The 57,507-nt window shown below is 70.1% G+C and carries 55 protein-coding genes, 1 tRNA gene and 1 pseudogene (1 of these 57 only partly in view); 42 read left to right on the forward strand and 15 right to left on the reverse strand.

Going from position 1 to position 57,507, the window contains the following annotated elements:
- On the reverse strand, positions 1-698 hold a 698-nt coding region (locus AB0H62_RS32345), incomplete at its 3' end, for an MFS transporter (RefSeq protein WP_360590310.1).
- A 119-nt stretch (positions 699-817) separates the two neighbouring features.
- Between AB0H62_RS32345 and AB0H62_RS32350 the strand changes: the two genes are divergently transcribed.
- On the forward strand, positions 818-2,290 hold the full coding sequence (locus tag AB0H62_RS32350; protein WP_220243861.1) for a PLP-dependent aminotransferase family protein: 1,473 nt from the start codon (positions 818-820) through the stop codon (positions 2,288-2,290).
- On the opposite strand, the gene AB0H62_RS32355 is transcribed toward AB0H62_RS32350, so the two are convergent.
- The gene (locus AB0H62_RS32355; RefSeq protein WP_220243860.1) at positions 2,285-3,103 is read right to left on the reverse strand and encodes an HAD family hydrolase; all 819 of its coding nucleotides are present in this window, start codon (positions 3,101-3,103) and stop codon (positions 2,285-2,287) included. The genes AB0H62_RS32350 and AB0H62_RS32355 overlap by 6 nt on opposite strands.
- A 149-nt stretch (positions 3,104-3,252) precedes the next feature.
- Here AB0H62_RS32355 and AB0H62_RS32360 point away from each other — a divergent pair, with 149 nt between their 5' ends.
- Together AB0H62_RS32360 and AB0H62_RS32365 are read left to right on the forward strand one after the other, a co-directional pair.
- On the forward strand, positions 3,253-3,735 hold the full coding sequence (locus AB0H62_RS32360; RefSeq protein ID WP_360590313.1) for a carboxymuconolactone decarboxylase family protein: 483 nt from the start codon (positions 3,253-3,255) through the stop codon (positions 3,733-3,735).
- 79 nt (positions 3,736-3,814) lie between these two features.
- Complete coding sequence (locus tag AB0H62_RS32365) at positions 3,815-4,771, forward strand: SDR family NAD(P)-dependent oxidoreductase (protein ID WP_360590314.1); 957 nt, start codon at positions 3,815-3,817, stop codon at positions 4,769-4,771.
- Between the two features lie 4 nt (positions 4,772-4,775).
- Here AB0H62_RS32365 and AB0H62_RS32370 read toward each other — a convergent pair whose 3' ends face one another.
- The gene (locus tag AB0H62_RS32370; RefSeq protein WP_360590316.1) at positions 4,776-5,252 is read right to left on the reverse strand and encodes a DUF2000 domain-containing protein; all 477 of its coding nucleotides are present in this window, start codon (positions 5,250-5,252) and stop codon (positions 4,776-4,778) included.
- A 113-nt stretch (positions 5,253-5,365) separates the two neighbouring features.
- Between AB0H62_RS32370 and AB0H62_RS32375 the strand changes: the two genes are divergently transcribed.
- Positions 5,366-5,824, forward strand: a complete 459-nt coding sequence (locus AB0H62_RS32375) for an Lrp/AsnC family transcriptional regulator (RefSeq protein WP_255638415.1) — start codon at positions 5,366-5,368, stop codon at positions 5,822-5,824.
- Between the two features lie 28 nt (positions 5,825-5,852).
- Here AB0H62_RS32375 and AB0H62_RS32380 read toward each other — a convergent pair whose 3' ends face one another.
- Positions 5,853-6,461 carry an ABATE domain-containing protein gene (locus tag AB0H62_RS32380; protein ID WP_255638414.1) on the reverse strand — a complete coding sequence of 203 codons (609 nt, stop codon included), beginning with the start codon at positions 6,459-6,461 and terminating at the stop codon, positions 5,853-5,855.
- A gap of 134 nt (positions 6,462-6,595) precedes the next feature.
- Between AB0H62_RS32380 and AB0H62_RS32385 the strand changes: the two genes are divergently transcribed.
- Both AB0H62_RS32385 and AB0H62_RS32390 read left to right on the forward strand, forming a co-directional pair.
- Positions 6,596-7,222 carry an NAD(P)H-dependent oxidoreductase gene (locus tag AB0H62_RS32385; protein ID WP_360590319.1) on the forward strand — a complete coding sequence of 209 codons (627 nt, stop codon included), beginning with the start codon at positions 6,596-6,598 and terminating at the stop codon, positions 7,220-7,222.
- A gap of 179 nt (positions 7,223-7,401) precedes the next feature.
- Complete coding sequence (locus AB0H62_RS32390; protein WP_360590321.1) at positions 7,402-8,211, forward strand: polysaccharide lyase family 7 protein; 810 nt, start codon at positions 7,402-7,404, stop codon at positions 8,209-8,211.
- An 85-nt stretch (positions 8,212-8,296) separates the two neighbouring features.
- On the opposite strand, the gene AB0H62_RS32395 is transcribed toward AB0H62_RS32390, so the two are convergent.
- Both AB0H62_RS32395 and AB0H62_RS32400 read right to left on the reverse strand, forming a co-directional pair.
- Positions 8,297-8,986: a GntR family transcriptional regulator gene (locus AB0H62_RS32395; protein WP_220243854.1), complete on the reverse strand. Its 690-nt coding sequence runs from the start codon at positions 8,984-8,986 to the stop codon at positions 8,297-8,299.
- A gap of 347 nt (positions 8,987-9,333) precedes the next feature.
- Positions 9,334-9,483: a hypothetical protein gene (locus tag AB0H62_RS32400; protein WP_220243853.1), complete on the reverse strand. Its 150-nt coding sequence runs from the start codon at positions 9,481-9,483 to the stop codon at positions 9,334-9,336.
- Between the two features lie 196 nt (positions 9,484-9,679).
- Between AB0H62_RS32400 and AB0H62_RS32405 the strand changes: the two are divergent.
- From AB0H62_RS32405 to AB0H62_RS32450, 10 genes and pseudogenes are all read left to right on the forward strand, one after another.
- A pseudogene (locus AB0H62_RS32405) lies at positions 9,680-10,075 on the forward strand (NAD-dependent epimerase/dehydratase family protein); the annotation flags it as partial.
- A 94-nt stretch (positions 10,076-10,169) separates the two neighbouring features.
- Positions 10,170-10,481: a hypothetical protein gene (locus AB0H62_RS32410; protein ID WP_220243852.1), complete on the forward strand. Its 312-nt coding sequence runs from the start codon at positions 10,170-10,172 to the stop codon at positions 10,479-10,481.
- Positions 10,482-10,547: 66 nt separating this feature from the next.
- The gene (locus AB0H62_RS32415; protein ID WP_220243851.1) at positions 10,548-11,378 is read left to right on the forward strand and encodes a class II fructose-bisphosphate aldolase; all 831 of its coding nucleotides are present in this window, start codon (positions 10,548-10,550) and stop codon (positions 11,376-11,378) included.
- A 191-nt stretch (positions 11,379-11,569) separates the two neighbouring features.
- Complete coding sequence (locus AB0H62_RS32420; protein WP_360590324.1) at positions 11,570-12,724, forward strand: acyl-CoA dehydrogenase family protein; 1,155 nt, start codon at positions 11,570-11,572, stop codon at positions 12,722-12,724.
- A gap of 40 nt (positions 12,725-12,764) precedes the next feature.
- Entirely contained in the window at positions 12,765-14,366 is a 1,602-nt protein-coding gene (locus tag AB0H62_RS32425; RefSeq protein WP_360590326.1) for a carboxyl transferase domain-containing protein, read from the forward strand.
- Between the two features lie 8 nt (positions 14,367-14,374).
- Complete coding sequence (locus tag AB0H62_RS32430) at positions 14,375-16,396, forward strand: biotin carboxylase N-terminal domain-containing protein (RefSeq protein WP_360590328.1); 2,022 nt, start codon at positions 14,375-14,377, stop codon at positions 16,394-16,396.
- On the forward strand, positions 16,393-17,154 hold the full coding sequence (locus AB0H62_RS32435) for an enoyl-CoA hydratase-related protein (protein WP_220243848.1): 762 nt from the start codon (positions 16,393-16,395) through the stop codon (positions 17,152-17,154). The genes AB0H62_RS32430 and AB0H62_RS32435 overlap by 4 nt, the downstream gene beginning before the upstream one ends.
- Position 17,155: 1 nt before the next feature.
- Positions 17,156-17,962 carry a TIGR03084 family metal-binding protein gene (locus AB0H62_RS32440; RefSeq protein WP_360590330.1) on the forward strand — a complete coding sequence of 269 codons (807 nt, stop codon included), beginning with the start codon at positions 17,156-17,158 and terminating at the stop codon, positions 17,960-17,962.
- A complete protein-coding gene (locus AB0H62_RS32445) occupies positions 17,959-19,737 on the forward strand; it encodes an acyclic terpene utilization AtuA family protein (protein WP_360590332.1) in 1,779 nt (592 codons plus the stop codon). The genes AB0H62_RS32440 and AB0H62_RS32445 overlap by 4 nt, the downstream gene beginning before the upstream one ends.
- A gap of 16 nt (positions 19,738-19,753) precedes the next feature.
- Entirely contained in the window at positions 19,754-20,350 is a 597-nt protein-coding gene (locus AB0H62_RS32450) for a TetR/AcrR family transcriptional regulator (protein WP_360590334.1), read from the forward strand.
- Positions 20,351-20,376: 26 nt separating this feature from the next.
- Here the strand turns inward: AB0H62_RS32450 and AB0H62_RS32455 are convergent, their stop codons facing one another.
- Positions 20,377-21,432, reverse strand: a complete 1,056-nt coding sequence (locus AB0H62_RS32455; protein WP_360590337.1) for an LLM class F420-dependent oxidoreductase — start codon at positions 21,430-21,432, stop codon at positions 20,377-20,379.
- A gap of 147 nt (positions 21,433-21,579) precedes the next feature.
- On the opposite strand from AB0H62_RS32455, the gene AB0H62_RS32460 reads away from it, so the two are divergent.
- Positions 21,580-23,253 (forward strand): AMP-binding protein, encoded by a 1,674-nt coding sequence (locus AB0H62_RS32460; RefSeq protein ID WP_360590339.1) that lies wholly within the window; start codon positions 21,580-21,582, stop codon positions 23,251-23,253.
- 59 nt (positions 23,254-23,312) lie between these two features.
- Positions 23,313-24,083, forward strand: coding sequence for an enoyl-CoA hydratase/isomerase family protein (locus AB0H62_RS32465; protein ID WP_360590341.1), 771 nt, complete (start codon positions 23,313-23,315; stop codon positions 24,081-24,083).
- A 1-nt stretch (position 24,084) separates the two neighbouring features.
- Here AB0H62_RS32465 and AB0H62_RS32470 read toward each other — a convergent pair whose 3' ends face one another.
- The gene (locus tag AB0H62_RS32470; RefSeq protein ID WP_360590343.1) at positions 24,085-24,735 is read right to left on the reverse strand and encodes a TetR/AcrR family transcriptional regulator; all 651 of its coding nucleotides are present in this window, start codon (positions 24,733-24,735) and stop codon (positions 24,085-24,087) included.
- A gap of 264 nt (positions 24,736-24,999) precedes the next feature.
- Here AB0H62_RS32470 and AB0H62_RS32475 point away from each other — a divergent pair, with 264 nt between their 5' ends.
- On the forward strand, positions 25,000-26,331 hold the full coding sequence (locus AB0H62_RS32475) for an alpha/beta hydrolase (RefSeq protein ID WP_360590344.1): 1,332 nt from the start codon (positions 25,000-25,002) through the stop codon (positions 26,329-26,331).
- A gap of 85 nt (positions 26,332-26,416) precedes the next feature.
- On the opposite strand, the gene AB0H62_RS32480 is transcribed toward AB0H62_RS32475, so the two are convergent.
- A tRNA-Arg gene (locus AB0H62_RS32480) sits at positions 26,417-26,489 on the reverse strand.
- Between the two features lie 115 nt (positions 26,490-26,604).
- Between AB0H62_RS32480 and AB0H62_RS32485 the strand changes: the two genes are divergently transcribed.
- The 4 genes from AB0H62_RS32485 (at position 26,605) to AB0H62_RS32500 (ending at position 30,506) form a co-directional block, all read left to right on the forward strand.
- Positions 26,605-27,729, forward strand: coding sequence for an epoxide hydrolase family protein (locus tag AB0H62_RS32485; RefSeq protein WP_360590346.1), 1,125 nt, complete (start codon positions 26,605-26,607; stop codon positions 27,727-27,729).
- A 175-nt stretch (positions 27,730-27,904) separates the two neighbouring features.
- Positions 27,905-28,825, forward strand: a complete 921-nt coding sequence (locus AB0H62_RS32490; RefSeq protein ID WP_220243838.1) for a cation diffusion facilitator family transporter — start codon at positions 27,905-27,907, stop codon at positions 28,823-28,825.
- A gap of 175 nt (positions 28,826-29,000) precedes the next feature.
- Entirely contained in the window at positions 29,001-29,816 is an 816-nt protein-coding gene (locus AB0H62_RS32495; RefSeq protein WP_255638409.1) for an MBL fold metallo-hydrolase, read from the forward strand.
- An 84-nt stretch (positions 29,817-29,900) separates the two neighbouring features.
- Entirely contained in the window at positions 29,901-30,506 is a 606-nt protein-coding gene (locus AB0H62_RS32500; protein WP_220243836.1) for a flavin reductase family protein, read from the forward strand.
- A gap of 47 nt (positions 30,507-30,553) precedes the next feature.
- On the opposite strand, the gene AB0H62_RS32505 is transcribed toward AB0H62_RS32500, so the two are convergent.
- Together AB0H62_RS32505 and AB0H62_RS32510 are read right to left on the reverse strand one after the other, a co-directional pair.
- Complete coding sequence (locus tag AB0H62_RS32505; RefSeq protein WP_220243835.1) at positions 30,554-31,273, reverse strand: DUF305 domain-containing protein; 720 nt, start codon at positions 31,271-31,273, stop codon at positions 30,554-30,556.
- A 7-nt stretch (positions 31,274-31,280) separates the two neighbouring features.
- Positions 31,281-32,105, reverse strand: a complete 825-nt coding sequence (locus tag AB0H62_RS32510) for a DUF3105 domain-containing protein (protein ID WP_255638744.1) — start codon at positions 32,103-32,105, stop codon at positions 31,281-31,283.
- A gap of 252 nt (positions 32,106-32,357) precedes the next feature.
- On the opposite strand from AB0H62_RS32510, the gene argS reads away from it, so the two are divergent.
- The 8 genes from argS (at position 32,358) to prfA (ending at position 42,855) form a co-directional block, all read left to right on the forward strand.
- Positions 32,358-34,022, forward strand: coding sequence for an arginine--tRNA ligase (argS, locus tag AB0H62_RS32515; protein WP_360590350.1), 1,665 nt, complete (start codon positions 32,358-32,360; stop codon positions 34,020-34,022).
- 3 nt (positions 34,023-34,025) lie between these two features.
- Positions 34,026-35,456 carry a diaminopimelate decarboxylase gene (lysA, locus tag AB0H62_RS32520; protein WP_220243832.1) on the forward strand — a complete coding sequence of 477 codons (1,431 nt, stop codon included), beginning with the start codon at positions 34,026-34,028 and terminating at the stop codon, positions 35,454-35,456.
- A 12-nt stretch (positions 35,457-35,468) separates the two neighbouring features.
- Entirely contained in the window at positions 35,469-36,779 is a 1,311-nt protein-coding gene (locus AB0H62_RS32525) for a homoserine dehydrogenase (protein ID WP_360590628.1), read from the forward strand.
- Positions 36,780-36,790: 11 nt separating this feature from the next.
- Positions 36,791-37,846, forward strand: a complete 1,056-nt coding sequence (gene thrC / locus AB0H62_RS32530; protein ID WP_220243831.1) for a threonine synthase — start codon at positions 36,791-36,793, stop codon at positions 37,844-37,846.
- Positions 37,843-38,751 (forward strand): homoserine kinase, encoded by a 909-nt coding sequence (gene thrB / locus AB0H62_RS32535; RefSeq protein ID WP_360590353.1) that lies wholly within the window; start codon positions 37,843-37,845, stop codon positions 38,749-38,751. The genes thrC and thrB overlap by 4 nt, the downstream gene beginning before the upstream one ends.
- A 417-nt stretch (positions 38,752-39,168) precedes the next feature.
- Positions 39,169-41,238, forward strand: coding sequence for a transcription termination factor Rho (gene rho / locus AB0H62_RS32540; protein WP_360590355.1), 2,070 nt, complete (start codon positions 39,169-39,171; stop codon positions 41,236-41,238).
- A 219-nt stretch (positions 41,239-41,457) separates the two neighbouring features.
- Positions 41,458-41,682: a 50S ribosomal protein L31 gene (rpmE, locus tag AB0H62_RS32545; protein ID WP_220243829.1), complete on the forward strand. Its 225-nt coding sequence runs from the start codon at positions 41,458-41,460 to the stop codon at positions 41,680-41,682.
- 102 nt (positions 41,683-41,784) lie between these two features.
- On the forward strand, positions 41,785-42,855 hold the full coding sequence (prfA, locus tag AB0H62_RS32550; protein ID WP_220243828.1) for a peptide chain release factor 1: 1,071 nt from the start codon (positions 41,785-41,787) through the stop codon (positions 42,853-42,855).
- A 25-nt stretch (positions 42,856-42,880) separates the two neighbouring features.
- On the opposite strand, the gene AB0H62_RS32555 is transcribed toward prfA, so the two are convergent.
- The 4 genes from AB0H62_RS32555 to AB0H62_RS32570 form a co-directional block, all read right to left on the reverse strand.
- A complete protein-coding gene (locus tag AB0H62_RS32555; RefSeq protein ID WP_360590358.1) occupies positions 42,881-44,323 on the reverse strand; it encodes a hypothetical protein in 1,443 nt (480 codons plus the stop codon).
- A gap of 92 nt (positions 44,324-44,415) precedes the next feature.
- Complete coding sequence (locus tag AB0H62_RS32560) at positions 44,416-45,678, reverse strand: hypothetical protein (RefSeq protein ID WP_360590360.1); 1,263 nt, start codon at positions 45,676-45,678, stop codon at positions 44,416-44,418.
- Entirely contained in the window at positions 45,675-46,112 is a 438-nt protein-coding gene (locus tag AB0H62_RS32565; RefSeq protein WP_220243825.1) for a GtrA family protein, read from the reverse strand. The genes AB0H62_RS32560 and AB0H62_RS32565 overlap by 4 nt, the downstream gene beginning before the upstream one ends.
- Positions 46,112-47,170: a glycosyltransferase family 2 protein gene (locus tag AB0H62_RS32570; RefSeq protein WP_220243824.1), complete on the reverse strand. Its 1,059-nt coding sequence runs from the start codon at positions 47,168-47,170 to the stop codon at positions 46,112-46,114. The genes AB0H62_RS32565 and AB0H62_RS32570 overlap by 1 nt, the downstream gene beginning before the upstream one ends.
- A 204-nt stretch (positions 47,171-47,374) precedes the next feature.
- Here AB0H62_RS32570 and prmC point away from each other — a divergent pair, with 204 nt between their 5' ends.
- The 11 genes from prmC to atpA form a co-directional block, all read left to right on the forward strand.
- Entirely contained in the window at positions 47,375-48,241 is an 867-nt protein-coding gene (prmC, locus tag AB0H62_RS32575) for a peptide chain release factor N(5)-glutamine methyltransferase (RefSeq protein WP_220243823.1), read from the forward strand.
- Positions 48,242-48,282: 41 nt separating this feature from the next.
- On the forward strand, positions 48,283-48,681 hold the full coding sequence (locus AB0H62_RS32580) for a VOC family protein (RefSeq protein ID WP_360590362.1): 399 nt from the start codon (positions 48,283-48,285) through the stop codon (positions 48,679-48,681).
- Between the two features lie 214 nt (positions 48,682-48,895).
- Positions 48,896-50,902 (forward strand): M6 family metalloprotease domain-containing protein, encoded by a 2,007-nt coding sequence (locus AB0H62_RS32585; protein ID WP_360590364.1) that lies wholly within the window; start codon positions 48,896-48,898, stop codon positions 50,900-50,902.
- A 64-nt stretch (positions 50,903-50,966) separates the two neighbouring features.
- The gene (locus tag AB0H62_RS32590; RefSeq protein ID WP_354883417.1) at positions 50,967-51,617 is read left to right on the forward strand and encodes an L-threonylcarbamoyladenylate synthase; all 651 of its coding nucleotides are present in this window, start codon (positions 50,967-50,969) and stop codon (positions 51,615-51,617) included.
- A 94-nt stretch (positions 51,618-51,711) separates the two neighbouring features.
- Positions 51,712-52,869 (forward strand): MraY family glycosyltransferase, encoded by a 1,158-nt coding sequence (locus AB0H62_RS32595; RefSeq protein ID WP_220243819.1) that lies wholly within the window; start codon positions 51,712-51,714, stop codon positions 52,867-52,869.
- Positions 52,870-53,535: 666 nt separating this feature from the next.
- Complete coding sequence (locus AB0H62_RS32600) at positions 53,536-53,985, forward strand: hypothetical protein (protein ID WP_360590367.1); 450 nt, start codon at positions 53,536-53,538, stop codon at positions 53,983-53,985.
- A 521-nt stretch (positions 53,986-54,506) separates the two neighbouring features.
- Positions 54,507-55,304, forward strand: coding sequence for a F0F1 ATP synthase subunit A (gene atpB, locus AB0H62_RS32605; protein ID WP_220243817.1), 798 nt, complete (start codon positions 54,507-54,509; stop codon positions 55,302-55,304).
- A 58-nt stretch (positions 55,305-55,362) separates the two neighbouring features.
- On the forward strand, positions 55,363-55,617 hold the full coding sequence (locus tag AB0H62_RS32610; protein WP_304504310.1) for an ATP F0F1 synthase subunit C: 255 nt from the start codon (positions 55,363-55,365) through the stop codon (positions 55,615-55,617).
- Between the two features lie 35 nt (positions 55,618-55,652).
- A complete protein-coding gene (locus AB0H62_RS32615) occupies positions 55,653-56,210 on the forward strand; it encodes a F0F1 ATP synthase subunit B (protein ID WP_220243816.1) in 558 nt (185 codons plus the stop codon).
- Positions 56,211-56,216: 6 nt separating this feature from the next.
- The gene (locus AB0H62_RS32620) at positions 56,217-57,041 is read left to right on the forward strand and encodes a F0F1 ATP synthase subunit delta (protein ID WP_220243815.1); all 825 of its coding nucleotides are present in this window, start codon (positions 56,217-56,219) and stop codon (positions 57,039-57,041) included.
- 62 nt (positions 57,042-57,103) lie between these two features.
- On the forward strand, positions 57,104-57,507 hold the 5' end (the start) of the coding sequence (gene atpA, locus AB0H62_RS32625; protein ID WP_220243814.1) for a F0F1 ATP synthase subunit alpha. 1,234 nt of this gene lie beyond the right edge of the window; only the first 404 of its 1,638 coding nucleotides appear in the window; it begins with the start codon at positions 57,104-57,106; its stop codon lies off the right edge, out of view.

The following is a 57,507-nucleotide window of genomic DNA, read 5'->3' on the forward strand; positions in this document are numbered from 1 at the left end:
ATGAACAGCGTGATGAGGCTGCGCACGCGGAACACGCGTTCGCGCGCGGTCAGCGTGACGATCGACGTGATCAGCTTGCGGTACGAGACCGACGGCCGGTCCGGCAGCTCCGGCGGCAGCCGCAGGCCGAGCAGGCCCGCGACACCGAGCATCAGCACCGCGGAGACGACGAACACCGAGCGCCAGCCGAACGCGTCGGCGAGCAGGCCCGCCACGGTTCGCGCGAGCAGGATGCCGATCACCACGCCGCTGGTCACGATGCCGAGCACGCGTCCGCGGGATTCGGGGCTGGCGAGCACGGCGGAGTAGGCGATGATCACCTGCTGCACCACCGTCGCGAGGCCGACCACGCCGCTGGCGATGAAGAACAGCACCGGCCCGGGCGACACGGCCACGCCGAGCAGCGCCAGCGCGGCGATCACCGAGCCGACGGGGATCAGCACGCGGCGGTTGAGCAGGTCACCCAGCGGCACCAGCAGGATCAGGCCGGCGAAGTAGCCGACCTGGGTCACGGTCGTCACGAAGCCGAGCCCGGCCGCGCCGACGCCGAGGTCGTGGCCGATGTCCTCCAGTAGCGGCTGGGCGTAGTAGATGTTGGCCACCGCGACGCCGCAGACGACGGCGAGCAGGACGGCGAACCCGGTGCTGATGCCGGGGCGTGGTGGTCCGGGGGTTTCCCGGACGTCGAGGGAAGTCATGGCGTTCCTCAGGGATATCGGGCCGTAGTGGTAGTAAATGGCAACCGGATTGGTGGCCCGCGCGCTGGGCTCAAAACCCACGCTAGGTTGCGATTGGGTCAGGAGTATGGTCCATTTCCATGGTGGGAACACGGGCCACTTCACCCGAGGGCAGACGCTCCGCCGAGGGCCTCGGCGCCGATCTGCACCTCGACCACCTGGACCTTCGCGGCCACCATGGCCTGCGGACGTCGCTGATGGACGCGTTGCGCGAAGCCGTGCGCACGGGCCGCCTCGTGCCCGGCGCGCAGCTGCCGTCGTCGCGGACGCTGGCGGCGGACCTGTCGATCGCGCGCAATACCGTGGCTGACGCGTACGCCGAGCTCGTGGCCGAAGGCTGGCTCACCGCGCGGCAGGGTTCGGGCACGCGCGTCGCCCGCCGGGCGGAGCCCCGCCGCGCGCCGACGCCCGGCTCCGACCGCGTCGCGCTCCGCCGGCCGACGCCGATCCGCACGTCGGACACGCGGTTCAGCCTGCTGCCCGGCAACCCGGACCTGGCGAGTTTCCCGCGCGCGCAATGGCTCGCGGCGTCCCGGCGCGCGATCATGGCCGCGCCGCACGAAGCTCTCGGCTACGGCGACCCGCGCGGCCGCGTCGAACTCCGCACGGCGCTCGCCGACTACCTCGCGCGCGCCCGCGGCGTTTACGCGTCGCCCGAGCGCATCGTGATCTGCGCGGGGTTCGTGCACGGGCTGCGGTTGATCGGCAGCGTGCTGCGGGCGCGCGGGGTCCGGACCGTCGCCGTCGAGACCTACGGCGTGCCGCAGTACTACGACCTGCTCACCGAAACCGGCCTGGAGACACCGGCTCTGCCGCTGGACGAGGACGGCACGTGCACCGAGGGGCTGCGTTCGCTCGACGCCGGCGCGGTCCTGCTCACGCCCGCGCACCAGTACCCGACCGGCGGTGCGTTGCGTCCGGACCGGCGTGCGGCCGGGGTCGACTGGGCCCGGTCGACGGGCGGTTTGGTGCTCGAAGACGACTACGACGGGGAGTTCCGGTACGACCGCCAGCCCGTCGGTGCGTTGCAGGGCCTCGATCCTGAGCGCGTCTGCTACTTCGGCACGGCGAGCAAGTCGCTGGCGCCGGGGCTGCGGCTCGGGTGGCTGGTGCTGCCGCGTTCGGTGACGCACGAGGTGATCGCCGCGAAGGGCCACGTCGACTGGGCGCCGGGTTCGTTCGACCAGCTGACGCTCGCCGAGTTCCTCACGTCCGGCGACTACGACCGGCACGTGCGGGCGATGCGGCTGCGCTACCGGCGGCGCCGGGACCAGCTGGTGGCGGCCGTCGCGGAGCACGCGCCGGGCATCCGCGTCTCGGGGATCGCGGCCGGGTTGCACGCGGTGCTCGACCTCCCGCCGGGCACCGAGCGGTCGGTGATCGCCGCGGGTGCGCGGGTGGGTCTGGCGCTCGACGGGCTGGGGGATTTCGCGCACCCGTCTTTGCAGGAGGACAGTGGGCGCGACGGGCTGGTCGTCGGGTACGCGACTCCGTCGGACAGCGCGTGGTCGGGGGCGTTGGCGGCGTTGTGCTCGGTGCTGCCGCGGTCATAGCGTCGCGAGTACCTGCGCGAGGCCGTCTTCGAGCACGGTACCGGTGAGCTCGCCCGCGGCGGCGATCAGCTCGGCGGGAGACTGTCCCATCGCGACCCCGCGCCCGCGTTCGGCGGCCCAGGCGAGGAGCTCGATGTCGTTGTGGCCGTCGCCGACGGCGAGCACGCGGTGCCGGGGGACCGCGAGCTCGGCGCGGACGCGTTCGGCCGCGGCGGCCTTGTTCACACCTTCGGCGGCGAGGTCGAGCCACGGGGTGCAGGCGAGGGCGAAGCTCACGTTCCGCAGGTGCATTTTTGCTACCAGAGCGAGGAAATCGTCCATGTCGTGGCCGGGCGCGAACGCGACGACCCGGGTGGCTTTCGTGGTCAGCAGCGCCTCGAACGGCACCGCGGCCTGCGCGTCGTCGAGGCCGGTCGTGCCGTCGGGGAACGGTTCGGTGCAGCGGTAGCGGCCCAGCTCGTCCTCGACGGCGAAGCGGGCGTTCGGCAGGTGCGTGCGGATGGCGCGCAGGACCTCGGCCGCGTCGAACGACTCTACGTGGTGGCGCCGGAAGCCGGATCCGGATCGGCGCAGGGTGACGGCGCCGTTGGAGCAGACCAGAAACCGTGGCGTGATGCCCAGGCGGTCGAGTACGGGGATGGTGCTCACGGCCGACCGGCCGGTGGTGAGCACGACGTGGTGCCCGGCCGCGTCGAGCCGGCGGACCTCGGTGACCACGGCGTCGCTGAGGGAGCCGTCCTCGTGGATCAGTGTGCCGTCGATGTCCAGCGCGACGAGCCACGGTCCGGTGTCCTTCCAGGACGGTGCGGTCATGACGGGGATCCTCCAGGGGAGTCGGTTCTTCCCACTGTAGGGACGTTCGCGGGGCTGTCCACTGTGCACTGCGCCATAGGCGATTGGCCCACGATCGGCGGCCGGAATTGGACCACGTGCGCGCGGGCAGCGGCGCTTAGCGTGATCTCATGACGACTGAACGCCTGCCCGAGCACACCCCGCGCCTGGATTGGATGAAGCTCGCCCCCGACGTGTTCAAGGCCATGCTGCGCCTGGACACCGCGGCGAAGAAGCACCTCGACGAGGGCCTGGTGAACCTGGTCAAGATCCGCGCGTCGCAGCTGAACCACTGCGCGTTCTGCCTCGACATGCACAGCAAGGACGCGCTGGCGGCCGGCGAGTCGGCCGAACGCATCCTGCAGCTGGACGCGTGGGCCGAGTCGAAGCACTTCTACACCGCGCGCGAGATCGCGGCGATCGAGCTGACCGAGGCCGTCACCGTGCTCACCGACGGCTTCGTGCCCGACGAGGTCTACGCGAAGGCGGCGCAGCAGTTCGACGAGACCGAGCTCGCCCACCTCATCGCGGCGATCACCACGATCAACGCGTTCAACCGCTTCGGCGTGTCGACTCGCATGGTGCCGGGCCACTACACGCCCAACGCGTCCTGACGCACCGGCTCGCTTCCGTCTTCCCCGCGGAAGCGAGCTCTTTCACTGTCCACACTGGACTTTTCCCGCGAAGGACCCCATGACCACCATCACCACCCCGTTCGGTGCGCGAGCCACGGCCGCCGAGGTCCTCGCCGGAGTGGACCTGACCGGCCGCCGCGTGATCGTCACCGGCGGCGCTTCAGGGCTCGGCGCCGAGACCGTCCGCGCGCTCGCCACGGCCGGCGCGCACGTCACCATCGCCACCCGGACACCGGCGCACGCCAAGCAGCTCGTCGAACAGTTCCCGCACGTCGACGTCGTCGCGCTAGACCTCGCCGACCTCGGTTCGGTGCGCGCGTTCTGCGCGCAGTGGGAAGGGCCGGTCGACGCGCTGGTCGCCAACGCCGGAGTGATGGCGCTGCCCGAGCGCGAGGTCACCGCCGAGGGCTGGGAAATGCACCTGGGCATCAACTTCCTGGGCCACTTCGCGCTCGTCACCGGTCTGCGCGACGCCCTGCGCTCCGGCGGCGGAGCGCGCGTCGTCGTCCTCAGCTCCGGCGCGCACCTGCTGACGGACTTCTCCTTCTCCGACCCGCACTTCGAGCAGCGGCCCTACGACCCGCTCGTCGCCTACGGGCAGTCGAAGACCGCCAGTGTGCTGCTCGCCGTCGGGATCAGCCGCCACTGGGCCGGCGAAGGCATCCACGCCAACGCGTGCGCCCCGGGGGTCATCCGCACGAACCTCCTGCGCCACCTCACTCCCGAGGCCCTGCGCCTGCTCGGCGCCCTCGACGCCGACGGCAACGCGACCACCCCGGCCTACTTCAAGACCCCCGAACAGGGCGCCGTCACACCCACGCTGCTCGCCGCGTCGCCGCTGCTCGACGGCGTGACCGGCCGATACTTCGAGGACAACCAGGAATCGCCGGCCATCGACGGTGGCGCGCACCTCGCGGCCGCCGGCGTGGACGCGATGGCGGGCGTCGCGCGCTGGGCCCTGGACCCGGTCGCGGCGGACCGCCTGTGGGACTACGCCTCGGCGGCTGTGCGCTAGCGGATCAGGGGAGCAACGGCAGCTTCCCGACGATCTTGCCCACCCGGTTGCGCGGCCCGACGATGCTCACCGCGTAGTAGTCGAGCTCCTCGCCGGCGGTTTCCTTCACGCCGGCGAGGTAGTCGGCGTACACCAGCGTGTGCTGCGCCACCACCGGCATGTCCGCCACGAAGCACCCGGGCGACGCCGCGGCCTTGGCGCGGATGGTGCGCAGCGTCGGACCGTCGGCGGCCAGCACCGAACACCCCGTCCACGGCAACCCGGGATGCGCCTGCCCGTCGGCATCCACGGCGTCGTCGCCGAGCAGCCCCGTGATGTTCGGTGCCGTCGCCGCGGCTGCGCAGACCGCCGCGTTCACCGCGCGCCCCGGCGGCAGACTGCTGTCGACGACCACCACCCACTTCAAGCGAGCCGCCCGCGTCGACACGGTCGGATCGACCTCGTCCGGGGCGAACCCGATCGGCGAACTTTCCTCGGCCAAAGCCGGACCTCCCTGCCTGTTCGTACTGCGGTTGATTCATGAAGCTAGACGAACAACCAGCAGAGTCGCCTACGATCCGTACAAGTATCGGATTTGGCTTTCTGGAGGCGGACGTGGACGAACTTGATAAGGCCATCCTGCGAGAACTGCAGTCGGACGTCCGGAAGACCAATCGCGACGTCGCCGCCGCCGTCGGCGTCTCGCCCACCACGGCCCTCGACCGCACCCGCGCGCTTCGCCAGCGCGGCATCATCCAGGGCGCGACCCTCGACGTGAACCTGCCCGCCATCGGCCGCTCGGTCCAGGCCCTCGTCGCGGTCCGCGTGCGCCCGCCGTCGCGCCGCGTCATCGAAGGCTTCCGCAACTGGGTCACCACGCTGCCCGACATCCTCGGCCTCTACGTCACGACCGGCACCGAGGACTTCATCCTCCACGTCGCGGTCCCCGACAACGCCAGCCTCTACGCCTTCGTGATCGACAAGCTCACCGCGCGCCCCGAAGTGGCCGACGTCCGCACGTCGATCGTCTACGAACACCTCCGCAACACCCGCATCACGCCGGTCGAGCGCTGAAAACCGTTCGCTCGTCGGTGATCCGGGGCTACGAAACGTCTTTCGTGGCCCGCGCCCGAAAGTCGCGCACTTTGGCGCGGTTCCCGCACGTCGCCATGGAGCACCAGCGGCGGCGGTGCGCTTTGGTGCGGTCGTAGAACCACAGCGGGCACTCGGGTCCCTCGCAGTTGCGAGCCAGGGACCGGTCGCCGTGGACGAACAAGTCAGCCGCCGCTTCCGCGACGGGTGAGAGGAGGGACCGGGGCGTAGTCCACGTCCACCGGTCCTCCAGATCGAGGTCGGCGCCGGACCGGTGGACCTGCCGGCTGAGGCTGCTTTCGGCGAAGGTGGCGTTCAACGCGGCCAGGAACACCTCGTCCGGTGCTGTGGGATCGCCGTCCGCCCAGGCCTGAACCACCGGACGCAGGCGTTCACGTAACTCGACGGCTTCGAGAGCCGCGGTGTCGAGCTCGGCGCCACCGAACCGGTCGAGCACCGCGCCCCGGTCCTGCTCGTCGATCAGCCCGGTGAGCTCGAGCCACCGCAGGTAACCCGCTCCGTCGGGGATCAGCTCGGCGCTTTCGGTGGTGGCCGCGGTGTTGAGGAACGCGAGGGCCGGATGGTCGCTCAGCCCGAGCAGGGGCAATTCCGGTTCCATCGGCCCTCCTTTCCTGTCCGTCCGTTCCGCGTTCGTTGACAGGCTACCGGGCGCGTTGTAACTGTTGATCTGCACTTTTACCGGTTACAGTCGTCGCCCCGAACCGGTGGGCAATCACATCAGGAAGGCTTGTCATGACAACCGTTCTGCACATCTCGGCCAGCCCGCGAGGTGCCGCGTCGGACTCGGGTGCGCTGGCCGCGGCGTTCCTGGAGTCGTACCAGGACGCCAACCCCGGCACGGTCGTGAAGACGCTGGACCTCTGGGACGGCTCGCTGCCGCAGTTCGGACCGGCCGGCGCGAGCGCCAAGCTCGCCGTGTTCGCCGGCGGCGCACCCGAAGGCGAGCAGGCCGAGGTGTGGGCGCAGGCCCAGACGCTCGCCGACCAGTTCACCTCGGCCGACGCCTACGTCTTCAGCATTCCCATGTGGAACTCGGGCGTGCCCTACGTCTTCAAGCAGTGGATCGACATCATCACCCAGCCCGGCATGGTCTTCGGCTTCGACCCGGCCGCCGGCTACTCGGGCCTGGTCCACGGCAAGAAGGCCGCCACGATCTACACCAGCGGCGTCTACTCCGAAGGCGTCCCCATCCAGTTCGGCGCCGACTTCCACTCCACGTACGTGAAGGACTGGCTGCGCTTCGTCGGCGTCACCGACGTCACCGAGGTCCGGTTCCAGCCGACCATCCTCACCGGCACCCCGGACCAGGACCGCGCCGCGGCCCTGACCGCCGCCCGTGACGCGGGCAAGGCGTTCTAGTTCGTTCCGGTAATCGGAACTCGGCGGTCCGTCGCCTCGCGGTGACGGGCCGCCGAAGCACGTCGAGCATCATGTCAATCCTTGACTTGATGCGACCGCAACCTTAACGTTTCCTTTCGCCGCCGGGTTTCCGCAACATTAATTCACATATCTGAATAAATGGCACAGAGGTCCCCACCGTGCGAAAGGAAACTGCGATGCGCATGCGCGCCGCGCTCGTCGTGCTGGCGATTCCCGCTTTCGTGGCTGCAACCGCGTTGTCCGCGGAGGCAGCGCCGGCCACCGGCCAATCCGTGCTGGGCAGCCCGTCCGTGGCTCCTGGCGGCAACTTCGACCTGTCGACCTGGCAGCTCCAGGAGCCGGTCGGCTCACCGGGCTCGCCGACCACCATCTCGTCGTCTCGGCTGCAAGGGCCGAACGGGTTCCAGGACAGCTATTTCTACACCGACACGCGCGACGGCGCGATGACGTTCTGGGCGCCGGAAAAGGGCGTCACCACCCCCAATTCGAACTACGCCCGATCCGAGCTGAGGGAGATGAACCGCGACGGTTCGGCCGCCGACTGGTCACTGAGCGGATCGCACAAGCTCAGCGCCACGCTGCGCGTGGTGTCGGTGACGTCGAACGTGTGCGTCGGCCAGGTCCACCTCGGCACCGGCGGCTCGTCGACGAAACCGTTGCTGGAGCTGTACTACCGCTCCAGCGGCGACATCGTGCTGGGCACCGAGAACTCGCCCGACGGCGGCCAGACCCTGCACACCGTCGGCCACGTCGCGGTGGGCAAGACCTGGACCTACACGATCGGGATCTCCGGTGGCAACACCATCGACCTCACCGTGAACGGCAGCACGACGCATTACAGCATTCCGTCGTCGTTCAAGGCGTACAAGCAGTACTTCAAAGCCGGTTCGTACAACCAGTCCTCGTCGAGCAGCACGACGAAGGGCGCTCGCGTCGCCTTCTACGGGCTGACGATCTCGCACAGCTGACCAGTTCGGAAAACGGCGCCGCCGGGGCAAAATCGCCCGGCGGCGCCGTTTTGCGCGTCACGGGCAGGTGTCGTGATTTCCCTCGCTACGAACGAACCTCGGTTTCGTCCGCGGCAGAGGTCGAGATGCTCCGGATGAGCCGGTCGCGCGCCGAAGCCATGTGGTCGGCCAGGAACTCGCTGCACGCGGCGGAATCGCCGCGGGCGATGAGGTCGACGATGGGGGCGTGGCGCTCGTAGGCCATGTTCGCGCGCGCCGAGTCCGGGCCCGCCGCGAGCATGGTGATGCGCGCCAGGCTGCTGATGCCTTCCCACGACTGCAACAGCAGCTGGTTGCCGGACAGCCGGCACATGGTGCCGTGGAACTCCAGGTCGGCGTCGAGGTCCGCGGCCAGTGACTCGGGCCGGCGCAGGCGGTCGAGGCGTTCGGTCAGCTCGGTGACGGCCGAGGACCGGTCGGGCAGCTCGCACAGCCGGCGCGCGGCGATCGTTTCCAGGCCGAGGCGGACTTCGAAGAGCTCTTCCACCTCTTGGGTCGAGACTTCGCGCACGGACACCCGGCCGCGCGAGTCCTGCACGGCGAGCCCCTCTTGCTGGAGCTGCCGCAGCGCCTCGCGAAGCGTTGCCCTGCTCACCCCCAGCGAAGTGCTGAGGCTGACCTCGGCCAGATGGGTCCCCGCGGGAATGTCCCCGCCGAAGATCGCCGTGCGCAGCAGGTCGACGGTCGACTCGCGCAGCGTGGTCCTGATCGGCTTGCTCGTGATGTTGATGGACACGCCACTCTCCCCGTTCGAACCGGCACCACGTGCGATCGCGGGCGGCCGGTAGCAGTCTAGCGGAAAACTGTTGCTTGACGGACTGTCGACATGCCGACAGGATGTACAGAGCCAGGCCACGAGCCCGGCCACCACGGCCGACGACGCAGCTGCCTCGCCGGCGGCGACGACCAGGAGACCGGGTGCGACCAGCGACGACGACACGAACGCCGACCGCGGCTGACAGCGCCCGGCGGCCGGTTCGCGTGGCCGCGCACCACCCACACCCTGGTTCGACCGTCGCCGCGCGCCGACCGTCCTATGTGGTCGGCAAGGGCGGCATCACTTCCTCCGACGTCGCCACGGAGTCACTCGGCATCGACCCGCGCCTGGATCCGGGGCTCGCTGCTGCCGGGCATCGTCTCGCTGTGGGAGCCCGCTTCCGGGCCGGCGCAGGGACTGCCGTACGTGGTCTTCGCGGGCAATGTCGGCGGCGAGACGGCACTCGCCGAGGTCATCGAACGTCTGGAGACGGCATGAGCACCCGCATCGTCATCACCGGCGGCGCCGGGTTCCCTGGGCGCCGTCCTCGCCCGCCGGCTGCTCGCGGCCCCGATCGCGCTCGGCGGCGCGGCCCCCGAAGAACTCGGCGAACTGGTTCTCGTCGACCTCTTCCCGCCGCCGGCCGACCTCGTCGCCGACCCGCGCGTGCGCGTGGTCAGCGGCGACCTCACCACCGCGTTGCCCGGGCTCGGCCCGGTCGACGCGATCTTCCACCTGGCGGGCGTGGTCAGCGGCGCGGCCGAGGCCGACTTCGACCTCGGCATGCGCACCAACCTCGACGGCACGCGTGCGTTGCTCGAATACGCGCGAGGTCTCCAAACGCAGCCGGTACTGGTGTTCTCCAGCTCGCTGGCCGTGTTCGGCAGCGACCCGGCGATCGGCCCGGTCGGCGACGTCGACGACACGACGCTCCCGCGCCTGCAGGCGAGCTACGGCGTGCAGAAGTTCATCGGCGAGCAGCTCGTGGCCGACTACACGCGCAAGGGCTTCGTGCGTGGCCGGTCCGTGCGGCTGATGACGGTGTCGGTGCGGCCGGGCAAGCCCAACGCCGCCGCGTCGAGCTTCCTGTCCGGCATCATCCGCGAACCGCTGGCCGGGGAAACGCGCGGCCTGCCCGGTGCCGCCGGACACGCCGATCGCGTTGTCGTCGCCGCGCAAAACCCTGGAAGGCCTCCTGCTCGCCGCGGAAGCGGACGACCCCACCTGGGGCAGCCGCACCGCGATGAACCTGCCCGCGCTCACCACCACGCCGAAGGAAATGGCCGCGGCACTCGACCGAGTGGCGGGTGTCGGCACGAGCGACCTCATCGACTGGACCGAAGACGCGGGCGTCGGCGCCATCGTGGGCAGCTGGCCGGCCCGGTTCCACACGCCCCGCGCCGAAAAACTCGGCCTGGAACAGCTCTCGTTCGACGACATCGTCCACGCCTATCTCGAAGACCTCGGACGCTGACCCGGCCGGGACCGTCCTTCGTGGACGGTCCCGGCACCTCTCTCCCGGAAGTGGAGTTTTCGACCGATGCGAGCGGCACTCGACGACCTGGTCGCCCGGCGACTCGCCGACCAGGCGGCCATTCCCGCGTTCACCTGCTACGGGGCGGATACCGCGCTGGCGGTGGTCAGCGCGGCGGAAGAGGCGGGCCTGCCCGTGATCCTGCTGGTGGCGCCCTCGGCCGCCGAGCCGCGCCTCATCCGGACGCTGCGCGCGATCGCCGACGCGGCGGCCGTCCCGGTGTGCGTGCAGCTCGACCACGCGAAGGACGCGGCGTTGATCAGCATGGCGATCGAGCACGGTGTCGACGCCGTGCTCGCGGACGGCTCCCACCTGCCGCCGGACGCGAACGCGGCGTTCGTCCGCGAGGTCGGGGCTTTCGCCGCGCCGCGCGGCGTCGTCGTGGAAGCGGAGCTCGGCAGCGTTCCCGGCGACGAAGACCGAGCGGAAGCCGTCGAGGTGTCCGGCAAAACCGACCCCGCGCAGGTCCGGCCGTTCCTCGCCGCCTCGGGGGCCCAGCTGCTCGCGTGCGGCGTCGGCAACGTGCACGGCCGCTACCGCGGCGCGCCCGCTCTCGACTGGCCGCGGCTGGCCCGCGTCCGTGCCGAGGCCGGCACCGTCCCGCTCGTCCTGCACGGCGCGTCCGGTCTGCCGCCGTCCGACCTGCGTCGCTGCGGTGCCGCCGGCGTCGGCAAGGTGAACGTCAACACCGAACTCCGCACCGCGATGCTCGAAACCCTCGAAGCCGGCGTCGGCCCGGCCCGCGCGTCCGGTGAGGACATGCTTGCGCTCACCCGCGCGGTGCTGGACAAGGCCACCGGCGTCGCGCGCACCGTGCTCGAAACCCTCGGCGGCTAGGCGGTCAGCCCAACGTAGCCACTTCGCACCCAAGTTATCCGTCATTCACTGAATTCGACGGCGGGTGAACAGGCTGGACCATCACCGAATTGGATCGCCAGCTGGTCAAGTGCACTTCGATGTCTTCGCTTGCCAAAGCCGCCCTAGTGAACCACTATGCACTAGGGCGCTGGACGGACGAAGGAGTCGGTGTGGACTTTCAGGAGGCCTCGGAACACAGGGATCTCCGGGACACGGTGCGGGCGATCGCCGCGAAGTTCGGGCCGGAGTATTACGTCCCGCGCGCCGAGGCCGGCGAGCCCACCGCCGAGTTGTGGGCCGAGCTGGGCCGCAACGGGTTCCTGGGGATCAACCTGCCGGAGGAGTACGGCGGTGGTGGCGCCGGCCTGGCCGAGCTGGCGATGGTGTGCGAGGAGACCGCGGCCGCGGGCTGCCCGTTGCTGCTGCTCATGGTGTCCGCCGCCATCTCGGGCGAGATGATCTCCGACTACGGCACCGCCGAGCAGAAACAGCACTGGCTGCCGCGCATGGCTTCCGGTGAGACGAAGATCGTCTTCGGCATCACCGAACCCGACGCCGGGTCCAACACCCACCGGCTCTCGACCGTCGCGGTGCGGGACGGCGACGACTTCGTCCTCAACGGCACCAAGCACTACATCTCCGGCGTCGACGAGGCCGAGGCCGTCCTGCTCGTCACGCGCACCGGCCGCGACGAGACCACCGGCCGCGCCCGGCTGTCGCTGTTCCTCGTGCCCACCGACACCCCCGGGTTCGTCGCGACGCGGCTGCCGGTGTCGGCGAAGCTGCCCGAGAAGCAGTTCGTGCTGCACTTCGACGACCTGCGCCTGCCCGCGAGCGCCCTGGTCGGCGAAGAGGGCAACGGCTTCCACCAGGTCTTCCACGGGCTCAACCCGGAGCGCATCACCGGTGCGGCCGTGTGCGTCGGCATCGCCCGCCACGTGCTGGCCCAAGCCGCGGACTACGCGTCGACGCGGGCCGTCTGGGACGCGCCGATCGGGCAGCACCAGGGCATCGCGCACCCGCTCGCGAAGGCCAAGATCGAGACCGATCTGGCCGCACTGATGACGGCGAAGGCGGCCTGGCAGCACGACCACGGCGAACCGGCGGGCGAAGCCGCGAACATGGCCAAATACGCGGCGGCCGAGGCGGCCGCCGCCGCCGTGGACGCGGCGATCCAGACGCACGGCGGCAACGGGTTCGCCACCGAATACGGCTTGCTGCCGTACTGGGGCATCGCGCGCCTGCTGCAGGTCGCGCCGGTGAGCCGGGAGATGGTCCTGAACTACGTCTCCCAGCACAGCCTCGGGCTGCCCCGTTCGTACTGAGCCCGAGACAAGCGAGCCGAGAGAAACGGACCACCGCGAGATGACCACCGTGTTGCGGTCCGCGTTGAACACCGCGGACGAGACCTTCCAGACCAACCTGAAGCACCAGAAACAGGTGCTGGCCGAGCTCGACGAGCAGATCCAGGCGGCCATCGCCGGCGGCGGGCCGCGCTACCAGCAGCGCCACCGCGACCGCGGCCGGATGCTCGTCCGCGAACGCATCGAGCTGCTGCTCGACCGCGACGCGTCGTTCCTCGAACTGTCGTCGCTGGCGGCGTGGGGCACGCAGTTCTCGGTCGGGGCCTCGGTGGTGACCGGGATCGGCGTCGTCTCCGGGGTCGAGTGCGTGCTGATCGCACACGACCCGACGGTGCGCGGCGGGGCGATGAACCCGTACTCGCTGAAGAAGACGTTGCGAGCGTTGGAGATCGCCCGGATCAACCGCCTGCCGGTGATCAACCTGGTCGAATCGGGCGGTGCCGACTTGCCCACGCAGTCGGAGCTGTTCGTGCACGCGGGCAAGATCTTCCACGACCTCACCGAGCTGTCGTCGCTGGCGATCCCCACCGTCGCGCTGGTGTTCGGCAACTCGACCGCGGGCGGCGCCTACGTGCCCGGCATGTGCGACTACGCGGTGATGGTCGACGGCCAAGCCAAGGTTTTCCTCGGCGGCCCGCCGCTGGTGAAGATGGCCACCGGTGAGGACGCCGACGACGAGGAGCTCGGCGGCGCGGCCATGCACGCCAAGGTTTCCGGGCTGTGCGACTACTTCGCGGCCGACGAGCGCGACTGCATCCGGATCGGGCGCCAGATCGTCGCCGAGTTCACCTGGCGCAAGCTCGGCCCCGGCCCGACGCTGCCCGCCGACGAGCCGCTGTATGACCCGGAGGAGCTGCTCGGTATCGCGCCTTCGGACATCAAGGTGCCCTTCGACCCGCGTGAGGTCATCGCGCGGGTGGTCGACGGGTCGCGCTTCGGCGAGTACAAACCCTTGTGGGGCACCAGCCTCGTCACCGGCTGGGCCTCTGTGCACGGCTACCCGGTGGGCATCCTGGCCAACGCGCGCGGCGTGTTGTTCAGCGAGGAAGCCAAGAAGGCCAGCGAGTTCATCCAGCTCGCGAACCAGACCGACACGCCGCTGCTGTTCCTGCAGAACACCACGGGTTACATGGTGGGCAAGAACTACGAGCAGGGCGGGATCATCAAGGACGGCTCCAAGATGATCAACTCCGTTGCCAACAGCAAGGTTCCGCACATCACGGTGAACCTCGCCGCGTCCTTCGGCGCCGGCAACTACGGCATGTCCGGCCGCGCGTACGACCCGCGGCTGATGTTCGCGTGGGCTGGGTCCCGGCTGGCGGTGATGGGTGCCGCGCAGCTGGCCGGCGTCATGTCCATCGTCGCGAAGCAGTCGGCGGCGGCCAACGGGCGGGAGTTCGACCTCGAAGCAGACGAGCGCAACCGCGCGGCGATCGAGGCGCAGATCGAGAAGGAGTCGCACGCCTTCTTCGTCACCGCGCGGCTCTACGACGACGGCCTCATCGACCCCCGCGATACCCGCACCGTGCTCGGCATCGCGCTGTCCGCCGCGCACTCCAACACCGTCGCCGGCCAGCGTGGCTACGGCGTCTTCCGGATGTGAGGACCACCTTGAAATCCAGCTGGACCCCGCCGGGCACCCGCCCGATCCGGAAGCTGCTCGTGGCCAACCGCGGCGAGATCGCGGAACGGGTGATCCGCTCCGCGCGAGCCCTGGACATCGCCACCGTCGCGGTGCACTCCGATCCGGACGCCGACGCGTTGTTCGTCGAGGCCGCCGACGAAGCCGTGCTCCTGCCCGGCTCGTCCTCCGCCGAGACCTACCTGCGAGGCGAGCTCATCGTCGAAGCCGCGCTGGCCACGGGTGCGGACGCGATTCACCCCGGCTACGGGTTCCTTTCCGAGAATGCCGGCTTCGCGCGCCGCTGCGCCGACGCGGGGCTGGTTTTCGTCGGGCCGCCGGTCGCGGCGATCGAGGCCATGGGGTCGAAGATCGCGGCCAAGGAGCTGATGGCGAAGGCCGGCGTTCCCGTTCTGCCCGGTGCCACCATCGACGACACCGCCGACGTGGATGCCGCGACCGTGACCGGGATGGCCGAGGACATCGGCTTCCCGCTGCTGGTCAAGGCGGCCTTTGGCGGTGGCGGGCGCGGGATGCGGATCGTGCGCGAGGCCGCGGAAGTCGTCGAAGCCGTGACGAGCGCGCGGCGGGAAGCGGCGTCGGCGTTCGGCAACGGAACCGTGTTCCTGGAACGGTTCGTGGAGAACCCGCGCCACGTCGAGGTCCAGATCTTCGGGGACGCGCACGGCACCGTCGTGCACCTCTTCGAACGTGAGTGCTCGATCCAGCGCAGGTACCAGAAGATCATCGAGGAAGCGCCGTCGCCGGCCGTGGACGAGGCGCTGCGCAAGCAGCTCGGCGACGCGGCGGTCGCGGCGGGTGCCGCGATCGGGTACACCGGTGCGGGCACCGTCGAGTTCGTGATGGCGCCGAACGGGGAGTTCTTCTTCCTCGAGGTCAACACGCGCCTGCAGGTGGAACACCCGGTCACCGAGGAGATCACCGGGCTGGACCTCGTCGCTCTGCAGCTGAGCGTCGCCGAAGGCGAGCCGCTGCCGGTGGAAGCGACGGAAGCCGAGATCACCGGCCACGCGGTCGAAGCGCGCCTGTACGCCGAGGACCCGGCGGCCGATTACCTGCCGGGCAGCGGAACGCTCCGCCGCTTCCGGATCCCGGCCCTGCCGGGGGTGCGCGTCGACACCGGGGTGCGCGACGGCTCGGTGGTCGGCACGCACTACGACCCCATGCTCGCCAAAGTCATCGCGCACGGTCGCACCCGCGCCGAAGCCGTGCGGAAACTGGCCAGAGCCCTTGCCGAAGCGCAAATCCACGGTCTGGTCACCAACCGCGACCTGCTCGTGGCGATCCTGCGTGAACCCGACTTCGCCGCCGGCGCGACCGACACCGGTTACCTCACGCGCCACGATCCCGCCGCGCTGATCGGCGTGCCCGGCAAGGAGGCGGTGACCGTGCACGCGCTGGCGGCCGCCGTCGCGAGTCAGGCCGACCGGCGGGGCCGGGCCGAAGTGCAGCGGGTCGTGCCGACGGGATGGCGCAACGTCGCGAGCGCCCCGCAGCGCGCCGAGTACCGCCGCGGGGACACCGACGTCGACGTCACCTACCGCTTCACCCGCCAGGGACTCGACGCGCGGGTGGACGGCTCCCCGGTGGACGGGCTCGCGGTCCTCGCCGCGCGTCCGGACCGGGTGGATCTGCGCGTGAACGGAATCCGGCGCACGGTCCACGTGCACCAGGTGAGCGACACCGTCTACTGCGACAGCGTGCTGGGTGCCACCACCTTCACCGAACGACCCCGGCTGCCCGAGCCCGGCACGGACGCCGCGCCCGGCTCGTTGCTGGCGCCGATGCCGGGCACGGTCGTCCGGGTCGTCGCGGAACAAGGACAGCACGTCGAGGCCGGCGCGGTGATCGTGGTGTTCGAGGCGATGAAGATGGAGCACTCCGTGCGCGCGCCGGTCGCCGGGCTCGTGGCGGAGCTGTCCGTCGAGCTGGGACAGACCGTCGAATCGGGCGAGATCGTCGCCGTCATCACCGAAGAGGAGGCCGGATGACCCCCGTGCGCTACGAGGTGACCAACGGCGTCGCCTGGCTCACCATCGACCGCCCCGAGGCGCGCAACGCGTTGAGTGAGGCGGTCCGAAAAGGACTGTTCGACGGCGTGCACCGCTTCAACGCCGACGACGACGCGAAAGTCCTCGTCCTGACCGGCGCCGGCGACAAGGCGTTCTGCGCCGGCGGCGACCTCAAGGAGATGAACGAGACCGCGCTGACCGTGCCGCCCCCGGACTTCCTTCCCCAGTTCGGGCGCAACGTCGACGTGCCGAAGCCGACGATCGCCGCGGTCAACGGGATCGCCTACGGTGGCGGGTTCCTGCTCGCCCAGCAGTGTGATCTCGTGGTGGCCGCCGAGCACGCGCGCTTCGCCGTGTCGGAGGTCAAGGTCGGCCGCGGTTCGCCGTGGGCGGCGCCGTTGTCCTGGCTCGTGCCGCCGCGGGTCGCGCTGGAGATCCTGCTGACCGGCGATCCGATCAGCGCCGCGCGGGCGCAGCAGCACGGCCTGGTCAACGACGTCGTCGCGGCGGCCGACCTGCGCGAACGCACGCAGCAGTTGGCCGAGCGCATCGCGGCCAACGCGCCGCTGTCCGTGCTCGCCGCCAAACGCACCGCGTACCTGTCGGCCGGCCACAGCCGGGCCGAGGCCTACGACCTGGCCGAGGAGATCTGGGAACCCGTGTACCTGTCCGAAGATGCGCAGGAAGGCCCGTTGGCCTTCAAGGAAAAGCGCATGCCGGTCTGGCAGGGCCGCTGACGTGGCCATTTCGATGCAGCAGGTGCTCGACGACCTCGTCGCCGAGACCCGGGTGCTGCAGGACCTCGTGGCGGACCTCGACGATGCCGCGATCTCCCGGCCGACCCCGGCGGTGGGCTGGACCGTCCGCGACCAGCTCACGCACCTCGCGTACTTCGACAAGACGGCGACACAAGCCGCGGTCGACCCGGCCGCGTTCCGGCTCGCCGCCGACGCTCTCGTGGCCGGCGGCATGGATTTCCCCGACCGGGTCGCGGCCGAACACGCGACGCTGCCCGCGGAAGCAGTCCGCACCTGGTTCGACCGGACGCGCCACGAGTTCGTCACCGCCTTCCGCGACCTCGACCCGAAAGCGCGGCTCCCTTGGTACGGCCCGGACATGAGTGCCCTGTCCTCGGTCACCGCGCGGCTGATGGAGACCTGGGCGCACGGACAAGACATCGCCGACGCGCTGGGCCGTGACCGCGAGCCGACCGACCGGCTGCGCCACATCGCGCACCTCGGCGTGCAGACTGCCGCGTTTTCCTTCGCCCTGAACGGAAAACCCGCACCGGCCGAGCCGATCCGGGTCGAGCTCACGGCCGCGTCCGGCGCCGTGTGGACGTGGGGTCCGGCCGAGGCCGCGGACCGCGTCACCGGGACCGCGCTCGACTTCTGCCTCGTCGTGACCCAGCGCCGCCACCGCGACGACACCGATCTCGAGGTGGCGGGCCCGGTCGCGACCGAGTGGCTGTCCGTCGCCCAGACCTTCGCCGGCAGCCCCGGAACCGGGCGAGCGCCCCTGAGCCATACGGGAGGACCATCGTGACCACGACCGGCGGCCGCGCCGTGCGCATCGGCAACTGCTCCGGCTTCTACGGCGACCGGTTGCAGGCCGCCCGCGAGATGGTCGAGGGCGGCCCGATCGACGTGCTCACCGGCGACTACCTCGCCGAGCTGACCATGCTGATCCTCTGGAAGGCCAAGCAGAAGGACCCGGCGACGGGGTTCGCGAAGACGTTTCTCACGCAGGTCGAGCACGTGCTGGGCACCTGCCTCGACCGCGGCATCCGGATCGTGTCGAATGCCGGCGGCCTCAACCCCGCCGGGCTGGCGGCCGAACTCGGTGCGTTGGCCGAACGGCTCGGCCTGCACCCACGCATCGCGTACGTCGACGGAGACGACCTCGTGCCCCGGCTCGACGAGCTGCAGGCGGCCGGCCACGCCTTCGCGCACCTCGATACCGGCCGCAAGCTCGCCGACGCCGGTGTGCGCCCGGTTTCGGCCAACGCCTACCTCGGCGCGTGGGGGATCACCGAAGCCCTGCGGGCGGACGCGGACCTGGTCGTGACCGGGCGGGTCACCGACGCGTCGGTGGTGGTCGGCCCGGCGGCGTGGTGGCACGGCTGGACCCGCGACGACGCGGACATCCACGACAAGATCGCCGGCGCGATGGCCGCCGGCCACGTGATCGAATGCGGGCCCCAGGCCACGGGTGGGAACTACGCGTTCTTCGAGGAGGTCACCGACCGCCGGTACCCGGGCTTCCCGATCGCCGAGGTCGACGCCGATGGCTCGAGCGTGATCACCAAGCACGCCGATACCGGCGGGCTCGTGTCCGTGGGCACCGTGACCGCGCAGCTGTTGTACGAGATCGCCGAGCCGGCGTACCTCGGGCCGGACGCCGTGGCCCACTTCGACACCCTCGAGCTCGTGCCCGACGGCGAGCACCGCGTGCGCATCCGGGGCGTGCGCGGCAGCGCGCCGACCGACCGGCTCAAGGTGGCGCTCAACTACGAGGGCGGGTACCGCAACACGATGACGCTCGTGCTGACCGGCACCCGCATCGAGGAGAAAGCGGCGTGGGCCGAGCAGCAGCTGGTCGAGCTACTGGGCGGACGGGAGCGGTTCGCGGAGTTCGACGTGCGGCTGCTGCGGTTCGACCACTCCGACGCGGCGACCAACGCCGAGGCCACCGCGCACCTGCGCGTGACGGTGAAGGATCCCGACCGGCGCAAGGTCGGCCGCGCGTTCTCCAACACCACCATGGAGCTCGCTCTCGGCGGCTACCCGGGTTTCCACACCACGACGCCGCCGTCCACGGAAAGCGCGTACGGCGTCTACTGGCCGACGCTGATCCCCGCGTCCGAAGTGGAGCACCGCGTCACGCTGCCCGACGGGACCGTGCGGACCATCCCGCACAGCGCGGTGACGGCGCTCGCTCCTGAGGTCGCGGAGCCGGTGGTGGCCGAGGTGCCCGCCGGGCCGACCCGGCGTCTGCCGCTCGGGACGATCGTGGGAGCCCGATCCGGGGACAAGGGCGGCAACGCCAACATCGGGGTGTGGGTCCGCACCGACGAGGAGTACGCGTGGCTGCGCGGTTATCTGACCGTCGAGCGCGTGCGCGAACTGCTCCCGGAGGCCGCGGAGCTCGACATCCGGCGTTACGAGCTGGTCAACCTGCGCGCGGTGAACCTCGTGGTCGTCGGCATCCTCGGTGCGGGCGTCGCCTCCGCGACGCGGCCCGACCCGCAGGCGAAGGGGCTGGGCGAGTACCTGCGCAGCCGGCTCGCGGACGTCCCGGAACACCTCCTGCGGAGTTGAGTCCACAGTGGACGATGTGCGTACGCCGAGACGTGACCCGGACCGCAAGGAGCGGATCCTGGCCGTCTCGGCCGACCTGATCTCGCGACACGGCTACCACGCGGTGGGCCTGGCCGAGATCGGCGCGGCGGCGGGCATCGTGAGCACCGGGGTCTACCGCCACTTCCCGAGCAAGGCGGCGATTCTGACCGCGCTGCTGTACCGGGTGATGGACCTGCTGGACTCGGCGGCCGCCGAGATCCTGGCGACCACGCCGGACGAGCGGACCGCGGTGACCGAGCTGGTGCGCCACCACGTCCGCGTGGCCGTGGAGGAGCGGCGGATCCTGCAGGTGTACCACCTGGAGGCGCGCAACCTCCCGGCCGAGGACCTGCGCCGGCTGCAGCGGGCCCAGCGCGAGTACCTGGAGGGCTGGGCGGCGGCGGTGCGGCCACTGCGGCCGGGCCTGGCGGAAGGCGAGGCGAGGGTGCTGGTCCACTCGGCGATCGGCTGCGTGCAGTCGGTGTTGTTCCACCAATCGGGCCTGCCCTCGGACCGGCTGACGGAGCTGCTGCGCGGTGCGGCGCACGCCTGCCTGGGAGTGCCGCCGGTCGAACCGGAGGCGAGCGGGTGAGCCGGGAGCGCGTGGCCGTGCCGAGGTCAGCCGAGCACGGCGCGGGCCACGAGCGCGAGGTCGTCCGGCAGTCCCTGTACGGCGAGCGAATCGACCACAGTGGACTCCCACCGGCACAGCTCCTCGCGGATCTTGCCCACCGGACCCACGAGGGCGACCTCCTCGACGAGCGCGGTCGGGATCGCGGCCGCGGCGGCCTGCTTCTCGCCGCGGAGGTAGAACTCCTGCACGCGCGCCGCCACGTCGGCGTAACCCAGGCGGGTGAAAACGTCGTGGTGGAAGTTCGCTTCGCGGGCGCCCATGCCGCCGATGTACAGCGCGAGCTCCGGCCGGACGTGGTCGGCCGCGCGCTCGACGTCCTCGTCCACGACGACCGGCACCGTGGCGATCACCTCGAAGCGCGCCGGGCGACCGCCGGGCCGGCGGGAGAAGCCGGCGTCGAGCGCGGCCCGGTAGAACGCGTCGGCCTCGGGGGAGAAGAACATCGCGTGCCAGCCGTCGGCGATCTCGGCCGCGAGCGCGACGTTGCGCGGGCCCTCGGCACCCAGCTGGATCGGCAGGTCCGGTCGCCGGTGGTGCAGCGTCGAGCGCAGCGGCTTGCCGAGCCCGGTGCCCGACGGCAGCGGAAGGCGGTGGAACTCCCCGTCGTAGGTGAGCGGGGCTTCGCGGGCCAGGACCTGGCGGACGACCTCGACGTACTCCCGGGTGCGAGCCAGCGGACGGGGGAAGGCGACACCGTGCCAGCCCTCGGACACCTGCGGGCCGGAGGCGCCGAGGCCGAGGACCACGCGTCCGCCGGAGAGGTGGTCGAGGGTCGCCGCCGCCATCGCGGTGGCCGCGGGGGAGCGGGCGGGGATCTGCGCGACGGCCGTGCCGAGGCGCACGCGCGTCGTACGGGCGGCGCACCAGGCGAGCGGGGTGAACACGTCCGAGCCGTAGGCCTCGGCGAACCAGATCCCGTCGAAGCCGAGGTCCTCGATCTCCCGGACGCGCTCGTCCCACCGCACCGGCACCCCGCGGAAGAACTGGCCGACGTTGACACCCACGGGGATCGGCATTTCGGTGGCCTCCTGAACGCGCATTTGGTGAGTGCATCGTTGTTCACTCGCGGCTTCCTTGCAAGCTGCACTGATCGGGTAACGATGTGAATGGCTAGTGACTTTGGTCTTGCCAGTGCGCGCATCTAGTTGGATGCTGTGCGGCGTCTGGCATTCGGCAAGGAGGCTGGTGTGGACCTGTTCGGGAAGATCGACGTCACGACGTTGCGAGGCCGCCGCGCGGTCAACCGCTGGGAACGGACCTCCGTCGGCGACGTGTTCGAACGCCTGACGTGGAGCTACCCCGACAAGGTCGCGATCACCGGCCGGCCTGGCGCGTACGGCGAGGAGCGGTTCGCGTCGGTCACCTTCCGGCAGGCCGACGAGATCGCCAACCAGCTCGCCCACGCCCTGGCCGCGCGCGGGCTCGAACCGGGCGCCCGGGTCGCGCTCTTCTGCGAGAACTCCGTCGAGGCGTACCTGGCGAAGATCGGCATCGCGAAGGCCGGGATGGTCGCCATGCCGATCAACCCCGCGCTGGCCACCGACGTGCTCGAATACCTGATCGGCCAGGCCGAACCGGAGGCGGCGATCGTCGACTCCGAACTGTGGCCGCGGGCTCGGGCGGCCTTCGAGACCGCCGGGCTGCCGGTCGCCGCGACGATCACCATCGGCGGCGGCGCGGTCGCGGGCAGCCCGACGTTCGGCGCCTTCCTCGCCGGCCGGCCGGTGACCGAGCCCGACGTCGAGATCCACGGCGACGACATCTGGCAGCTGCTCTACACCTCCGGCACCACGGCCATGCCGAAGGGCGCGATGATCTCGCACTCGGCCAGCCACCTGGCGGCGTTGAACTTCTCCGTCTCGCTGACGCGCGGGCTCCGCGTGGAGACGGAGGTGAAGGTGATGACCTACCTGCCGATGATCTACCACGTCGGCGACCAGGTGTTCACCTTCTCGGCGTTCCTCGCCGGGGGTTCGCTGGTCCTCGGCCGCCGGCCGGTGCCCGACCAGGTCGCCCTGGCCATCGACGAGGAGCGGCCGACCGCGCTGTGGGCCGGCTCGCCGCAGTTCGTCGCCGCGTTGACCGCCGAGGCGGAGAAATCCGGTCGCGATCTCTCCAGCCTCACCGTGCTGGTCTACGGCTGGGGTGCGCTCGAACCGGCCGTTTACGAGACCCTGCAACGGAAAGCGCCCGGCCTGGTCGTGCTCGGTATCTTCGGGCAGACCGAGGCGATCGCGTGCCACCGGTTCTGGCCGGCGAAGTGGCCGGAGGTCTATGAACGCACGGCTCCCGCGTTGAACTACGTCGGGGTGCCGAGTCCGCTGCTCGCCTCCGACGTCGTCGACGAGACCGGTACCTCCCTGCGCGACCAGCCGCAGGTGCCCGGCGAAGCCGTGTACCGGAGCCCGACCGTCACGGCCGGGTACTACCTCAACGAGGACGCGACCCGCGAGGCCTTCCGCGGCGGCTGGTTCCACTCAGGTGACAGCGCTGTGGTGGACGAGGACGGCCTGCGCGTGATGGTCGACCGGTTCAAGGACATCGTGAAGTCCGGCGGTGAGAACGTGTCCAGCTTGCGGGTGGAGGCAGTGCTGCACCGGCATCCGGCCGTCGAGAAGGCCGCCGTGATCGGTCTGCCGCACGAACACTGGGGCGAAGCCGTGACGGCGGTCGTCGTGCTGCGGCCTGGCGCGGAGGCCGACGAGACGTCGCTCATCGCGCACTGCCGCGCCGCGCTCGGCGGCTACGAGACCCCCAAGGCGGTCGTCTTCGAGGACGCCCTGCCCGAGACCGTCGGCGGCAAGGTCCTCAAGTACAAGCTGAGGGGCCGGCACGCCGGCCTCTACGGGTCGCGCGGCTGAGGAGCCCGCTTGCCCCTTCGTGATCTCCGGCGCTTCACTGTCCTTTGTGGAGGACCCTGATGACTCTGGTCGACCTGACCTACCAGGACTCGATCGCCCTCGTGCGCCTCAACCGCCCGGACCGCCTCAACGCCCTTTCCGAGCAACTCCTGACTGACCTCGAGACCACGCTCGACCGCATCGCCGCCTCGGCGTGCCGCGCGATCGTCGTGACCGGTGCCGGGCGCGCGTTCTGCGTCGGCGCGGACCTGCCCGAGGTGCTCGACCGGCTGGACGGCGGCCAGGAGGACCTGCTGGCTTTCGTGCGGCGCGCCGGGAACCTGTTCAGCCGCTGGGAAAACTCACCCTTGCCGGTCATCGCCGCCGTCAACGGTCACGCCGTCGCCGGCGGTTTCGAACTGGTCCTCGCCGCGGACGCCGTCGTCGCGGCCGAGGGCGCCCTCCTCGGCGACGGCCACGTCCGCTACGGCATGCTGCCCGGCGGAGGCGGCGCGGTCCGCATCGAACGCAAGCTCCCGGCCAACGTCGCCCGCCGCCTGCTGTTGACCGGCGGCCTCGAACCCGCCGAACGCTTCCACGCCTGGGGCCTCATCGAGGAAGTCGTGCCGGCGCAGGGTTTGCTCGACGCGGCGTTCGCCCTCGCCCGCCGCTTCACCACCCACAGCGCCCTCGCCCTGGCCGAAGTCAAACGCGTCGCCAACGCCGCCCGCGACCTGCCCACCGCCGAAGCCCTCGACCTGGAGTACGAGACCTTCGCGGCCTACGTGCACTCCCCGGAAATCCGCGCCGGCCTGACAGAGTTCCGCGAGCGCGAACGCCCACCCGCGTAGCTCAGGCGCCCTGCTCGTCCGGCCATTCCTCGCCCGCGTCGCCCGCCTCGACGACGACCGCGGGCGAGGCCGCGTCGATGCCGAGACAGGCGTGTGCCGCGCCGACCAGCAACGCGGCCAGTTGCGGTACCGGCAGGCCGGAGTTGAAGAACAAAATGGACTGGATGCTGCCGATCGCCGCGTGGACCAGGACGCGGATCTCGCCGTCGGCCAGGTCGGTGCGCAGTGGGGCGACCGCGCCGACCCACTCCTCGATGTAGTGGCGCTGGGCGCGGCGCAGGCGCCGGAGTTCGTTCTCCGGCAGGTTGCGCGCTTCGCGGTGGTACACCTGGAGGATCCGGCGGTCGTGGATGGCGATGCGCACGTGGTTGCCGATCAGCTCGCTCACCGCGCGCCGGTCGTCGCCTGCTTCGTCCACGATGGACGAAGCGGCGGTGGACAGCTGGTCCATCACCTGCTCCAGCAGCTCGGCGAGGATCGCCGACTTGCTGTCGAAGTGCCGGTAGATGCCCGATCCCACGATCCCCGCGGCCTGCCCGATCTCGGCCATGCCCACGGTGTGGTAACCGTTGCGCGAGATCAGCTCCGCGGCCGCGGTCAGGATCCGGGCTTTGCGCGCGGGATCGCGCCGAGGCCGTTGCGCCTCTTTCACCGGTACCTCCCTCCACGGCTGACTTTCCGATCGTACCTCGCACACGCGCGCCCCAAGCCGCCGCAGGGCGAGCGTCACTCTTGCTTTGCCGGGCAGAACAACCCGATCACGTGAATCGCGCCCGGGCTCGAGCGTGGTACTGTCCGCTAGCTAGTGAATGACAGTTCACTAGCTAGCCGCACCTCCCAAAACCCTCCACTTTCATGCTCTTCAGAGGGTTTCTTGTGCAGAAGTCCATGGTTCAGGATGACAAAGAGGTCAACCATGCCCGTCGTAAAGAACTGTAATTCACTACGGCGCCGGCGCGCAGCGACCGTGCTGGCCGCCCTTCTCGTGGCCACCGGAAGCGTCGTGACGCCCGGCTCGGCAGCGGAAAACCCAGACACAGACTGCAAGAACGTCACGGTTGCGGTGACCGCGGCCGGTCAGCCGGCCACCATCGCCGGCACGCTGTGCGTCCCGCCCGGCGCCACCACTGTGCAAATCCTCGTTCACGGCTGGTCCTACGCGCGGTACTACTGGGACCTGCCGTATGAGCCGGACACCTACTCCTACGTGCGGGCGGCCAACCGGCGCGGCTACGCGACGATGAACATCGACCGCCTCGGTGACGGCCAGTCCACCCACCCGTTGAGCGCGTTCGACAACTTCTATGCCGACGTCAGCACCGTCCACCAGGTCATCACCGCCCTGCGCGCCGGCAAGCTCGGCACCCGCTTCGACAAGGTGATCGAGGTCGGGCACAGCCTGGGCGGCATCCTCACGATGACGGAAGCGGGCCTGTACAAGGACGTCGACGCCATCATGCCGACCGGCATCGCGCACTCGCTCAACTACACCAACGTCGTCACGAAGATCATCGCCGACGATTACCCCTCGTCACTCGACCCGAAGTTCTCCGGCGCCGGCCTCGACCCCGCGTACCTGACGAGCTACCCCGACACCCGCCGCGGCTTCTACCTGGGCAACGCGACCTCGACCGACCCGGGTGTGGTCGCGAAGGACGAGCAGCTCAAGGAAACCGGCAATCTCGTCGAGCTGGCGACGTTGGCCGGCTACAACGTCCTCAACGTCGACCGCACGCTGAACATCCCCGTCTACACGGTCGTCGGACAGCATGACCCGTTCATCTGCGGTCTGCTCGGCCCGAGCTGCTCGGATTCCGCGGCCCTGGCCGACTTCGAGCGCCCCTTCTACGGTCCTGACGCGACAGTCCTCGCCGACGTCGTCCCGAACACCGCCCACGACCTCCAGCTGGAGAAGAGCGCGCCGGACAGCAATGCGCGCATGCTCGACTTCGCGGACAAGTACGTCGGGGCCGGCACCGCGGTCCGCGAAAGCGCGCCCGGTGCCGCTTCGCCCGTCCCCACGCCGCCGAACCCCACCCCGAGCCTGGCGGCACGGGCGGTCAACGCCACGGTCGTGCAAGCCGCCGTCCCGGCCATCGCGCTGCTTCAGCGCAGCAGCAACGTCGTCCCCGGCCTCGGCGGCAACCAGGACCCGATCCCGGGCATGTCGCAAGCCCTCTCGACGATCGGCAACCTCACCGACACCCTCGTGGGCACGTTCCCGGAAGAACTGATCAGCGGCAGCTGAGCCGAGCCGGCCACAATGACGCCACAACGAAATCGGCGGTTCTCACTCGCGAGTGAGAACCGCCGATTCGTTTACGTGAAGAATGTGCCCTTGGCAGGATTCGAACCTGCGACACCTGCCTCCGGAGGGCAGTGCTCTATCCCCTGAGCTACAAGGGCGCATCGCTGCGCGACGACGTCAGCTTAGCGCACCCCGGTTCGCCCGGTGTTCCGCAGGGGGTCACCTTCGGGGCCGACACTGCTAGCGTTGATCTTGCTGACGGAGGGAGCAAGGGTGGCAGCGGAACCGTTCGAGGCCCACGTGACCGAGGCCGACATCGCGGACCTGCGGGAACGGTTGCGCCGCACGCGGTGGCCCGAGGCCGAGACGGTGGACGACTGGTCCCAGGGTTTGCCGCTGGCCTACGCGCAGGAGCTGTGCCGCACCTGGGCTGAGGACTATGACTTCGGCTTCGCCGAGAGGCTGAACGAGTTCCCGCAGTTCCGCGACACCGTCGACGGGCTCGGGATCCACTTCCTGCACGTGCGCTCACCCGAGCCGGACGCGTTCCCGCTGGTGATCACGCACGGGTGGCCCGGCTCGGTGCTCGAGTTCCTCGACGTGCTGGGCCCGCTCACCGACCCGCGCGCCCATGGGGGAGACCCGGCGGACGCGTTCCACGTGGTCGCACCGTCGCTGCCCGGGTACGGGTGGAGCGACAAGCCGGCGAAGGCCGGGTGGGGTGTGGAGCGGACCGCGCGGGCGTGGGACAGCCTGATGGTTTCGCTGGGCTACGAGCGCTACGGCGCGCAGGGCGGCGACTGGGGCTCGGCCGTGACCGGAGCGCTCGGCGAGGTCGCGCCGGAGCGGGTGGCGGGCGTCCACGTGAACATGGCGGCCGCGCCGCTGGGGCAGTTCGACGACCCGACGCCCGAGGAGCAGGCCGCGCTCGCCGCGGCGCAGGAGTTCGGCCGCACCGGGCGCGGCTACTCCGGGCAGCAGTCCACCCGTCCGCAGACGCTCGGCTATGGCCTCACCGACTCGCCCGCCGGTCAGGCCGCCTGGATTGCCGAGAAGTTCTGGGCGTGGACCGACAACAACGGCCACCCGGAAGACGCGCTGACCCGCCGGCAGATCCTCGACGCGATCTCCGTGTACTGGTTCACGGCCTCGGCCACGTCGTCGGCGCGGCTGTACTGGGAGAGCTTCGGCACGGGGTTCCGGAACAAGATCACCGCGCCTTCGGGGATCTCGTTGTACCCCAAGGAGATCACGCGGCCCTCGCGCCGCGAGGCCGAGTTGCGGTTCACCGATCTGCGCTGGTTTGAAGAGCTGTTGCACGGCGGCCACTTCGCCGCAATGGAGGAGCCGGAGTCGCTCGTCGAGCAGGTGCGCGGGTTCTTCCGCCTGGTGCGCTGATCCCACCAGGCGGGAGTGCTCATCCGGGGGATGGGTATCGGCCTGTGTGCCCGATTACAGTGCACTTAGGCTTACCTGTATTGCACATATGCGCATGCGACTATATATTGCCAAGGGGACCTTGCGACGGGCCCTGCACCGGTGGTGACCTGCGGAAACGATGGGAGGCGGAGTCATGGGCCACGGACACGGACATGGGCACACCGCCGCCCCGGCGAGCGCGTCCGGTCGCTACCTGCGCGCGTTGCTGATCGCCCTCGTCATCGGCGCGGGCTTCATGGTGCTCGAGTTCGTGGTGGGCTTCACCACGGGCTCGCTGGCCCTGATCTCCGACGCCGCCCACATGTTCACCGACGTCCTGGGCGTCGGCATGGCGCTCACCGCGATCGTCCTGGCGCGCCGCAGCGGGCCGACGCTCAGCCGCACGTTCGGCATGTACCGCGCCGAGGTGCTGGCCGCGCTGGGCAACGCGGTGCTGTTGTTCGGCGTCGCGGGATACGTGCTGGTGGAGGCCATCGGCCGCATCACCGACCCGCCCGAGGTGGCGGGCTTGCCGGTGATGCTGGCCGCGGGAGCCGGCCTGGTCGCCAACATCGTGTCGTTCTTCGTGCTGCGCTCGGGCGCGCGCGAAAGCCTCAACGTCCGCGGCGCGTACCTCGAGGTGCTCGCCGACCTGATCGGCTCCGTCGGTGTGCTGATCAGCGGCGCGATCACCCTCACCACGGGCTGGCGCTACGCCGACCCGATCATCGGTGTCGCCATCGGCCTGTTCGTGCTGCCCCGCACGTGGACCCTGGCCCGGCGCGCGCTGCGCATCCTGTTCCAGCACGCCCCGAACACCGTCGACGTCGGCGCGATCAGCACGGAGCTCGCGGCCCTGCCGGGCGTCTCCGACGTCCACGACCTGCACGTCTGGACCCTCACCTCCGGCATGGAGGTCGCCTCGGCCCACCTCACGATGAGCGACGAGGCCGAGCAGTCCACCGTGCTCACCAAGGCGCAGGACCTCCTGTCCGCCCGGTACTCCATCAACCACGCGACGCTGCAGGTCGAAGGACCGCAGTGCGCGCGCCGGTGCCAGGAACTGTCCTGGTAGCCCGGTTTGACCCGGGATGGGCGTACGCCTGCCTTGGCGCTGAGCCGAATCCGGCGGGATCTGACCCGTTCACCGGTGGCCGGTTCCCCGCGTTCGAGGCAATCTTCAAGCGGCGCAACAGATAAGCAGGCGGGAATGAGCGCGCCTGCCGAACAGACCACCAAGGGGAATGCTCGTGAGTGAGCGCATCAGTTCGCAGCGGCAGGAATTCGGGATCGGCGTGATCGGGGGGCCGACCACCGTCGTGGACATCGCGGGCCTGCGGTTCGTGATGGACCCGACGTTCGACGAACCGGGTCCGCGCGCCTACTTGACCAAGCTCGAGGGCCCGGCGGTCGACGAAGCCGGGCTCGGCGACGTCGACGTCGTGCTCGTGAGCCACGCCGCCCACCCCGACAACCTGGACGTCAGGGGCAAGGAATACGCCCTGGCCGCCAAGACGCTCCTGACCGGCGCCAACTCCGCGAAGCTGCTCGGCGCCACCGCCAAGGGCCTCGAGGCCTGGGAGACGATCACCATCCCCCGCGGCGACGGCGGCGGCGACCTGACCGTGCAGGCCGTTCCGGCCGAACACGGTCCCGCCGACGGCGACCGCGACGACACCGGCCACATCAACTCCCAGGTGATCGGCTTCGTGCTCTCGGGCACCGGCCTGCCGACGGTGTACCTCAGCGGCGACAACGCCTCCGTCCGCGTGGCGGCCGAGATCGCGAGCAAGGTGGGGCCCATCGACGTCGCGGTCCTCTTCGCCGGCGCCGCCCGCGTCGCGGCGAAGTTCGACGGCCGCCCCCTGACGCTCACCTCCGAACGCGCCGCCGCCGTGGCCGCGGTGCTCGGCGCGAAAACCGTCCTGCCCGCCCACATCCAGGGCTGGGCCCACTTCTCCGAGGGCATCGACACGTTCCGCCCCGCCTTCGACGACGCCGGTCTGGCCCATGTCCTGGCGCTGGCCGAACCGGGCGAGTGGAACGTCGTGGGGAAGCAGTCCTGACGTCTTCTTCCTCTGCACAGGAGCCGGTAGCGGTGGATGAGGTGCGCACCTCGTCCACCGTGGCCACCTGGTAGACCAAAGGGCATGCGCAAGGACTTCGATCCCGCCGACGTCGCCCCGTTCGCCTTCTACCGCCTGCTGACCGCGACCGTGGTGCCGCGGCCGATCGCGTGGGTGTCGAGCACCTCGGCGAGCGGCGTGGACAACCTGGCGCCGCACTCGTTCTTCACGGTGGCCTCGGCCGCGCCGCCGGTGCTGCAGTTCACGTCGGTGGGGCGGAAGGACACGTTGCGCAACGTCGAGGCCACCGGGCAGTTCGTGGTGAACCTCGCGCCGGAGCACCTCTTCGAGAAGATCAACGACACGGGCACCGACTTCCCGCCCGACCACAGCGAGTTCGACGCCACGGGTCTCACGCGCGAGCCCAGCACGAAGGTCAAGCCGCCGCGGGTGGCGCAGTCGCCGGTGGCGTTCGAGTGCGAGCTGCACAGCACGGTCGGGTTCGGCACGTCGACGGTGGTGTTCGGCCGGGTCGTGCACGTCGCGGTGGCCGAGGACGTGCTCGACGGCGACCACCCCGTGATCGGCCGGCTGCGGCCGCTGGCGCGCCTCGGCGGCGACGAGTGGGGCACCGTCGGCGACGTAAAGGAGATCCCGCGCGTCCGGTTCGCCGACTGGGACAAGCGCTGAAAAAAGGGGGCCGCCCCAAGAAGGAGCGGCCCCCGGCAAGAAATACCTCAGGACGCCGGAAGCGGAGCCGCCCCGCGCGCCTGCAACATCAGCTTCATCTGGTTGATCTCCGCGCCCTGCGACACGAGGATGCTGCGGCACAACGCCTTCAGCGCCGGCAGGTTCGAGTGGTCCTGCGCGTACTCCGCCATCGCCGTGCCGCCCTGGTGGTGGCGCAGCATGAGCTGAAGGAAGTCGACGTCCATCGCGCGGCCGGTCAGCGAACGCAGCTTGGCGATCTCCGCGTCGGTGGCCATGCCCGGCATCGGGGCGCCGTTGGCCGGCGAACTGGTGGGCATCTGCATGCCCGCGTGGCCCATCGGCTCGGTCATCCACGTCATGTACGCGCCGGGCGCCTGCTCGGGCTGGTCCCACAGCATGAGCCAGCCCTTCATGCGCCCGACCTGCTCGGTCTGCGACGACTCGATGTCGAACGCGAGCTGCCGCACCTCGGGGTCCGTGCTGTGGTCGCGGGCCCAGTTGGCCATGGTCACGGCCTGCAGGTGGTGCGTCGACATGTCCTGCGCGAAGCCGACCTCGACCGAACCCGCGCCGGGGGTCGCCGGCGCGGCGTCGCTGCCGTCGGTGAGCCGCGCGGCGAACACGCCGATCGCCACGCCGATGAGCAGCACGGCGAGCATCGACCCGCCGATGACGACCCAGCGCGACCACGTGGGGCGCTCGCCGGGCTCGTCGACATCCGGTTCGAGGTCGGCTTCGGTGCTCACCGCGAGATCACTGTCCTGCCGGAGCCGACGGCGCCGTCACCGGAGCGCTGGGCTGGCCGGGAGTGCCCGGCATGCCGCCCTCCGGCACGGCACCGGAGCTGCCGCCGTAGTTCATCGGCTTCGCGTCGGGGCCGGGCTTGCTCGGGTCGAACGGCGGCGGGTTGCTCGGGTCGAACTGGCCCGGGCCGAGCGCGTCGCACGAGGCGCCGATCTCGGGGTACACGCCGTTGGGGTTCGTCCGCAGCGCGGCGATGAACTCGTCGATGCGCGGGTCGTCGGCCTTGTCCAGCTTGAGCTGGTGGCCCCACGACTGCAGCGAGATCGGCTTGTCCAGGCCGGGGTAGGGCGACATCGAGATGTAGGTCTTGCCCTTGACTCGCGCGGCCAGCAGGTCCACCTGGTCACCCTTGACGAGGTCCGGGTTGTAGGCGATCCAGACGGCGCCGTGCTCGAGCGTGTGGACCATGTTCTCGGTGCGCACCGCGGTCGGGTAGACGACGCCGTTGCAGGCCGCCCAGTTGCCGTCGTGCGGGCCGCCGAAGGGCGGGCTGTGGTCGTACGCCACGCGCTCGGTGGGCAGCACGTGCACCGAACCGGTGTAGGTCGCGGTGATGACGCCCGGGATCTTCTTGGACGGGTCGGGGTCGCTGGCCGTCGGCGCGAACGACGAGGCCGCCTCCTCGCGGGACTTCTGGTCGCGCTGCGGAGCGGATTTCACCATGTAGTAGGTGACGACGCTGGCCAGGAGGGCCACCACCACGACGACACCGACGATGGTGCCCCACGGAGTGCCCTTCTTACCCACGACGGACTTGCCACGCGCGGCCTTCACCGCGTTCGCGGACTTGCCGCGCGCTCCGCCGGCGGACGTCCCCTTCTTACTGGTTGTCCCTTTCGCCATGGTTTGCCGCGATCTCCTCGTGAGATGATGGAGGGATCCGGACGGACCCTGCCCGTCGGCCAGTGTAGAGACCGGACGTCTGATCACCGTGAACGCCTCTCACGATCACTTCAGGGTGATGTGCGACAACCGCAGGTCGGACCGGCGTAAGCGTCCGACCTGGGCACACCTAGAATTCAGCGAGTGACTCCCGCCGCTCTCGCCGACCTGGTCCGCGCCTCCGCCGTGCAGGTGCTCGACGCCCGAGGCGTCGACGCCGCCGTGCTGCCGGAGCAGGTGACCATCGAACGCCCGCGCAACCCCGACCACGGCGACTACGCGACGAACCTCGCGCTCCAGGTGGCCAAGAAGGCCGGGCTGAAGCCGCGCGAGTTCGCCGAGGCGCTGGCGGAGGTCGTGGCGGCCGCCGACGGCGTGGACGCGGCCGAGGTCGCCGGCCCGGGGTTCCTCAACTTCCGCCTCGCCGCCGACGCGCAGGGCGAGGTCGTGCGCCAGGTGCTCGCCGCGGGGGAGGCCTACGGCCGCGGTGACACGCTCACCGGCCGGAAGATCAACCTCGAGTTCGTCTCCGCCAACCCGACCGGCCCGATCCACCTCGGCGGCACGCGCTGGGCGGCGGTCGGCGACGCGCTGGGTCGCGTCCTGGCCGCGCAGGGCGGCGACGTCACGCGCGAGTACTACTTCAACGACGCCGGCGCCCAGATCGACCGGTTCGTCCGGTCCCTGATCGCCGCCGCCAAGGGCGAGCCCGCTCCCGAGGACGGCTACGCCGGCGGCTACATCAACGACATCGCCGCCGAGGTCCTCAAGCAGGAGCCCAGCGCGCTGTCGAAGCCCGAGGCCGAGCGGCACGAGACGTTCCGCAGCGTCGGCATCGAGCTGATGTTCACCGAGATCCGCCAGAGCCTGCACGAGTTCGGCACCGACTTCGACGTGTACTTCCACGAGAACTCGCTGCACGAGTCCGGCGCCGTCGCCGCCGCCGTGCAGCAGCTCAAGGACTCGGGCAACCTCTACCTCGCCGACGGCGCCTGGTGGCTCAAGTCCAGCGAGTACGGCGACGACAAGGACCGCGTCGTCATCAAGAAGGACGGCAACCCGGCCTACATCGCCGGCGACCTCGCCTACTTCAAGGACAAGCGCAACCGCGGCTTCGACCTGTGCATCTACATGCTCGGCGCCGACCACCACGGCTACATCGCGCGCCTGAAGGCCGCCGCGGCCGCGTTCGGCGACGACCCGGACACCGTCGAGGTCCTCATCGGCCAGATGGTGAACCTCGTGAGCGACGGCAAGCCGGTGCGCATGTCCAAGCGCGCGGGCACCGTGATCACGATGGAGGACCTCGTGGAGGCCGTGGGCGTCGACCCGGCGCGCTACGAGCTCATCCGCTACTCCGTCGACTCCACTTTGGACGTCGACCTCGACCTGCTGCGCAAGCACAGCAACGACAACCCGGTCTACTACGTGCAGTACGCGCACGCCCGGCTGTCTTCCTTGCAGCGCAACGCCGCCGATCTCGGCCTGCGGTCCGAAAAGGACGCGGCGGACGTCGATTTCGGACTCCTGACCCTGCCCGCCGAGGGTGACCTGATCCGCACCATCGGCGAGTTCCCCGCCACCGTCCGCCGCGCCGCCGAGATGCGGGAACCGCACCGCATCGCCCGCTACCTCGAGGAGCTGGCCGGCGCGTACCACAAGTTCTACACGGTGGGCCGGGTGCTGCCGCAGGGCGACGAAGAGGCCACCCCTCTCACGTTCGCCCGGCTCGCCCTGTGCGAGGCCGCCCGCCAGGTGCTGGCGAACGGCCTGTTTTTGCTCGGTGTCTCAGCTCCGGAACGGATGTAAGAAATGGCGCACCCCGCGGGCCCCCGCCACGCCGACGTCTACCCCCATGCCGACGCCTCCGGGTTCCCGCCCGCGAGCGCAGAGGAACTCGACAAGCTGCCCGCGAAAGTGTGGCCGCGCAACACTTATCGCGCCGGCGACGGCATCGTGCGCATCGCCGGCATGGACGTGCGCGACCTCGCCGAGACCTACGGCACGCCGCTGTTCGTGGTCGACGAGGCCGACTTCAAGTCCCGATGCGCCGACTACGCCGAGGCGTTCGACGACCCGGCGCTGGTGCACTACGCGTCGAAGGCGTTCCTGTCCATCGAGATCGCCCGCTGGGTGGCCGAGCAGGGCCTGAGCCTCGACGTGTGCAGCGGCGGCGAGCTCGCCGTGGCGCAGCGCGCGAACTTCCCGGCCGAGCGGATCACCTTCCACGGCAACAACAAGTCGATCGCGGAGCTCGACGCGGCGGTCGAGGCCGGCGTCGGCACCGTGGTGGTCGACTCGTACTACGAGATCGCCCGCCTCGCCGAGATCGCCGCGCGCCGCGAGGTCGTGCAGGCGGTGCTCGTGCGCGTGACGGTCGGCGTCGAGGCCCACACGCACGAGTTCATCGCCACCGCCCACGAGGACCAGAAGTTCGGCTTCTCGCTGGCTTCCGGCGACGCGGCCGAGGCCGTGCGCCGGGTGCTCAACGCGCCGTCGCTCAAGCTCGTGGGCCTGCACAGCCACATCGGCTCGCAGATCTTCGACGCCGACGGCTTCGAGGTCGCCGCGCGCCGCGTCGTCGGGCTGCTGGGCGACCTGGCCAAGGAGCACGGCCGTGAGCTGCTCGACCAGCTCGACCTCGTGGACCTCGGCGGTGGCTTCGGCATCGCCTACACCGAGAAGGACAACCCGCCGCCGCCCGCGCAGATGATCACGCAGATCCGCGAGATCGTGCGCAAGGAGTGCGCGTACGCCGACCTGCCGGTGCCGCGCATCGCGGGGGAGCCGGGCCGCGCGATCGCCGGCCCGGGCACCATCACGCTGTACGAGGTCGGCACCATCAAGGACGTCGCGCTGGGTGACAACAGCACCCGCCGCTACGTGAGCGTCGACGGCGGCATGAGCGACAACATCCGCACGGCGCTCTACGATGCCGTGTACGACTGCCGGGTGGTTTCCCGCTCCGCGAGCGAAGGTGACGAGCCCGTGCTCGCCACTCTGTCCCGAGTCGTGGGAAAACACTGTGAATCCGGCGACATCGTCGTCCGAGACTGCTGGCTACCCGACACTCTTGCTCCCGGCGACCTGCTGGCCGTCGCGGCGACCGGTGCCTACTGCTACTCGATGGCGAGTGGGTACAACCGGCAGCCGCGCCCGGCGGTGGTGGCCGTGCGCAACGGCAGCGCCCGCGTGCTGCTGCGGCGGGAGACGACGGACGACATGCTGCGCCTGGAGGTTTGAGAAGTGTCCACAGTGTCTCCATCGGACGGACGAGCGATCAGGGTCGCCCTCCTCGGCTGCGGCACCGTCGGCAGCGAGGTCGTCCGGCTGCTCACCGAGCAGGCGGACGAACTGGCGGCGCGCGCCGGGGCCGCGGTGGAGCTGGCGGGTATCGCCGTGCGCCGCCCCGACAAGCACCCCGAGCTGCCGCAGGAGCTGGTGACCGACGACGCGGCCGCGCTCGTCGTCCGCGAAGACGTCGACGTGGTCGTGGAGCTGGTCGGCGGCATCGAGCCGGTCCGCGGCTGGCTGCTCTCGGCGCTGGGCGCCGGCAAGGCCGTGGTCACGGCCAACAAGGCGCTGCTCGCCGAGCACTCGGCGGACCTGTTCGAGGCCTCCGACGCCGCGGGTGTCGATCTGTACTTCGAGGCCGCCGTGGCCGGCGCCATCCCGCTGCTGCGCCCGCTGCGCGAATCGCTGGCCGGCGACCGCATCACGCGCGTGATGGGCATCGTCAACGGCACCACCAACTACATCCTCTCCGCCATGGACACCACGGGCGCGGGCTACGCCGAGACGCTCGACGAGGCCGGCCGCCTCGGGTACGCCGAGGCCGACCCGACGGCCGACGTCGACGGTTACGACGCCGCGTCCAAGGCCGCGATCCTCGCCTCGCTCGCGTTCCACACGCGCGTGACGGCGAAGGACGTGCACCGCGAGGGCATCGCCGACGTCACCGCGGCCGACCTGGTCGCCGCGCGCGTGCTGGGCCGCACGGTGAAGCTGCTGGCGATCTGCGAGCGCGTGACGGCCGACGACGGCGCCGAGTCCGTGTCGGCGCGCGTGCACCCGGTGATGATCCCGCGCAGCCACCAGCTCGCGGGGGTCAGCGGCGCGTTCAACGCCGTCTACGTGGAAGCCGACGCGGCGGGCGAGCTGATGTTCTACGGCCAGGGCGCCGGCGGGGCCCCCACGGCGAGCGCGGTGCTGGGCGACCTCGTCGCCGTGGCCCGCAACCGCGTGATCGGCGGCCGCGGCCCGCGCGAGTCGGCGCACGCCGCGCTGCCCATGCGGCCGATGGGCCAGACGCCCACGCGCTACCACGTGAGCCTCGACGTCGCCGACCGCGCGGGCGTGCTCGCGCAGGTGGCGCAGGCGTTCGCGGGCCACGGCGTGAGCATCGCGGCCGTGCGCCAGCGCGACGCCAACGACACGGCGAGCCTCGTGGTGGTCACCCACCTGGCGCCCGACGCGGCGCTGCAGTCCACTGTGGACGAGATCGCGAAACTCGATGTGGTGCACCAAGTCGTCAGCGTGATGCGGGTGGAGGGTGAAGACCAGTGAATGCAGCCGGATTGACTGCCTGGCCGGGAATCATCGAGGCGTACCGCGATCGCGTCCCCGTGCCGGACGGCGCGCAGGTGGTGACGCTCGGCGAGGGCAACACCCCGCTGCTGCCCGCCGCGCACCTGTCGGAGCTCACGGGCTGCACGGTGTACCTCAAGGTGGAGGGCGCGAACCCCACCGGCTCGTTCAAGGACCGCGGCATGACCGTGGCCATCACCCACGCGCTGGCGAGCGGGCTCAAGGCCGTGATCTGCGCGTCGACGGGCAACACGTCGGCCTCGGCGGCCGCCTACGCGGCGCGCGCCGGGCTCACCTGCGCGGTGCTCGTGCCGCAGGGCAAGATCGCGATGGGCAAGCTCGCCCAGGCCGTGCTGCACGGCGCGCGCATCCTGCAGGTCGACGGCAACTTCGACGACTGCCTCGAGCTCGCGCGCAAGACCTCGGCCGACTACCCCGTGACGCTGGTGAACTCCGTGAACCCGGTGCGCATCGCGGGCCAGAAGACCGCGGCGTTCGAGGTCTGTGACGCGCTCGGCCAGGCGCCCGACATCCACTGCCTGCCGGTGGGCAACGCGGGCAACATCACCGCCTACTGGGCCGGGTATTCGGAGTACGCCGAAGACGGTGTGGTGAAGAACACCCCGCGGATGTTCGGCTTCCAGGCGGCCGGCGCCGCGCCGCTCGTGCTGGGTGAACCGGTCGCGGACCCCGACACCATCGCGACGGCGATCCGCATCGGCAGCCCGGCTTCGTGGACGAGCGCGGTGAAGGCGAAGGAAGAGTCCGACGGCCTGTTCGAGGCGATCACCGACGCGAAGATCCTCGAGGCCTACCGCCTGCTGGCCGGACGCGAGGGCGTGTTCGTGGAGCCCGCGTCGGCCACCAGCGTCGCCGGCCTGCTCGCCACCGCCGCGGACGGCCGGCTGCCGAAGGGCAGCACGGTCGTGTGCACGGTCACCGGCCACGGCCTCAAGGACCCCGCGACCGCGCTCGAGGGCAACGTCGAGGTCGAGCCCCTCGCCGTCGATCCCACGGCGGTCGCAGCGGCCCTGGACCTGCGGTGACGAGCTCCTCGGGCCGGTCGGCGGGCGCGTCGTTCCGGGCCGTGGTGCCGGGTTCGACGGCCAACCTCGGCCCGGGGTTCGACGCGCTGGGCCTGGCCCTGGCGCGCCGCGATGTCGTCGAGCTGCAGGTGATCGAAGACGGCCTCAAGGTCGAGGTGGTCGACGCCGGCGCCGGCGGGGTCGCCGACGTCCCCACCGACGAGACGCACCTCGTGGTGCGGGCGATCCGCCGCGCGTGCGCGCACTTCGACGTGCGCCCGCCGGGCCTGCACCTGCGCTGCTTCAACAAGATCCCGCACGCACGCGGGCTCGGTTCCTCGGCCGCCGCCGTGGTGTCCGGCGTGGCGCTGGGTTACGCGCTGGCGGGCGTCGCGCTCGACGACGAGGCTTTGCAGCTCGCGGCCGAGTTCGAGGGCCACGCGGACAACGCGGCCGCCAGCCTGCTCGGCGGGCTCGTGGTGGCGTGGTGCGACAACGGGCGCTTCCACGCCGAACGAGTGGAGCCCAGCACCAAGATCCGTCCTGTGGTGGCGATCCCGGCGCTGAAGTCGTCCACGGACGCCACGCGCGGCCTGCTGCCGCAGCACGTTCCGCACGCCGACGCGGCGCACAGCGCGGGCCGCACAGCGCTTTCGGTGCTCGCCATGACGACCAGACCCCAGCTGCTGCTGGCGGCCACGGAAGACCGGCTGCACCAGGAGTACCGGGCCAGCGCGTACCCCGCGAGCTCCGAATTGGTACGCACACTCCGTGCTCACGGCGTGGCGGCGACGATCTCCGGCGCCGGTCCCACTGTGCTCGCCCTCACCACGACGGGAATATTGCCGCCGGAATGCGACGTTGAAGGGTTCGACGTCGCCGAGCTGGGCGTGGACCTGACGGGTGTTCAGGTTGCGGCTCAGTAAAGCCCCGGTCACGTGGCGGGCGGAACGTGCGCCACGCGGGGGGTGGTTGTTGCACCCGCCCACAGGGCGGTCTACCCTCGGGGGCGTTCGATCACCGTGCGTTTCCGCACCCGATGCCGGTCCTGTTCGCTCCTCGCGAGCCTCCGGTCCGCATCCTTCGTCGATCCGCCAGCTCTGCGCCGCCTGGCAAGCGGGACGCGGAGGGACGCAGGCGGGTTTCCGGTTTCGGCGGTGCCGAATTCCGTTTCCTCCGTTTGGGGGAGGCAAACATCCCTGTGCTGGCGACGCTCTCGCTGTGTTCCGCACGGCTAGGCGCGACTCGCCCGCATCGGAAGCAAATGCCGTTTCGCGATCAGACGCGATCGGCGGCAGTCCGCTGATCCACCTGGAGGCGTGGATCGGTCAGGAAGGACATGTGTGAGCAACACCGATCTGTTGAGCGGCGACGTGGAGACCCCCGCCGCGGCCGCTGAGACGAATGGGGCCGCGGCCGCTCCGAAGCGCCGCACCGGGGGCCTGTCGGGGATGGTCATCGCCGAGCTCCGCCAGCTGGCGGGCGAACTGGGTGTGGGCGAGACCACGGGGATGCGCAAGGGTGACCTGATCGCCGCGATCCGCGAGCGGCAGGGCAAGACCAAGAAGCGCACCGCCACGGCGGAGACTCTCCCGCTCGACGGCGTCGGCGACACTCCGGCTCCCAAGGCCTCGAAGGCCGCGAAGACCGAAGAGCCGGCCCGGGCCGAGAAGAAGCGCGAGGAGACCCCGAGCGCCGAGGCGTCGGCTCCCAAGGCCGAGACCAACGGTTCGGCTCCGGCAGCCGAGGCGCCGGCCGAGAAGCCCGCGCAGCAGGAGCGCCAGGACCGCGACGGCGGCCAGCAGAACTCCGACGGGCAGCAGGAGGAAGGCGGCCGCAGCCGTCGTCGCCGCGGCTCGAACCGTGCCGCGGGCGCGCCCGACGGCCAGCGTGAGCAGCGCGAGCAGCGTGAGCCGCGTGACGGTGGCCAGCAGCGTGACGGTGGCCAGCGTGGCGACCGTGAGCAGCGTGGTGACCGTGAGCAGCGTGGCGACCGTGAGCAGCGTGGCGACCGTGGTGACCGCGCCGAGCGTCAGGGCGGCCGCGACAACAACCGCGGCGGCTCGGACAACCGGGACAGCCGCGACAACCGCCAGCGCAACAACCAGCAGGACAGCGGCAACCGCGGCCAGCAGGACAACCGTTCGCAGGGCCCGGAGGACGATGAAGAGGGCGGCCGTCGCGGCCGTCGCTTCCGCGACCGCCGTCGCCGGGGCAGCGGGGGCGGTCGCGTCGAAGGCGGTTCGCCGGACACCGAGATCCGCGAGGACGACGTCCTGCTGCCGGTCGCCGGCATCCTGGACGTGCTCGACAACTACGCGTTCGTGCGCACGTCCGGCTACCTCGCCGGGCCGAACGACGTGTACGTGTCGCTCTCGCTGGTCCGCAAGTACGGCCTGCGCCGCGGTGACGCCATCACCGGTGTCGTCCGCCAGCCGCGTGACGGCGAGCAGCAGCGGCAGAAGTTCAACCCGCTGGTGCGCGTCGACTCGATCAACGGCCTGGAGCCGGACGAGGCCAAGCGCCGCCCCGACTTCACCAAGCTGACCCCGCTCTACCCCAACGAGCGCCTGCGTCTCGAGACCGAGTCGCACAAGCTCACCACCCGCGTGATCGACCTGATCATGCCGGTCGGCAAGGGGCAGCGCGCCCTGATCGTGTCGCCGCCGAAGGCCGGTAAGACCACGATCATGCAGGACATCGCCAACGCGATCACCACGAACAACCCTGAGTGCCACCTCATGGTCGTGCTGGTCGACGAGCGGCCGGAAGAGGTCACGGACATGCAGCGGTCCGTGAAGGGCGAGGTCATCGCCTCGACCTTCGACCGCCCGCCGGCCGACCACACCTCGGTCGCGGAGCTCTCGATCGAGCGTGCCAAGCGCCTGGTCGAGATGGGCCACGACGTGGTGGTGCTGCTCGACTCGATCACCCGCCTCGGCCGCGCCTACAACCTGGCCGCGCCCGCGTCGGGCCGGATCCTGTCCGGTGGTGTCGACTCGACGGCGCTGTACCCGCCGAAGCGTTTCCTGGGTGCCGCGCGCAACATCGAGAACGGCGGCTCGCTCACCATCTTCGCCACGGCGATGGTGGAGACGGGCTCCACGATGGACACGGTGATCTTCGAAGAGTTCAAGGGCACCGGCAACGCCGAGCTCAAGCTCGACCGCAAGATCTCCGAGCGCCGCGTGTTCCCGGCGGTCGACGTCAACCCGTCCGGCACCCGCAAGGAAGAGCTGCTGCTCTCGCCGGACGAGCTCGCCGTCACGCACAAGCTGCACCGCGTGCTCCACGCGCTGGACTCGCAGCAGGCCATCGACCTGCTGATCTCGCGCCTGCGCAAGACGAAGACCAACATCGAGTTCCTCATGCAGGTCTCGAAGACGGCCCTCGGCGCGAACGACGAGGACTGAGCTCCACCGTTTCACCGTCCGTGAAGGGCACTGTGAGGGAATCCGATTCCCCCACGGTGCCCTTCACGGCGTCTGGGGCTGACGGCTCCTGGGGCGAGGAATACCAGGCCAGGAGGGTTGGTTGAACTCACCGTCAGCCTGTCTGGCACAATGACCCGCTGAAGTCCGGCACCGGTTCACCCCGATCCTGGGGACCCGGGGCCAACAAGAGAGGACACCATGAAGAGCGGCATTCACCCTGAGTACGTGACGACTCAGGTCACCTGTAACTGCGGGAACAGCTTCACCACCCGCAGCACCAAGGACTCGGGCGCGATCCACGTCGAGATCTGCTCGAACTGCCACCCGTTCTACACCGGCAAGCAGAAGATCATGGACACCGGTGGCCGGGTTGCGCGCTTCGAGAAGCGCTACGGCAAGCGGCAGAAGAACGACGCCAAGTAGCTTCGCCCACGGCGCCCACTCGCACGTGCGAGTGGGCGCCGTTTGCTGTCCGTCGGTGAAATTCTGTCGTTGGTGGTACTAGGCCCGGAAGAAGGCGCGGAAGTGGATTCGACTTCGCTCAAGGGGCTGCTCGCCGAGCACGCCCAGCTGGAAGAGCAGCTGGCGGACCCGGCCGTGCACGCCGACCAGGCCAAGGCCCGCAAGCTGGGCCGCCGCTACGCGGAGCTGAGCCCCGTCGTGCGCGCCGTGCGTGAGCTCGACCAGACGCGCGACGACCTCTCCGCGGCCAGGGAGCTGGCGGCCGAGGACTCGACGTTCGCGGAAGAGGCCGACGAGCTGGCCGCGAAGATCCCCGACCTCGAGTCCCGCCTCACGGAGCTGCTGCTGCCGCGCGACCCGTACGACGGCTCCGACGTGGTCATGGAGGTCAAGTCCGGCGAAGGCGGCGAGGAGTCCGCCCTGTTCGCGGGCGACCTGGTGCGCATGTACCTGCGCTACGCCGAGCGCCACGGTTGGAAGGCCGAGGTCCTCGACTCGACCGAGTCCGACCTCGGCGGCTTCAAGGACGTCACGCTGTCGATCAAGAGCAAGACCGCCGACGTCGACGGCGTCTGGTCGCGCCTGAAGTTCGAGGGCGGCGTGCACCGCGTGCAGCGCGTGCCGGCGACCGAGTCGCAGGGCCGCATCCACACGTCTGCCGCCGGTGTGCTGATCTACCCCGAGCCCGAAGAGGTCGAGGTCGAGATCGACCCGAACGACCTGCGTATCGACGTCTTCCGCTCCTCCGGCCCCGGCGGCCAGAGCGTGAACACCACCGACTCGGCCGTGCGCATCACGCACCTGCCGACCGGCATCGTCGTCTCGTGCCAGAACGAGAAGTCCCAGATCCAGAACCGCGCCCGCGCGCTGCAGGTGCTGCAGGCGCGCCTGCAGGCCATCGCCGAGGAAGAGGCCGCCGCGAAGGCCTCGGACGCCCGCCGTTCGCAGGTCCGCACCGTCGACCGCTCCGAGCGCGTGCGCACGTACAACTTCCCGGAGAACCGCATCTCGGACCACCGGGTGAACTACAAGGCCTACAACCTCGACCAGGTCCTCGACGGCGACCTCGACGGCGTCCTGGACGCCCTGGCGACGGCCGACCGTGAAGAGCGGCTCGCGGCCCAGTCGGGTTGAGCCAGTCCGGCTGAGCGACGCCGGCTCAGACGACGGCCGCGATCTCCTCGGTCAGCGGCTCGTCGTCCTCGCGTTCCCCCTGCGGCGTCGGCGCCTCTTCGGCGCGCGGCAGCAGGCTGAGGATCGCGAACGCGAGCGCCAGCACGGTCGGGAACAACGTGAGCAACTGGTGCTTCACGCCTTCCACGCCTTCGCCCAGCGCGGACAGCCCGAGCTGCCCGACGGCGAACAACGTCAGCATCAGCACCACGAGGCCGTACTCGCGCCGCCCCCTCCGGAACGCGCGCGCGGCGGCCCAGATCATCAGCAGCCACAGGGGAACCAGCACGAACAGCCCCGCGGGCGCGGCCAGCGTGGCGAGTCCCGAGAACACCGGCACGCGGTACTCCTTCGACAGCCGCGGCTGGCCGGAGAGTTCACCGAAGCTGCCGAGGTTGTCCGGCCGTGCGGTGAGCGTGTTCACGCCGCCCTGCTGCAGGATCTGCGCGACGCGCTCGGGGTGCGTCGAGTAGTACCGCACCACGTTGCGGCGGCTGATCTTGTCGCGGTACCGCGGGTAGAGCGGGTCGGTCTTGGCCGCGCCCGGAGTCCACCAGCCGGTGCCGACGTACTTCGCGAACGATTGTGGAAGTCCGAGTGCCGCCAGGTCGGCGTTCGTGTCGTGCTTGCCGTCCACAATGGAGTCGAAGATCGCGTTGTACACGTTGGCCTCGCGGTACTCCGCGTTGGCCGGGTCGCCGTGCGACTGCACCGCGAGCGTCCCGGCGCCCACGAACACAAGCACCGCGAGCAGCAGCGACCAGCGGGCCTTGCCGTGCGCGCCGTTGGGTTTCACCAGCAGAACGGCGAGCACGAAAAGGGGGATGAGCAACAGGGTCTGCGATTTCGCGTTGATACCGATCAGTCCACCGAGGACGGTGATGACGGCGCCGGCGTAACGCCGGCCTCGGTCGCGGTGCATCAGCAGGAGGCCGCCGCAGATCAGCAGCATGCCGAGGAAGGCCGCGCCCTCGCTGAGCGTGGAGGCGAAGTAGCCGAAGAACGCGGAGTCGCCCATGACGAGCAACAGCAGGACCGCCGCGATGACCTGGCCGCGGCGCTTCAGGTCGAGCCCGGCCACGGCGGCGGTGATGGCGACCGCGACGAGCACGCAGGTGCCGATGCCGAGGACCATCAGGTTCAGGATGGCGTTCGAGCCGAAGAGGTGGCCGGCTTTGCTCGCCAGCCAGTCGAGCCAGTTCTGGCTCGAGACGTAGTCGCTCGTGCAGGGGACCCCGGCGCCGTAGCTGAAGCGGACGAAGCCCTCCGCCGGGCGGTCGAGCTGCTTGCCGCCGAGCTTGCACAGCAGCCGCCAGCCGTCGCCGTTGTCGGCCATGCCGATGGGTCTGGGGACGAGGAAGCGGACCAGGAGCAGGGCGAGGGAAGCGCCGAAGATGGCGAGACCGAAGCGGAGGTCTTTGGTTCGCACCCGGCCGAGTGTAGGCAGGGGAGTGCCGGGCCGCAGTGTGTGCGGGCAACCCGGTCACCGCCACCAGGCCGGTGCCGGGGCGCCCGTCGTGCTCAGCCGGCCCAGTACCCCGACACGAAGCGCAGGAAGATCAGCGCGCCGATCGTCGTGTTCGCGTACAGCACGCCGTAGACCACGCCGCGCAGCTTCGGCCTGCGCTCGGCGAACAGCACCAGCGCCACGTACATCACCAGGCACGGCAACAGGTAGCGGTGCACCGACACCACGTTGTTGTTGATCGTCAGCATCACGATCGACGCGATGCCGAACAGCGCGAGCGGGATTCCCTTGGCGCGCAAGGCGATGAAGATGTACACAGAGGACACGAGCAGCAGCACCAGTCCGATGGTGGGCAGCACGTGGCTCATCAGCGTCCACCCGTCCATCGGGATGTCGCCGAGCAGCGCGTGAGCCGTCAGCTTCGCCTCGGTCCAGCCGGTGGCGAAGATGTTCGGGTTGAACTTGTGGTATGACCAGGTCGCCACGCCCTTGAGCGCGTTGAAGCTCGCCATGGCGCTGCCGGTCTGGATCTTCATGTACAGCATGTGCGCGCCGAGGCCGAGGAACGCGGCGGGGAACCACAGCAGCCGCCAGTTCAGCAGGCCGCGCACCTTCCAGTCCTTCGAGCGCCAGAACTCCAGGAAGCACAGGCCCACGAACACCGCCGCGGTGATCCGCGAGGCCGTGAGCGGGATCAGGCACAGGCCCATCCACAGCCACTGGCGCCGCAGAGCGAACAGGTAGGCCCAGAAGCCCAGCGCGCAGAAGACCGCTTCGCTGTAGAACGAGTGCAGGAAGAACGCCGTGGGCGCGGTGAGGAACGCGGCGACCACGAGCCACTGGGCGCGGGCGCCGGTGAAGTAGAAGCGGGCGATCTTGAGCAGAGCCGTGGTGGCGAGCCATGTCGCGACCACGTTCACCAGGAAGCCCGCGACGAGGATCCCGATCAGGTGGAAGCTGATCGTCTGTACGAGCCACACGCAGATCGGGAACACCGGGTAGAACGCGCGCAGGGGCACGTAGCTGCTGGTGTAGGCGTGCTGCGCGATGTCGCCGTAGTTGCCGGCGTCCCAGCGGTAGGTGTGCGCGAGCAGGCTCCAGGTCGAGCCGATGCCCGTCTTCGGCACGCCCTCGCTCACCGGGGACGACGGGCCGAACAGCCACGCCACCGCGATCAGCACGACGTTCCACGCGAGAACCACGGCCAGCACGCGGGCGAAGTCGCCCGTGAGCCAGCGCGGCACGCGCGAAACCGCGACGGGCTGCTTCGGTTCGTCCTCGGAGGTGAGCTCCTCGGCGGTCACCGTGGCGGTCATACCGTGCCTCCCGGCTGTTCGGTGGCGGCAACCGGGACCGGGGTCCGCTGCCGGAAGACGACCTTTTGGTAGAGCACGTAGTTCCACACCAGACCCACGGCGATGCCGGCGAACTTCGGCACGAGCACCGTGACGTGGGGCAGCAGCGACCCGACCGCGAAGATCACCGCCGCCTGCACCACCCACAGCCCGAACGCGGTGATGGCGAAGAACAGCAGCACCTGCTTGCGGACGTCGCCTTCCTTGGCGCGGAAGGTGAAGTTGCGGTTGAGCACGAAGCTCAGCAGCATGCCCGCGGTCGTCGAGCACAGGTTCGCGACGAACAGCGGCAGCCCGACGCTGGAGTACAGCAGCGCGAAGCCCACCGCGTCGACGAGCGTGTTGGCGACGCCGACCACACCGAAGCGGATCTGCTGCGGAGTCAGGAGCTTCATCAGGCCCGGCTCTCCGCCTGGACCGCATCGACGGTGTCGACTGTGTCCATGGGGTCCACAGCGCGCCCGGTCGGGTTCGAGGTGACGCGAGCGTCGGAGGCGAGACCCGTCCGCACCGAGGCGACGCCGTACAGCGGCCGGTTCTGCACCTGCGAGTACGTGCGGCCGATGTAGCTGCCGAGCACGCCGAGCATGATGATCTGGATGCCGCCGAGGAAGAACATCGCGATCGTGATGAACGCCCAGCCGGGCACCGCGGTCGCCGGCGCGAACAGCTTCACGCCGATCACGTAGAGCACGCCGACGAAGCTGAGCGCGGAGATCAGGTAGCCGAGACGGCTGATCATGCGCAGCGGCGTGACGGAGAAGCCGAGGATGCCGTCGGCGGCGAAGCGCAGCATCTTGCGCAGCGGGTAGCCGGTGACGCCCGCGTGGCGCTTGTCGCGGTCGAACAGCACCGCGGTCTGGCGGAACCCGATGTAGGAGACCAGGCCGCGCAGGAAGCGGTCGCGCTCGCGGTACTTGCGCAGCTCGTCCACGACCTTGCGGTCGATCAGCCGGAAATCGCCGGTGTTCTTGGGGATGTCGACGGCCGCCATCTTGCGCAGGAACCAGTAGAACGCGCCGGCGGTGAACCTCTTGAACGCGCTGTCCTGCCGCGAGCGGCGCTGCGCGTAGACGACGTCGTAGCCCTCTTCCCACCGCTCGATCAGCTCGAGCGCGACGCGCGGCGGGTCCTGCAGGTCGCTGTCCATGATGATCGTCGCGTCGGCGTCGACCAGGTCGAGGCCCGCGGTCACGGCCATCTGGTGGCCGAAGTTGCGCGCGAGCTCGATCACGGTCACCCGCTCGTCGCGCCGGGACAGCTCGGTGAGCAGAACGAGCGAGCTGTCGCGGCTGCCGTCGTCGACGTAGAGGAAGCTGAGTTCGTACCGGTCGGCCAGCGGCCTGGTGACCTCGTCCACGGTCCGGTGGAGCAGGTCGATGTTGCCTTCCTCGTTGAAGATGGGGAAGACGAACGCGATCCGGCGTCTGTCGCTCGAGGGCTCCGAAGACACGCCACTCATGACGGGACTCCCGTTTGACTCAATGGATCGGGCGAACGCGCTGATCCGCGGCCCGGAGGACCTGAGGATCTTAAGAGATCACGCTCACGGTGCTTCTTCGGGCCCGCATCCGGGCCCGCCTGCGGCCAGGCGGCTCCGGAAGCGCGCCGGAGGTCGATACGCTGGGCGGAGGATTTTCGACGTGAGGGAAAACTTGTGAATCGGCAGCCGCTGCGCCTGGCCATCATGGAGGCCACCCGCATCCTCACCGAGGCGGGCGTGGAGTCGCCGCGGACGGACGCGGACCTGATCGCCGCGCACGTGCTCGGGGTCGATCGCGGGCGGTTGCCGATGGTGCCGCTGGTCGACCCACCCGTGATCGAGGCGATCGGGCAGCTCGTGGCGCAGCGCGCGAAGCGGATCCCGCTGCAGTACCTCACCGGGTGGGCCGCGCTGGGCAACATCACGGTGAACGTGGGCCCCGGCGTGTTCGTGCCGCGCCCGGAGACCGAGCTGCTGCTGGACTGGGGCCTGAAGTTCCTCCACGGACGCGAGTTCCCCGTGGTCGTCGACCTGTGCACGGGGTCCGCCGCGCTGGCCCTGGCGCTGGCGCACGAGCGGCCGGACGCCGTCGTGTACGCCGTGGACGTCGACCCCCAGGCGCTCGCGTGGGCCCGGCACAACGCCGACGTGCACTCCGACGCCGGGGACACCCCCGTGCGCCTCTACTCGGGCGACATCGCCGACCCGACGATGTTCGCCGAGCTCGACGGCCTCGTCGACCTGGTGCTCTGCAACCCGCCGTACGTCCCCGAAGGCACGCCCGTGCCCCCGGAGGTCGCCGAGCACGACCCGGCGCGCGCGGTGTTCGCCGAGGAGAGCGGCCTGGCGGTGATCCGCCACGCCATCGCGGCCGGCGCCCGCCTGCTGCGTCCCGGCGGTGGCCTGGCGATCGAGCACGACGACACCCACGGGTCGGCCGTGCCGGCGCTCGTGCGGGCGCGCCGCGTGCTCACCGCGGTCGAGGACCACCCCGACTTCACGGGCCGGGCCCGCTACGTCACGGCTCGCCGGCTGGGCTGACGCCGGGCCGAAACCGCGCGGTTCGCCGTAGTCTCTCGCGCATGGCCTGCCGGATCACCGAACTCGTCATCGACTGCGCCGACCCCCAACGTCTGGGGGACTTCTGGTGCGAGGTCCTCGGCTACGTCGAGCTCGGCTGGGAGGGCGCCGACCTGGAGATCGGCCCGCCCGGCGGCTTCGGCGGGCCGCTGCCGACCCTCGTGCTCAGCCGCAGCGACGAGCCGAAGCGCGGGAAACTGCCGCTGCACCTCGACGTCAACCCGACTGATCGCGACCAGGACGCGGAGCTCGAGCGCCTCCTCGCCGCGGGCGCGCGCCCGGCCGACGTCGGGCAGACGGGCGAGGAGTCCTGGCACGTGCTGGCCGACCCGGAGGGCAACGAGTTCTGCTTGCTCCGCCGCCGGGTCGACGCGGTGGGCAGCCCGAGCACCGCCGGCTGAACCGAGCCGGAGCGGCCATCTCGAACCCGCGCCCGGCTCGTCCCGTCTGCCGTTCGAACGACAGGTTCGGGCGGTACGCCACCTCTGTCCGACTTTCGTCGTGAGGCAATGGGGCGGATTTCGTTCGCAACCCTAACGATCCGCGGTCGACTGAATACCGTCGATCTTCGGGCCCGCCCGCCCCGGGGCGGCCCGATCGTGAAGGGGAGTGTGGATGAGACCCTCCTGGATCCCTGTCCGGCGCACGACGAGGCGCGTCTCGAAGGTCGCCGCCGTCGTCGCGGCCGTCGCCTTGCTGCCCGGGCTGACCGCCGGCACGGCGAACGCCGACACGTTCACCCGCGGCTGGCCCGCGCCGCTGGACTCCGCGCACTGGGCCGACCAAGCGGCCATGACGTGGAACGACTACCGCAAGGTCCCCGGCACAAACTGGGCCGACCCGTCGCTCGAGCCCACCGAGCGCACGTTCAAGGGCGCCGTGGTGCTCGCGGACTACCCGGACGAGGACTTCGTGGTCACGAAGGCGCCGCACTCGACCGTCTTCGGCAACCCCGGTCCGTCCGCCAGCAACCTCGCGCGCGAGAACGTGGCGCAGTACTACCAGGACTTCCTCAACAAGCCGGAAACCCTCAACCACGGCCACACCATCAACGAGTACTGGATGGAGGACTCCGGCGGCCGCTTCGGCGTGGACCTCACCGCGTTCGGGCCCTACCGCATGCCGGGCAAGTCCTTCGAGTACGGCATGGAGTTCCAGGACAACGCGTGCCCACAGGGCTCGACGTGCGACCGCGACCTGCGCACCGACGCGCGCGCCGCGTGGAAGGCCGACGTCGGCGCCCTGGCCGACCAGTTCGACTTCGTCTTCTTCCTCTCCGCGGGCCAGGACGAGAGCTCGACGTGGCAGGAGTTCGGCGAGATGAAGTTCGGCAGCCAGGACGCCGTGCCGGACGAGTTCGGCCCGCCCGGCGACGAGAACCTGCCCAACTGGGCCGACACCCGCTACGTCCCGTGGACGTCGTGGGCCTCGGCGTCGAGCATCTGGCCCAACGCGCAGAACGGCTCGTCGACGCAGGCCGAATCGTCCGGCCAGGGCACCTACGCCCACGAGTTCAGCCACATCCTGGGCATCGGCGACAACTACAACAACCCGTTCGGCGTCCCGCCGCAGCGCGCGTACACCGGCCCGTGGGAGATGCTTTCGCGCGGCAGCTTCAACGGTCCCGGCGGCCCGCACACGCGCTGGCAGATCCCGGCCACCGAGGGCGGCTCGATGGGCGCGCACCACATGCTGCGCAACAAGCTCAAGCTCGGCATCGTCGACCCCGCCGACGTGCTGCAGCTCGACCGCGACCAGCTCGCGAAAACCGGTCCCGTGACGGCGCGGATCACCGCGCGGGAGGCGGCACCGGAACCGGGCGCGTACACGGGGCTGAACATCGCGCTGCCGGGCGGCGACAAATCCCCGAAGTGCGACCGCAACACCGACCCGCTGTGCGACGGCGGCGGTTACGACAACTACACGCTCGAGGTCGTCGACCGGATGGGTTCGGACTCCTTCGCGCCCGACTCCGGCGTGCTGCTGGCCAAGACCAAGAACAAGGACGCGGCGCCGTTCGAGTGGATCGTCGACGCGAACCCGCAGGACATCGGCCTCACCGACTACGTGAAGCCGGACGGCACGCCGGTGAAGATCACCGTCGGCGACTACCGGCAGCTCAACGACGCGGCGTTCAAGGCCGGCACGGGCTCCTCGGGCGCGTACGAGTACACCGACGAGGCCAACCGGCTGCACTTCCTGGTCACCGACCTTGCGCGCGACCGCAGCGGTGTCTTGTCGTACACGGTCACCGTCGCTTCGCTCGACGGTGCGGGCCCGCAGGCGCGCGGTGCGCACCTGTGGCCGGCGCTGCCCGCGTTCACCAAGGGCGGGCTCGCCACGTGCGACTTCCGGCTGCTCAACTCCGGTTCCGCGCGCGGGGCGAAGGCGCCGTACGACAGCGACACCTACCGGCTGAGCGCGAGAACCGACGCGAAGGGCTGGGAAGTCCGGTTGCCCAACGAGCTGGCGACGGCGAAGTTCGGGCAGACCGCCCAGATCGCCGCCTACGCGAAACGGACACCGGGCGCGCCGTACACGGCGCGGGTCAAGCTCACCGCCACGTCGGTGAGCGATCCGGCGAAGACGAGCACCACCACCTGCACGGCCATCGGGTTCTGACCCGGCGTCCCCGGCACCTGACCACCGCATTCAGGTGCCGGGGACGAGGGCTAGGCTTCGCGGCATGAGTGCGGTGTACGACTGCAGCAAGCGCGAGTCCCGGGCCGAAGGGCTGGCCGCCGCGGCGTCAGCGGTGAGGTCGAGCAGGTTGGTGGTTCTGCCGACCGACACCGTCTACGGCATCGGTGCCGACGCCTTCGACGCGGGCGCCGTGCAGGCGTTGCTGCGCGCGAAGAACCGCGGCCCGGACATGCCCGTGGGTGTGCTCGTCGGTTCGTGGTCCACAGTGGACGGTCTTGTGCTCGGCCTGCCGCCGCAGGCGCGGGCGCTCGTGGAGGCGTTCTGGCCGGGCGACCTGTCGATCGTGCTCCCGCACGCGCCGAGCCTGCAGTGGGACCTCGGGCAGTCGCGCGGCACCGTGATGCTGCGGATGCCGCTGCACCCCGTGGCGCTGGAGCTGCTGCGCGACGTCGGCCCGATGGCCGTGTCGAGCGCCAACGTCTCCGGCCGCCCGCCCGCGTCCACCGCGGCCGAGGCGCAGGACCAGCTGGGCGACTCGGTGTCGGTGTACCTCGACGGCGGTTCGAGCGGCGAGGCCGTGGCGTCGTCGATCGTGGACCTCACGGGCGAGAATCCGGTGGTGCTGCGCGAAGGCGCGGTCACGCGCGCGGCGATCGCCGAGGTCATGGGCGTGCCCGCCGAGTCGCTCGCCTGAGCGGTCCACAGGGGAGGCTCCGCCAAACCGCGTCACATCCGGTCGCGGTAGCGTGACGCGGTGACTCGGACCCCCCGGCAGGCGTGACGCGGTCATGCCCCCTGTGCAAGGACTTCTCCCCATCCGGGAGTACCTCCTCGTCGCGCTGACCGCGACGGCGGTGACCTACCTGCTCACCGGCGTGGTCCGCCGCGTCGCGATCCGCATCGGCGCGATCGCCAACCCGCGCGCCCGCGACGTCCACGTGACGCCGATCCCTCGCATGGGCGGCGTCGGCATCTACCTGGGCGTGGCCGCGGCGATGGGCCTGGCGCACCAGTTGCCCGCGCTGAGCCACGGCTTCGACGCTTCATTGGACTCCGTGGGCGTGCTCCTGGCGGCCGGCGTCATCTCGCTCATCGGCGCGCTGGACGACCGGTTCGAGCTCGACGCGTGGACGAAGCTCGCCGGCCAGGTCATGTGCGCGGGGATCCTCGTGCTCTTCGGCGTGCAGTGGGTGTCGTTCTGGGTGCCGTGGGGCGGCACCGGCGACTCGTTCGGCTCGGTGCTCGTGCTGGACAAGAACCAGGGCGCGCTGCTGACCGTGGTGATGGTCGTGGTGATGGTCAACGCGATGAACTTCGTCGACGGCCTCGACGGCCTCGCGGGCGGCCTCGGCTTCATCGCCGCGACGGCTACGTGCGCGTTCTCGCTGGGCCTGCTCGACAGCACCGGCGGCGACTTCGGCACGTACCCGCCGGCCCTCATCGCGGCGACGCTGGCGGGCGCGTGTCTGGGCTTCCTGCCCTACAACTTCCAACCCGCCAAGATATTCATGGGCGACTCCGGCTCCATGATGATCGGCCTCGTGCTCGCCGGCGCGACCACCTCCGCGAGCGGCCGCGTCAGCTACACGCGCTTCTCGGCCTCCGACGCGCTCGCCCTGCTGTCGCCCTTGGTCGTGGTCGTGGCGGTGCTCTTCGTGCCCGTCCTGGACCTCGTGATGGCCGTCATCCGCCGCACCCGCCGTGGCGAAAGCCCCTTCGCGGCCGACAAGATGCACCTCCACCACCGCCTGCTCGAGATCGGCCACTCCCAGCGCCGCGCCGTCCTGCTCATCTACTTGTGGGCCGGCATCCTGGCCTTCGGCGCGGTGTCCGTGACGCTCTTCGACGACACGGCCGTGTTCTGGGTCATCGGGGCGGGTCTGGTGGTGGCCGTGCTGGTGTCCTTGGTGCCGCGGTTGAGGGCGCGGCGCCGTTCCGCGGGCTGAGTGTTCGCGAATTCCGGTTCACCTCCTCTCGACGTCTCCGGCGCCTCCTTGTGAATGTCCGGTGGGGCGAGGAATCGAGGTGAAAATGCGCCAAATCGCGGTGGTCCTGTCGGCTGCGGGTTCGATGATGGCGACCTTTCCCGGGGCTGGCGTCGCTGCCGAGCCGACGGGGGCGAGTCCGGCCGAATCACGAAAAACGGTGCTGTGGACCAGGCGTCCTCGATCGGGCACGCGAGTCGCTCGCGCTGAAGTGGTCGGACTCGGTGCCGCCGGCACGGCCCGAACGACGGCCGCTCGGTGCGGGTTCTCGGTCCGCTTTTCCCAGCCCGCAACGCGTTCGGCCACGTCAGTCCCCATCGGACGGTTTCGGTCGGCATCGTGACCGCGACCAGTCTCGGCGGGATCGCGCTGGCGTGCACCAATCCCTGCCGTCCCCGGGCCGCGTGAACCGTTTCCGATGAATTCGCCGCGGCAGTTGTCTCGCGGGTCATTCTTGTTCAATTCCGCGACCGATCATTCCGTCGCGAAAATGAATTCGGCCGCCCCGGGTTCGCGCCGGCGTGGACCCGGGGCAGCCGCTTGTGCTGCTGGCCGCAGGCCGGGGGTCAGGAGACCAGGTCACCAGGTTCTCTACACTCGATGCCGAACCGAGTAGGGAGCCCAGCTGTGAGCGAAACCGAAACCTCGACCGACGCGACGGAGAACCCGCACGCCAAGGTGGTGCTGCAGGCTGCTCGCGCGATGACGAAGGCTTCGCTGCTGGTCACGCTGCCGGCGGTGATCGTGTGCATCGCGGTGTTCAGCATCATCTACGGGCTGCACGGTTTCCTCGGCTCGCTGGTCGGCGCGGTGCTCGCGATCCTGGCGGCCCTGTCGACACTCGGGCTCATGCGCTTCAGCGCGGGCCAGGACCCCATGTTCGTCATGGTGATCGCGCTCGGTGGGTACGTAGTCAAGGTCGTGGTGCTGTTCATCGCGCTCAAGTTGCTCAAGGGCGTGACCGAGCTGCACCCGTTGTCGCTCGGCATCACGATGATCGTGGCGATCATGGTGTCCGCCGCGGCCGAGTTCGTGGCCTTCCGCAAGACGAAGATCCCGACGATCATCCCGTCCTGACGCGAACCCGGCACCCTCGGCTACCGACAGTGAGAGCGCGCTGCGGCATCCGCGTGTGACCTGAAACACACCAGCCGACTTTCGGGTGGGTGGCGCACCTCGCCGAGGCGCTCACCTGTGGTGTTGCGAAACCGGTCGCGCGCGTCCCGGACTTGGGTCCTGGATGGACTCGGGACCTAAGTCCTGAGCTGATCGGTTGGTATGAAGTACGCGTGTACGGCACCGATTGACCTGCTGGTAGGGTCCGCTTCAAGGGTGGCGGCCTCGCCCGCGCACTCCCTCAAACGAACCGCGACCAGCAGTGTGGCGACCCGATGGTTCCGCCCCTCAGCCGCTGGTCCGAAGTGGATTGCAGGGCAGTGCTCTTGCGAGCCAACCTCTGTGCAGGGCATGAGAATCATTCACTGCGCGGTGGGGCTGGCCGCCTCCGGCGTGCTCGTGCGTATCGGGTACGTTAAGTCCAGATCGTGACGATTCCCCCGGCGGAGTGAACGCCGGCCGGGAGAACCGGGAGGAGCGCAGTGATCGCGCTGGTACTGACCGAGGGTGCTGTTTTCACGCCCCCTGGTACTGATGCCTTCGAGCTGCCGCCGTTTTTGGGGTCTGGCGACTGGGGCTTGAACAAGCCGAAGCTGCTGGTGATCATCGCTTTGATCATCGTCGCCGGCTACTTCTTGGTGGCTTCGCGCAAGCTGAAGATCGTGCCCACCAAGGGACAGTTCATCGCAGAGTCCGTCTATGACTTCAGCCGCAACAACATCACGCGGCAGCAGATCGGCTCGAAAGAGTTCAAGCCGTTCATCCCGCTGGTTCTCGCGTTGTTCACCTTTATCTTGGTGAACAACCTCTTCGGGATCATTCCCTTCTTCCAGTTCCCGACCATGGCGCGGATCGGCTTCCCGCTGGCCATGTCGCTTCTGGTGGTCTACCCGGTGTACCACTACGTGGGCATCAAGAAGTACGGGCTGGGCGGGTACCTGAAGAACCAGCTGACGCCGGCGGGGATCCCGAAGTTCGTGCTTCCGCTGTACAGCCTGATCGAGTTCATGCAGAAGTTCTTCATCACCCCGATCACGCTGGCCATCCGTGTTTTCGCCGCGATGTTCGCCGGCCACCTGATCATCATCGTGTTCACCCTGGGCGGCACCTTCCTGCTCACGGAGACCACGGGCTGGGCCCTCAAGCCGGTGTCGATCCTCGGCTGGGTCCTGGCGATCCTGATGACTTTCCTCGAGGCCTTCATCCAGGTCCTGCAGGCCTACATCTTCGCCCTGCTGTCAGCCGGGTACATCGGCGCCGCGCTGGCGTCGGAGCACTGAGAAACACACAAGCCCCCGATCCGCGCGAGTGCGCGGACCGAAGTGAAGGGAAACGCAAGTGAGCGCCAACATCGTTCTCGCCCAGGCCGCCGACGCCGCGACCAACATCAACCCCGGCCTCGCCGCCATCGGCTACGGCCTGGGCGCGATCGGCCCGGGTATCGGCATCGGCCTGATCTTCGCCGCGGTCATCAACGGCACCGCGCGTCAGCCGGAGGCCCAGGGCAAGCTGCAGGGCATCGGCTTCTCGACCTTCGTGCTCACTGAGGTCCTCGCGCTGATCGGTATCGTCATCTTCTTCATCGCCTCCTGAGCGAACCGCTCATCTCTCATCACTAAGGAGACGTCGTGCTGAAGAGTGACTTGGTGTTGGCGGCCGAAGAGCACACCAACCCGATCATTCCGGACATCCCGGAGCTGATCCTCGGCATCGTCGCCTTCCTGATCCTGCTGTTCATCCTGAAGAAGTACGTCGTCCCGCGTTTCGAGACTGCGTACGAGGAACGGGCGCAGAAGATCGAAGGCGGCATCGAGAAGGCCGAGAAGGCCCAGGCCGAGGCCGAAAACGCGCTGGCCGAGTACAAGGCCCAGCTGGCCGAGGCCCGGTCCGAGGCCGCGAAGATCCGCGACGACGCCCGGCTCGAAGCCGAGCAGATCAAGGCGGAGCTGCGGGCCGAGGCCGAGTCCGAGTCCCAGCGGATCGTCGCGCAGGGGCAGGCCCAGCTGCAGGCCCAGAGGGCGCAGATCATCGCCGAGCTGCGGGCCGACATGGGCCGCAACGCGGTGGAGCTGGCGAGCCGCATCGTCGGCGAGTCGCTCGAAGACGAGGCGCGCCGCCGCGGCACCGTCGACCGGTTCCTGACGGAGCTCGAGACCGCGTCGGCCACCAATGGAGCGGGGAAGTAACCAGAGATGACGCTGCATGCTGCGAGCCGTGAAGCGCTCGACCTCGCCGAGACCCGTCTCGGCGAGGTTCTGGCCGACGCGGGTACCGACCCCGCGACGGCCGGGGACGAGCTGCTCTCGGTCGTCGACCTCCTTGACCGCGAAATCGGCCTGCGCCGGGCGGTCAGCGACGCTTCGGCCAGCCCGGAGAGCCGCCAGGGCCTCGTCCGCCGGCTGTTCGACGGAAAGCTGAGCGAACCGGCCCTGAAGGTGCTCGACGCCGTGGCGGGCAGCCGCTGGTCAAGCCCTCGCGAGCTGGTGGACGGGATCGAGTCCCTCGGCCGCTCGGCGCTGCTCACCTCCGCCGAGAAGACCGGGAACGTCGAGACCGTCGAGTCCCAGCTGTTCCAGGTTGCACGGATCGTCTCGGGCTCCTCGGAGCTCGAGGCCGCGCTGTCCGACCTGGCCGCTCCCGCCGACGCCAAGCGGACCCTGGTCCGCGGGCTGTTCGCGGACAAGGTCGACGTGGTCACCGAGACCCTCGTCGAGCAGGTCGTGCGCCGCGCCAAGGGGCGCGGGGTCGGCAACGGGCTCGACAAGCTGGTCGCGCTGGCCGCGGAACGGCGTGAGCGTTCGGTCGCGTACGTGACCAGCGCCAACGCTCTCACCGACGAGCAGCAGGCCCAGCTCGGGTCGAAGCTCAACGGCATCTACGGGCGGACCCTCGCGCTGCACGTCGAGGTGGACCCCCGGCTGGGCGGCGGGCTCGTCGTCCGCGTCGGCGACGAGGTCATCGACGGCAGCACGGCCGGCCAGCTGGCGGCGGTGCGCCGCAGGCTGAGCCGCGCCTGACGGGTGCGCCCGCACCACAGACTTTGCACACTGGACAGAACAGAAGCGAGAGCGGGAACGAAATGGCGGAGCTGACGATCTCCTCGGACGAGATCCGCAGTGCGATCGAGAACTACGTCTCGAGTTACGCCCCGGATGTGAACCGGGAAGAGGTCGGCGTGGTCGCCGACGCCGGTGACGGTATCGCCCACGTCGAGGGCCTCCCCTCGGCCATGGCCAACGAGCTGCTCGAGTTCCCGGGCGGCGTCCTCGGTGTGGCGCTGAACCTGGACGCCCGTTCGATCGGTGCGGCCATCCTCGGCGACTTCGAGACGATCGAAGAGGGCCAGCAGGTCAAGCGGACCGGCCAGGTCCTGTCCGTGCCGGTCGGCGACGGCTACCTCGGCCGGGTCGTCGACCCGCTGGGCGCGGCCATCGACGGGCTCGGCGAGATCGAGACCACGACCCGGCGTCCGCTGGAGCTCAA

It is taken from the genome of Amycolatopsis sp. NPDC050768 (assembly GCF_040654155.1).
Classification (GTDB): domain Bacteria; phylum Actinomycetota; class Actinomycetes; order Mycobacteriales; family Pseudonocardiaceae; genus Amycolatopsis.

Excerpts from the sequence above, each read along its gene's own strand:
- AB0H62_RS32350 (WP_220243861.1), top strand. The coding sequence starts at position 818 with ATGGTGGGAACACGGGCCACTTCACCCGAGGGCAGACGCTCCGCCGAG.
- AB0H62_RS32355 (WP_220243860.1), bottom strand. The coding sequence starts at position 3,103 with ATGACCGCACCGTCCTGGAAGGACACCGGACCGTGGCTCGTCGCGCTG.
- AB0H62_RS32360 (WP_360590313.1), top strand. The coding sequence starts at position 3,253 with ATGACGACTGAACGCCTGCCCGAGCACACCCCGCGCCTGGATTGGATG.
- AB0H62_RS32365 (WP_360590314.1), top strand. The coding sequence starts at position 3,815 with ATGACCACCATCACCACCCCGTTCGGTGCGCGAGCCACGGCCGCCGAG.
- AB0H62_RS32380 (WP_255638414.1), bottom strand. The coding sequence starts at position 6,461 with ATGGAACCGGAATTGCCCCTGCTCGGGCTGAGCGACCATCCGGCCCTC.
- AB0H62_RS32385 (WP_360590319.1), top strand. The coding sequence starts at position 6,596 with ATGACAACCGTTCTGCACATCTCGGCCAGCCCGCGAGGTGCCGCGTCG.
- AB0H62_RS32400 (WP_220243853.1), bottom strand. The coding sequence starts at position 9,483 with ATGACCTCGGCGAGTGCCGTCTCGCCGCCGACATTGCCCGCGAAGACC.
- AB0H62_RS32415 (WP_220243851.1), top strand. The coding sequence starts at position 10,548 with ATGCGAGCGGCACTCGACGACCTGGTCGCCCGGCGACTCGCCGACCAG.
- AB0H62_RS32425 (WP_360590326.1), top strand. The coding sequence starts at position 12,765 with ATGACCACCGTGTTGCGGTCCGCGTTGAACACCGCGGACGAGACCTTC.
- AB0H62_RS32435 (WP_220243848.1), top strand. The coding sequence starts at position 16,393 with ATGACCCCCGTGCGCTACGAGGTGACCAACGGCGTCGCCTGGCTCACC.
- AB0H62_RS32455 (WP_360590337.1), bottom strand. The coding sequence starts at position 21,432 with ATGCGCGTTCAGGAGGCCACCGAAATGCCGATCCCCGTGGGTGTCAAC.
- AB0H62_RS32465 (WP_360590341.1), top strand. The coding sequence starts at position 23,313 with ATGACTCTGGTCGACCTGACCTACCAGGACTCGATCGCCCTCGTGCGC.
- AB0H62_RS32475 (WP_360590344.1), top strand. The coding sequence starts at position 25,000 with ATGCCCGTCGTAAAGAACTGTAATTCACTACGGCGCCGGCGCGCAGCG.
- AB0H62_RS32490 (WP_220243838.1), top strand. The coding sequence starts at position 27,905 with ATGGGCCACGGACACGGACATGGGCACACCGCCGCCCCGGCGAGCGCG.
- AB0H62_RS32500 (WP_220243836.1), top strand. The coding sequence starts at position 29,901 with ATGCGCAAGGACTTCGATCCCGCCGACGTCGCCCCGTTCGCCTTCTAC.
- lysA (WP_220243832.1), top strand. The coding sequence starts at position 34,026 with ATGGCGCACCCCGCGGGCCCCCGCCACGCCGACGTCTACCCCCATGCC.
- rpmE (WP_220243829.1), top strand. The coding sequence starts at position 41,458 with ATGAAGAGCGGCATTCACCCTGAGTACGTGACGACTCAGGTCACCTGT.
- AB0H62_RS32560 (WP_360590360.1), bottom strand. The coding sequence starts at position 45,678 with ATGACCGCCACGGTGACCGCCGAGGAGCTCACCTCCGAGGACGAACCG.
- AB0H62_RS32565 (WP_220243825.1), bottom strand. The coding sequence starts at position 46,112 with ATGAAGCTCCTGACTCCGCAGCAGATCCGCTTCGGTGTGGTCGGCGTC.
- AB0H62_RS32580 (WP_360590362.1), top strand. The coding sequence starts at position 48,283 with ATGGCCTGCCGGATCACCGAACTCGTCATCGACTGCGCCGACCCCCAA.
- AB0H62_RS32585 (WP_360590364.1), top strand. The coding sequence starts at position 48,896 with ATGAGACCCTCCTGGATCCCTGTCCGGCGCACGACGAGGCGCGTCTCG.
- AB0H62_RS32590 (WP_354883417.1), top strand. The coding sequence starts at position 50,967 with ATGAGTGCGGTGTACGACTGCAGCAAGCGCGAGTCCCGGGCCGAAGGG.
- AB0H62_RS32595 (WP_220243819.1), top strand. The coding sequence starts at position 51,712 with ATGCCCCCTGTGCAAGGACTTCTCCCCATCCGGGAGTACCTCCTCGTC.
- AB0H62_RS32620 (WP_220243815.1), top strand. The coding sequence starts at position 56,217 with ATGACGCTGCATGCTGCGAGCCGTGAAGCGCTCGACCTCGCCGAGACC.